Origin of the sequence: Companilactobacillus zhongbaensis (genome assembly GCF_003946515.1) — a bacterium.
Lineage (GTDB): Bacteria > Bacillota > Bacilli > Lactobacillales > Lactobacillaceae > Companilactobacillus > Companilactobacillus zhongbaensis.
Genome location: NZ_RHOM01000008.1, coordinates 57,672 through 115,342, shown reverse-complemented (window position 1 = coordinate 115,342; position 57,671 = coordinate 57,672). Strand labels below are relative to the sequence as shown.

47 protein-coding genes (2 of these 47 cut by a window edge) are annotated in these 57,671 nt (G+C 40.1%); 24 read left to right on the top strand and 23 right to left on the bottom strand.

Annotated features, from left to right (window positions below):
* Positions 1–276: the 5' end (the start) of an N-acetylneuraminate lyase gene (locus tag EKM69_RS05560; protein WP_125708964.1), read on the bottom strand. 597 nt of this gene lie to the left of the window's left edge; 276 of the gene's 873 nt are visible here — the first part of the coding sequence; it begins with the start codon at positions 274–276; its stop codon lies off the left edge, out of view.
* A 465-nt stretch (positions 277–741) separates the two neighbouring features.
* Here EKM69_RS05560 and EKM69_RS05555 point away from each other — a divergent pair, with 465 nt between their 5' ends.
* From EKM69_RS05555 to EKM69_RS05540, 4 genes are read left to right on the top strand one after another with little or no spacing between them, the layout of a single operon-like run.
* On the top strand, positions 742–1,488 hold the full coding sequence (locus EKM69_RS05555; RefSeq protein WP_225423844.1) for a sugar phosphate isomerase/epimerase family protein: 747 nt from the start codon (positions 742–744) through the stop codon (positions 1,486–1,488).
* Complete coding sequence (locus EKM69_RS05550; RefSeq protein ID WP_125708962.1) at positions 1,485–2,678, top strand: cation:proton antiporter; 1,194 nt, start codon at positions 1,485–1,487, stop codon at positions 2,676–2,678. Before EKM69_RS05555 ends, EKM69_RS05550 begins: the two co-directional genes overlap by 4 nt.
* On the top strand, positions 2,675–4,189 hold the full coding sequence (locus tag EKM69_RS05545) for a sodium:solute symporter (RefSeq protein WP_125708960.1): 1,515 nt from the start codon (positions 2,675–2,677) through the stop codon (positions 4,187–4,189). The genes EKM69_RS05550 and EKM69_RS05545 overlap by 4 nt, the downstream gene beginning before the upstream one ends.
* A gap of 21 nt (positions 4,190–4,210) precedes the next feature.
* Positions 4,211–5,191, top strand: a complete 981-nt coding sequence (locus EKM69_RS05540; RefSeq protein ID WP_125708957.1) for an acetylxylan esterase — start codon at positions 4,211–4,213, stop codon at positions 5,189–5,191.
* 755 nt (positions 5,192–5,946) lie between these two features.
* Here EKM69_RS05540 and EKM69_RS05535 read toward each other — a convergent pair.
* Positions 5,947–6,276: a thioredoxin family protein gene (locus EKM69_RS05535; RefSeq protein ID WP_125708956.1), complete on the bottom strand. Its 330-nt coding sequence runs from the start codon at positions 6,274–6,276 to the stop codon at positions 5,947–5,949.
* A gap of 167 nt (positions 6,277–6,443) precedes the next feature.
* Positions 6,444–7,217, bottom strand: coding sequence for a glycosyltransferase family 2 protein (locus tag EKM69_RS05530; protein ID WP_125708954.1), 774 nt, complete (start codon positions 7,215–7,217; stop codon positions 6,444–6,446).
* A gap of 64 nt (positions 7,218–7,281) precedes the next feature.
* Here EKM69_RS05530 and EKM69_RS05525 point away from each other — a divergent pair, with 64 nt between their 5' ends.
* The 4 genes from EKM69_RS05525 to EKM69_RS05510 all read left to right on the top strand — a co-directional run bounded on the left by EKM69_RS05525 (position 7,282) and on the right by EKM69_RS05510 (position 13,629).
* A complete protein-coding gene (locus EKM69_RS05525; protein ID WP_125708952.1) occupies positions 7,282–8,034 on the top strand; it encodes a tyrosine-protein phosphatase in 753 nt (250 codons plus the stop codon).
* A 51-nt stretch (positions 8,035–8,085) separates the two neighbouring features.
* Positions 8,086–10,035, top strand: a complete 1,950-nt coding sequence (locus EKM69_RS05520; RefSeq protein WP_125708950.1) for an ABC transporter ATP-binding protein/permease — start codon at positions 8,086–8,088, stop codon at positions 10,033–10,035.
* A gap of 159 nt (positions 10,036–10,194) precedes the next feature.
* A complete protein-coding gene (locus EKM69_RS05515; RefSeq protein ID WP_125708948.1) occupies positions 10,195–11,790 on the top strand; it encodes a zinc ribbon domain-containing protein in 1,596 nt (531 codons plus the stop codon).
* Positions 11,791–12,270: 480 nt separating this feature from the next.
* Complete coding sequence (locus tag EKM69_RS05510) at positions 12,271–13,629, top strand: zinc-ribbon domain-containing protein (protein WP_164505860.1); 1,359 nt, start codon at positions 12,271–12,273, stop codon at positions 13,627–13,629.
* Positions 13,630–14,864: 1,235 nt separating this feature from the next.
* Here EKM69_RS05510 and EKM69_RS05505 read toward each other — a convergent pair.
* The 3 genes from EKM69_RS05505 to EKM69_RS05495 form a co-directional block, all read right to left on the bottom strand.
* The gene (locus EKM69_RS05505; RefSeq protein WP_125708945.1) at positions 14,865–15,611 is read right to left on the bottom strand and encodes a glycerophosphodiester phosphodiesterase family protein; all 747 of its coding nucleotides are present in this window, start codon (positions 15,609–15,611) and stop codon (positions 14,865–14,867) included.
* Between the two features lie 81 nt (positions 15,612–15,692).
* Entirely contained in the window at positions 15,693–16,850 is a 1,158-nt protein-coding gene (gene nagA / locus EKM69_RS05500; RefSeq protein ID WP_125708943.1) for an N-acetylglucosamine-6-phosphate deacetylase, read from the bottom strand.
* Positions 16,851–17,834: 984 nt separating this feature from the next.
* Complete coding sequence (locus tag EKM69_RS05495; protein ID WP_125708941.1) at positions 17,835–18,893, bottom strand: D-alanine--D-alanine ligase; 1,059 nt, start codon at positions 18,891–18,893, stop codon at positions 17,835–17,837.
* Positions 18,894–19,168: 275 nt separating this feature from the next.
* On the opposite strand from EKM69_RS05495, the gene EKM69_RS05490 reads away from it, so the two are divergent.
* The gene (locus EKM69_RS05490; protein WP_404825401.1) at positions 19,169–20,125 is read left to right on the top strand and encodes a DUF1002 domain-containing protein; all 957 of its coding nucleotides are present in this window, start codon (positions 19,169–19,171) and stop codon (positions 20,123–20,125) included.
* Positions 20,126–20,690: 565 nt separating this feature from the next.
* On the opposite strand, the gene EKM69_RS05485 is transcribed toward EKM69_RS05490, so the two are convergent.
* The gene (locus tag EKM69_RS05485) at positions 20,691–21,374 is read right to left on the bottom strand and encodes a ribonuclease H family protein (RefSeq protein ID WP_125708937.1); all 684 of its coding nucleotides are present in this window, start codon (positions 21,372–21,374) and stop codon (positions 20,691–20,693) included.
* A gap of 80 nt (positions 21,375–21,454) precedes the next feature.
* Here EKM69_RS05485 and EKM69_RS05480 point away from each other — a divergent pair, with 80 nt between their 5' ends.
* The 13 genes from EKM69_RS05480 (at position 21,455) to cls (ending at position 35,656) form a co-directional block, all read left to right on the top strand.
* Positions 21,455–22,204: an alpha/beta hydrolase gene (locus EKM69_RS05480; RefSeq protein ID WP_125708935.1), complete on the top strand. Its 750-nt coding sequence runs from the start codon at positions 21,455–21,457 to the stop codon at positions 22,202–22,204.
* Positions 22,205–22,900: 696 nt separating this feature from the next.
* Positions 22,901–23,344 carry a hypothetical protein gene (locus EKM69_RS05475; protein WP_125708933.1) on the top strand — a complete coding sequence of 148 codons (444 nt, stop codon included), beginning with the start codon at positions 22,901–22,903 and terminating at the stop codon, positions 23,342–23,344.
* Positions 23,345–23,347: 3 nt separating this feature from the next.
* Positions 23,348–24,046: a zinc metallopeptidase gene (locus tag EKM69_RS05470; protein WP_125708931.1), complete on the top strand. Its 699-nt coding sequence runs from the start codon at positions 23,348–23,350 to the stop codon at positions 24,044–24,046.
* Positions 24,047–24,827: 781 nt separating this feature from the next.
* The gene (locus EKM69_RS05465; protein WP_125708929.1) at positions 24,828–26,291 is read left to right on the top strand and encodes an anthranilate synthase component I family protein; all 1,464 of its coding nucleotides are present in this window, start codon (positions 24,828–24,830) and stop codon (positions 26,289–26,291) included.
* The gene (locus EKM69_RS05460; RefSeq protein WP_125708927.1) at positions 26,288–26,866 is read left to right on the top strand and encodes an anthranilate synthase component II; all 579 of its coding nucleotides are present in this window, start codon (positions 26,288–26,290) and stop codon (positions 26,864–26,866) included. The genes EKM69_RS05465 and EKM69_RS05460 overlap by 4 nt, the downstream gene beginning before the upstream one ends.
* A 477-nt stretch (positions 26,867–27,343) precedes the next feature.
* On the top strand, positions 27,344–28,363 hold the full coding sequence (gene trpD / locus EKM69_RS05455; RefSeq protein ID WP_125708925.1) for an anthranilate phosphoribosyltransferase: 1,020 nt from the start codon (positions 27,344–27,346) through the stop codon (positions 28,361–28,363).
* On the top strand, positions 28,360–29,139 hold the full coding sequence (trpC, locus tag EKM69_RS05450) for an indole-3-glycerol phosphate synthase TrpC (RefSeq protein WP_125708923.1): 780 nt from the start codon (positions 28,360–28,362) through the stop codon (positions 29,137–29,139). The genes trpD and trpC overlap by 4 nt, the downstream gene beginning before the upstream one ends.
* Before the next feature lie 3 nt (positions 29,140–29,142).
* Positions 29,143–29,727 carry a phosphoribosylanthranilate isomerase gene (locus tag EKM69_RS05445; RefSeq protein ID WP_125708921.1) on the top strand — a complete coding sequence of 195 codons (585 nt, stop codon included), beginning with the start codon at positions 29,143–29,145 and terminating at the stop codon, positions 29,725–29,727.
* 14 nt (positions 29,728–29,741) lie between these two features.
* Positions 29,742–30,950: a tryptophan synthase subunit beta gene (gene trpB, locus EKM69_RS05440; protein WP_125708919.1), complete on the top strand. Its 1,209-nt coding sequence runs from the start codon at positions 29,742–29,744 to the stop codon at positions 30,948–30,950.
* Complete coding sequence (trpA, locus tag EKM69_RS05435) at positions 30,943–31,722, top strand: tryptophan synthase subunit alpha (protein WP_125708917.1); 780 nt, start codon at positions 30,943–30,945, stop codon at positions 31,720–31,722. The genes trpB and trpA overlap by 8 nt, the downstream gene beginning before the upstream one ends.
* 209 nt (positions 31,723–31,931) lie before the next feature.
* Positions 31,932–33,104 (top strand): AAA family ATPase, encoded by a 1,173-nt coding sequence (locus tag EKM69_RS05430; RefSeq protein ID WP_125708915.1) that lies wholly within the window; start codon positions 31,932–31,934, stop codon positions 33,102–33,104.
* Positions 33,094–33,633 (top strand): N-6 DNA methylase, encoded by a 540-nt coding sequence (locus tag EKM69_RS05425; RefSeq protein WP_125708913.1) that lies wholly within the window; start codon positions 33,094–33,096, stop codon positions 33,631–33,633. The genes EKM69_RS05430 and EKM69_RS05425 overlap by 11 nt, the downstream gene beginning before the upstream one ends.
* A gap of 553 nt (positions 33,634–34,186) precedes the next feature.
* Positions 34,187–35,656 carry a cardiolipin synthase gene (gene cls / locus EKM69_RS05420; protein ID WP_125708911.1) on the top strand — a complete coding sequence of 490 codons (1,470 nt, stop codon included), beginning with the start codon at positions 34,187–34,189 and terminating at the stop codon, positions 35,654–35,656.
* 854 nt (positions 35,657–36,510) lie between these two features.
* Here cls and grdD read toward each other — a convergent pair.
* The 9 genes from grdD to EKM69_RS05375 all read right to left on the bottom strand — a co-directional run bounded on the left by grdD (position 36,511) and on the right by EKM69_RS05375 (position 46,451).
* On the bottom strand, positions 36,511–37,668 hold the full coding sequence (grdD, locus tag EKM69_RS05415) for a glycine/sarcosine/betaine reductase complex component C subunit alpha (protein WP_125708909.1): 1,158 nt from the start codon (positions 37,666–37,668) through the stop codon (positions 36,511–36,513).
* 29 nt (positions 37,669–37,697) lie between these two features.
* Positions 37,698–39,236, bottom strand: coding sequence for a glycine/sarcosine/betaine reductase complex component C subunit beta (gene grdC, locus EKM69_RS05410; protein WP_125708907.1), 1,539 nt, complete (start codon positions 39,234–39,236; stop codon positions 37,698–37,700).
* A gap of 112 nt (positions 39,237–39,348) precedes the next feature.
* Entirely contained in the window at positions 39,349–40,641 is a 1,293-nt protein-coding gene (grdB, locus tag EKM69_RS05405) for a glycine reductase complex selenoprotein B (protein ID WP_125708905.1), read from the bottom strand.
* 41 nt (positions 40,642–40,682) lie between these two features.
* Positions 40,683–41,132 carry a glycine/sarcosine/betaine reductase complex selenoprotein A gene (grdA, locus tag EKM69_RS05400; protein WP_125708903.1) on the bottom strand — a complete coding sequence of 150 codons (450 nt, stop codon included), beginning with the start codon at positions 41,130–41,132 and terminating at the stop codon, positions 40,683–40,685.
* Between the two features lie 54 nt (positions 41,133–41,186).
* A complete protein-coding gene (locus EKM69_RS05395; RefSeq protein WP_125708901.1) occupies positions 41,187–42,476 on the bottom strand; it encodes a glycine/sarcosine/betaine reductase component B subunit in 1,290 nt (429 codons plus the stop codon).
* A 55-nt stretch (positions 42,477–42,531) separates the two neighbouring features.
* Positions 42,532–42,870 carry a thioredoxin family protein gene (locus EKM69_RS05390; protein WP_191988682.1) on the bottom strand — a complete coding sequence of 113 codons (339 nt, stop codon included), beginning with the start codon at positions 42,868–42,870 and terminating at the stop codon, positions 42,532–42,534.
* A 100-nt stretch (positions 42,871–42,970) separates the two neighbouring features.
* Complete coding sequence (gene trxB, locus EKM69_RS05385; RefSeq protein ID WP_125708899.1) at positions 42,971–44,200, bottom strand: thioredoxin-disulfide reductase; 1,230 nt, start codon at positions 44,198–44,200, stop codon at positions 42,971–42,973.
* A 42-nt stretch (positions 44,201–44,242) separates the two neighbouring features.
* Entirely contained in the window at positions 44,243–44,632 is a 390-nt protein-coding gene (locus tag EKM69_RS05380) for a GrdX family protein (RefSeq protein ID WP_125708898.1), read from the bottom strand.
* Between the two features lie 463 nt (positions 44,633–45,095).
* On the bottom strand, positions 45,096–46,451 hold the full coding sequence (locus tag EKM69_RS05375) for an APC family permease (RefSeq protein ID WP_125708896.1): 1,356 nt from the start codon (positions 46,449–46,451) through the stop codon (positions 45,096–45,098).
* A gap of 349 nt (positions 46,452–46,800) precedes the next feature.
* Between EKM69_RS05375 and EKM69_RS05370 the strand changes: the two genes are divergently transcribed.
* Positions 46,801–48,126, top strand: coding sequence for an APC family permease (locus EKM69_RS05370; protein WP_125708894.1), 1,326 nt, complete (start codon positions 46,801–46,803; stop codon positions 48,124–48,126).
* A gap of 878 nt (positions 48,127–49,004) precedes the next feature.
* On the opposite strand, the gene EKM69_RS05365 is transcribed toward EKM69_RS05370, so the two are convergent.
* On the bottom strand, positions 49,005–49,340 hold the full coding sequence (locus EKM69_RS05365; protein WP_225423843.1) for an ArsR/SmtB family transcription factor: 336 nt from the start codon (positions 49,338–49,340) through the stop codon (positions 49,005–49,007).
* A 145-nt stretch (positions 49,341–49,485) separates the two neighbouring features.
* Between EKM69_RS05365 and EKM69_RS05360 the strand changes: the two genes are divergently transcribed.
* Complete coding sequence (locus EKM69_RS05360; RefSeq protein WP_125708892.1) at positions 49,486–51,354, top strand: heavy metal translocating P-type ATPase; 1,869 nt, start codon at positions 49,486–49,488, stop codon at positions 51,352–51,354.
* Positions 51,355–51,444: 90 nt separating this feature from the next.
* Here EKM69_RS05360 and EKM69_RS05355 read toward each other — a convergent pair whose 3' ends face one another.
* The 6 genes from EKM69_RS05355 to ilvB form a co-directional block, all read right to left on the bottom strand.
* Positions 51,445–52,419, bottom strand: coding sequence for a bile acid:sodium symporter family protein (locus EKM69_RS05355; protein WP_125708890.1), 975 nt, complete (start codon positions 52,417–52,419; stop codon positions 51,445–51,447).
* 13 nt (positions 52,420–52,432) lie between these two features.
* On the bottom strand, positions 52,433–52,765 hold the full coding sequence (locus tag EKM69_RS05350) for a metal-sulfur cluster assembly factor (RefSeq protein WP_164505859.1): 333 nt from the start codon (positions 52,763–52,765) through the stop codon (positions 52,433–52,435).
* A gap of 20 nt (positions 52,766–52,785) precedes the next feature.
* Positions 52,786–54,558 (bottom strand): dihydroxy-acid dehydratase, encoded by a 1,773-nt coding sequence (gene ilvD, locus EKM69_RS05345; protein WP_125708887.1) that lies wholly within the window; start codon positions 54,556–54,558, stop codon positions 52,786–52,788.
* An 18-nt stretch (positions 54,559–54,576) separates the two neighbouring features.
* Positions 54,577–55,371, bottom strand: a complete 795-nt coding sequence (locus EKM69_RS05340; RefSeq protein ID WP_125708885.1) for an ABC transporter ATP-binding protein — start codon at positions 55,369–55,371, stop codon at positions 54,577–54,579.
* 83 nt (positions 55,372–55,454) lie between these two features.
* Positions 55,455–56,477, bottom strand: a complete 1,023-nt coding sequence (gene ilvC / locus EKM69_RS05335; RefSeq protein ID WP_125708883.1) for a ketol-acid reductoisomerase — start codon at positions 56,475–56,477, stop codon at positions 55,455–55,457.
* Between the two features lie 46 nt (positions 56,478–56,523).
* Positions 56,524–57,671, bottom strand: partial view of a biosynthetic-type acetolactate synthase large subunit gene (gene ilvB / locus EKM69_RS05330; RefSeq protein WP_125708881.1) — the 3' portion only. It continues 550 nt past the right edge of the window; the window shows 1,148 of its 1,698 coding nt (coding positions 551–1,698); its start codon lies off the right edge, out of view; its stop codon occupies positions 56,524–56,526.

The window sequence follows — 57,671 nt, the reverse complement described above, 5'->3', positions numbered from 1 at the left end:
AACGTATTTAGCTAAAGCTTTTGATTCGTTAAGATCAAGTGATCCAACTTGTGCGATCAAATCGATATCGTCTTTTGCTTCATCGATAGCGATCTTAAATACTTCGCGTTTTTGTTCAGGTGCTAATAAGAAGTTTTCACCAGTACTTCCGCCTACATATAGACCGTCAACCTTGTTAACGTCGATATTGTAACGAATCATTTCTCTAATACCTGCTTCATTGATATTTCCATTTTCATCAAAAGCAGTCATCAATGCAGAATATAATTTTTTCATTAGTAAGCCTCGATATTTGTATTATTTTATTTTTGTAATAGTTTCCAATCCCCTACCGCTGACATTAATGTACAACACAATAATAAATATTTCAATTCTATTTTTCAATAATAATTATCGTTTAATCACTTAAATTATTGTGGCTCAAGCATTATATAAATTCAAAAATATTTTTTTAGAGGCCAAAAAGCCGAATTTGCGCCTTTTTCCCGTTTAGCAAATCGATCAGCTTAAATAATTTTTAGCAACATTTTATTCTTGGTCTATTAATAGGAAATAAACTTTTGTTAATGATTTTCAAAATACTAAAATGTTAAAAAGTTAATCAGAAAGCGTTTACATATCATGAAAATGATGATATATTGTTCAACGTAATAGTTATCCCAATCATTCTAACCGCTACTAAAAGTACGCAAACGCGTAACTTTTGGTGACGGTTTTTTTGTTTTGAGAGGTGAAAAAATAATGAACGTTTCGATTAATACAGCTGTCTTCCTCCATAATGTGGAAGCTGGCGACAATCAAATCGATTGTTTAAGACGACTCGTCAATGCGCCAATAAATGATATCGAAGTTCGTGGGGAATTGTTCAACGAAGCAACTAAGGATGAAGAACTCAAACAGATCAATTTATTGTGTGCCGATAACGACTGGAAATATTTTTACTCAATTCCAGAAGAGCTCTTTTTAAATGATCACATTAACGAAAATATTAAAGCTTACATCGAAATGGCAGAAAAATACCATATCGATCAATTGAAGATCAGTCTGGGTGATCTCACTAATATTTCTGATCAACAACTACGAGAACTAAACGCACTATTGAATGACACTTCAGTTAAGGTCACGATTGAAAATCAACCAAACGACAATGGCGTTTTAACTACTTTTAAGAAAAATCTTGATCGGTTGAAAGCTCAACAAATGACGCTTGGTTATACTTTTGATTCTGGAAATTGGTACTGGATCAATGAAACTCCAACTGAAGCCTTTAATCTTCTAAAAGATGACATCACTGTCTTTCATCTAAAAGATATCAAAGATAAAGAGACAGTCATGCTCGACCATGGTGCTACTGATTGGCAATCATTGATCAAGCAGCTAAATCGCGACACTCCTATTTTCTTAGAATATGACATCCCTGATCAAAAACTGACAGCAGAGATCGATAAGGTGAACCAATTGCTAAATGACAGTGTTACTTCACTATGAGTTACTTAGTCCAATTAGTTTTGATCCTTATTCTTACCAAAATAGGTGCACATTTATCTAACATGCTGAATTTTCCAAGCGTAATTGGTGAATTGCTCGTCGGTGTCCTAGCTGGACCAGCTGTCTTAAATATTTTGACAGGGACGACTTTCATCCAGTACTTCTCGGAGATCGGTGTCATTGTTTTAATGTTCATCGCCGGATTAGAGGGCGATCTACATTTACTAATGAAGTTTTGGAAACCTGCTTTATCCGTAGCGATCCTTGGGGTCATCTTCCCCACGATCACTGCAGCTGGACTTTGTGCCATAGTCTTTGACTTTAAATGGACCACAGCCATTTTCCTAGGCTTGATCCTAAGTGCCACTTCCGTCAGCATTTCCGTCCAAGTTTTAAAAGAAATGGGCAAAATGAATTCTAAAGAAGGAGCCATCATCTTAGGTGCCGCCGTTGCGGATGATATCATCTGCGTTATCTTACTCGGTATCTGCGTCGCCTTCTTCGGAAACTCAGCAAGTGCAGACCAACCACTCTGGATCATGATCTCAACGAAGTTATTATTCTTCGTCTTGATGATCGTTTTAGGAAAATACTTCGTACCCAAATTCATGGACTTTTTCAAAAAGCTCAACACGAGTGAAAACGAAGCTACAGGTGCTGTCATTCTCTGCTTTGGTTTTTCGGCCATCGCTGTAGCCCTAGGCATGAGTGACGTCTTAGGTGCTTACTTTGCCGGTACCGCATTATCAGAAACCAAGTATCAGCAAAGCTTAGCGCAAAAAATCGAACCGATCGGCTATGCCATCTTCATCCCAGTATTTTTCGTCAGCATCGGTTTGAACATTAGTTTCAAAGGGCTTCAAAACGACATTTTATTTATTACATTATTAGTTATCGTGGCAATTTTAGGAAAACAAATCGGTGGTTCCTTAGGAGCCAAAATGTTCAATCTCAATTGGTCTGAAGCAAATATTGTCGGAGCCGGAATGATCTCCCGTGGGGAAATGGCTTTAGTCGTGTCAAACGTAGCTTTGACATCACAATTGATTGATAAAAATCACTACACCGCAATGATCTTAGTCACTGTCGTAACTACCATCATCGCACCGATCATCTTGAAATTGTTCATTCAAAGATCCAACCAAAAAAATTCTATTAGTTCCGATTCATTTAATGAGGTGAAAGTATGACAAAAATCGGTTTTGGGACGGTTAACTGGATCGTCTTAGTCGTCTATCTATTAGCTATGCTAGGTGTCGGCGTTTATTTCACGAAAAAAGCTAGTAAAAACACGGATGCTTTTTTCAAAGCTAAGAGTTCTATCCCTGCCTGGGCTGCAGGTTTCAGTATTTACGCTACTACATTAAGTGCTATTACATTCATGTCCACACCCGAACAAGCTTACTTGAAAGACTGGGCTTACGGTGTTGGTTCCTTGAGTATCATTTTGATCGTGCCACTCTTGATCAAATATTACGTTCCTTTCTTTAGAAAACTCCAAGTTACAACTGCTTATGAGTATTTGGAAGAACGTTTCAGCCCTATCATGCGTGTTATTGGTAGTTTGCTTTTCATTCTCTACCATATCGGACGTGTTGCTATCGTTATTTATCTACCTATCATCGCGATCACATCAGTTTCGAATATTAATCCGATCTTGATTGCCTGTGTCGTTGGTGGTCTATGTATCATTTATACTTTCCTTGGTGGTATTGAAGGTGTTATCTGGAGTGACGTTATCCAAGGTATTTTACTTCTCGGTGGTGCTTTGTTAGTTATCATCGTTGCTATGTTCTCGATCAAAGGTGGTTTTGGTACGGTTGTTAGTGATGCCGTTGCTAACCACAAGATCTTATCAACACAAGACTTAAACCCTGGTGACTTAACTAAGTTCATCCCATTGATCTTCGCTGGTCAATTCTTTAATACTTTGTATCAATATACAGGTTCACAAGACGTTGTTCAAAGATATCAAACAACTGCTACACAAAAAGAAACTAACAAATCTCTTTGGACTAACGGTATTTTATCTCTAGTAACTATCCCATTGTTCTTCGGTATGGGTACTACATTATTCAGTTTCTACAAGAACATGGGTACTTTACCAACTGGCTTCAACACAAGTGCCATCGTTCCTTACTTCGTTATCACAGAAATCCCTGCTGGTATTGCCGGTTTAGTTATCGCTGCTATTTTTGCCGCAGCACAATCAACTATCGCTTCAAGTTTGAACGCTATTTCATCTTGTGTCGTTACCGACTTCAAGCAAAGATTTTTCAATCATAAACTTAAGAACATATCTGATGTTACTCTAGCTCGGATCATCATTATCGTTACTGGATTATTCGGACTAGGCATGTCAATTTACCTATTGATCGGTAATGCATCTAAGACTTGGGATCTATTCCTAACAGTTACTGGTTTGTTTGGTGTTCCTATTGCTGGTATTTTCGCAGCTGGTATCTTCACCAAACGTTCAAATACATTCGGTGCAGTATTAGGCTTGATCTGCAGTGTTATCGCTACAGTACTTGTGCAACAAAACAGTGACTCATCATTGATTGTTGCTACAGTTGCCTTCATCACATCATTTGCATTTACTTACTTGATCAGTTTCGTATCGCCAAAGAAATACGTCCACAACGTTGTCGGACTTACAGCATCTACTGTTAACGAAGCATACGTTAAAGAAACTAAATAATCTCAGAAAGAAGATAGAATCATGCGAGATCCAATGCCACTTACAGAAATGAAATCTTACACTGGTAGACAAGAAGTTCCATCAGACTTTGATGAATTTTGGGACCAGAATCTCTCCGAACTCTCCTCCTCCTACGAGTACAAGCTGACACCAATGGATTTTGGCTTACCGACCTTAGATTGTTACGAACTGCGTTTCAAAGGTACTAATGATGCGACAGTTTTTGCAAAATGCGTTTTTCCAAAAAATAAATCTAACATCCCTGTTGTTTTCACATTCCACGGCTACATGGGTCAGTCCCCAGACTGGTCTGACCTCTTCCAATACCCTGCCGTAGGATACGGGATCGTAGCAATGGATGTTCGAGGACAACAAGGTAAATCGACTGATCCGCAATCAGTCATTGGAAATACCGTTAAAGGTCAGATAATCCGTGGTGCTACAGCTGGCAGAGACCAATTATTTTTCAAAGATGTCTATTTAGATGTTTATTCGATCGTCGAAATAATCGCTTCACTGTCGTTTGTCGACGAGTCTAATCTTTCTGTTTTTGGCGGATCACAAGGTGGTGCGTTATCACTAGTTGCCGCAGCTTTAAATCCTAGAATAAAGCGGGCAGCAGTGTTCTATCCATTCTTATCCGACTTCAAACGTGTGCTTGAAGTTGGTAATCGGGATGAACCATACGACGAGTTGTCCCGATACTTTAAGTTTTCTGATCCTTTCCATAAAACTGAGGATACCATCCTTCACACTTTGTCTTATATCGATGTTAAGAACATGGCACATCGTATTAAGGCTCCGGTTAAGCTGTTTACTGGTCTTGAAGACCAGATCTGCTTCCCTTCTACTCAATTTGCTATGTTTAACCGGCTTTCTTGTGAGAAGGAGATGGTTTTGTTGCCTGAGTATGGTCATGAGGACTTGCATGTGATGGTCAATGATTCGATTTTTGATTTTCTTACTGGGTTTGATGTTGTTGTTAAGACTCAGTTGGATTAGGTTATTGGTTTTTGATTTTGAAGCGGCCTTTGTTGGCTGCTTTTTTTTGTTGTTTTTTATGGTGGTGGGATTTTGGGTGGTGGTTCACTGCCGGTTCTGGGGGGATTCCGGAAAATGCGCTGTGGAATGCGCTGTGGGCATCGATGCTGACAGCGATTTTCCTCCATCCCCCCAGAACCTAGGTTTTTCATCAAACTCATTTTTTGGTTTGGATACGGTACTTATCTTTTTTCTGCTAACTTGTTTTGGTTTTTGTTTTCGTATCTATATTTGTTTCGTTCTTACGATTCTTGTTTTCGTTTAATTATCTATTCGATATTTTTTCTTTGCTTCATCGGTTGCTAGCTTGGGTTGTTGTGATGCTTGGTTTAGTTCAAAACCTCCTGTGCTTTGCTTTGGGATTGCTCTGGTCTTTCTTTGGTGGTTGGATTGTCTTTTTTCTATTTTGATTTGTTAATCATGTTTGTTAAGTTCAAGACCTTTTGTGCTTTGTTCTAGGATTGCTCTGGTCTTTCTTTGGTGGTTAGACTAGCTCCTTTTTTTGGATAGCAAAAAAGCGACGTTTTCCTTCATTTGTTTCGGGAACGTCGCTTTGCTTTGGTTCTTTTCTTCCTCATACCTGCGGGGGTGTTATTTTTGCAAATAACTGGTATTTGGAAACTTGGATTTTCTTTGAGAATTTGTTTAATTCTAGGGGAATTCATGAATTGGGTGAATCTTGAGGAACTTTTTATTTTTAATTCTTTGGGGTTTTTCTAGCCTAGATGTTTTTCTATTTCGGCTCTGAAGTTGTCTTTTGGTCTGGCCCCTACTATTCTGTTTACTATTTCGCCGTCTTTTTTGATTAGGAATGTGGGGATTCCTTGGATTCCTAGTTCGTTGGCGATTTGGGGGTCATTGTCTACATTTATTGAGGTGAATTTTACTTTGTCACCTAATTGATCATTGGCAGATAGTTGCTTTAGGATCGGGTCCATCATTTTGCATGGTGGGCACCAGTCTGCTCTGAAGTCTACTACTGTTACGCCTGTGTTTGTTTCTGTTTCGTAGTTTGTATCGTGGATCTCTTTTACGTTTGATTCCATGTTTTTTACCTCCTCCCTTTTTTAGTACTCTTTTAATATACCCCTTAGGGTATTATTGTACAAATTATTTGCTTTGATTAAAATAAACCGCTTTCTTTCATTATTAATTTGATAAAATATCTTGTGGAGACTAAATAGACCCAAGCTTTGGCTTGGGTCGGTTGTGATTATTGATTTTCTCGTTCTTGGCGCTCTTCTTTGGAATTTTGATAGATGGCCTTGTAGACTCTTAAAGTGGCTACGCTGACGTTTCTGACGTTGTCCATGTCGAATTTTCTAGTTAGGCTGTCTTTTCTGGAGACGTAATGATAGAGCGGGATCTCTGAGAGATAGAAGTTGCGTGCGACGGTTGCGTATTCGACGTTGAATAGCTGATCTTCCATTAGTGCTAGATCGGTCAAAAATTTTAAATTGTGTTGCTTGATCAATTCCAAGCGATACATTTTATTCCACGTGTATCCCATGACTACGCCACTTACTTTGATGATCTGTCTGATCGATTCATCGCGGGTCATGCGCCCCAGTTCTTTTCTTTCAGTTTGGACCTTGCTTTTTCCGTGTTGATTATCAATAAAAAAGCCGCAACTGACTAAGTCTAGGTCAGGATCTTCTGAAAACTTATTTAAAAAATATTCGACGTAGTTTGGTTCGATCCAATCATCACTATCTATGAAGGTGATGTATTGGGCATTTGCCTCTTCAATGCCGGTATTTCTAACCGCAGAGATGCCGCCGTTTTGATCTCGACAAACTACCCGTAACCAATCGTATTCTTGCTCATATCGCTTTAAAACGTCTAAGGTGTCATCGGTCGATTTATCATCGATGGCAATTACTTCAAAATCCTTATTTGTTTGATTGGCTAGTGACAAGATCATTTTGGGGATATATTTAGAAACATTGTACGCCGACAATATTATCGACAGTGTTTTATTTATCATTAAATCACCTTATTAGCATTTTATCGTGAACGCCCATAAATGCGCAACGATGGAGGAGTTAATTATGAAACGAATTTTAGACTTAGATGGTGCTATTAATTTGCGCGAACTCGGGGGTTATCGTACGACCACCGGTAAAAAAATCAAATACCGTAAGCTCCTTCGTTCAGGGGACATTAGTAATATTACCACTGACACACTGAAATATTTAAAAGCTTATGGATTAAAATACGTCGTCGACTTTCGCTCGATGAATGAGCAAAAATTATGGCCTGACATCCAGGCTGATTTTTACGAGGTCTACCCTGATCCGGTATATCCATTAAAAGGCAACGGGGATAAATTAGCCAATATTTTGCCACAAAATAATAATTCATATTTAGGAACGATCTATCAAAGTATCGTACTCGATGCCCATGCTCAACAATCATACTCCTTATTGTTCCAACTTTTGCTCGACAATAAGGAAGAAGACCATTCTGTTTTATTCCACTGTGCTGCTGGAAAAGACCGGACGGGTGTTGGTGCCATTTTGATTTTAAAAGCCTTGCAAGTCGATACGGAAACGATCGTATCTGATTACTTGCTAACTAATATGATGTATCGAGATCGTAAAAACATTGTTAAAACGCTCAATGACGAAAACGGTGATGAGACGATCAACAAGATGAACATGACTAAAGCTGACGTTGAAAGTATCGAATCGGTTTTTTCAGCCATCGAGCACTATTATGGCACATTCGAGAATTATTTGAACCAAGCTTTGGGCATCGATAATGATGCATTGACACGTTTACGCTCGATTTACTTAGAATAATAAAAACATTATAATCATGATATTAAAATCTTATTTTGAATGGAGAATTTTATGAGTCTGCTTGAGCTTAGAAATGTACAAAAGTCTTTTTACCTCGGTAAGAAGAGATTCCCTGTTTTGCGTGGGATCAACCTAAGCTTAGATCGTGGCGAATTCGTTTCGATCCTAGGTGAATCTGGTGGCGGTAAAACGACCTTGTTAAATGCGATCGGTGGACTCGACTCACAATTTGACGGCGACATTTTAGTCAATGGCAAGTCGTTGAAACAAGGCTCTGACAAAGCACTCGACAATTATCGAAGTCATACCGTGGGCTTTGTTTTCCAAAGTTTTCACTTAATTAGTCACTTAACTGTTTTGGAAAACGTCCTCGTACCCTTAGAAATGTCCAGTTTGAGCAAGCGCGCGCGTTTGCAGCGTGCCCGTGATTTGATCCAACGTGTCGGCTTAGCTGAACATATCGACAAGCATCCCAATCAGCTTTCCGGTGGTCAAAAACAACGGGTCGCCATTGCTAGAGCTTTAGCAAACGACCCTGACATCATCATCGCCGACGAACCAACAGGTGCTTTGGATGCCCAAAATACTGAAGAAGTGCTCCAGATCTTAAATCAGATTGCAGCTGAAGGAAAACTAGTCATCGCCGTAACTCATTCTCAGACGGTCGCAAACTTCGGTACTAGAGTCGTTCACCTAGCTAATGGTATCGTCGACTCCGACATGATCATTCGTCAAAGTTACTTCCCTAACGCCGCTCACCGTGGTACCGGAGCTTCTCACTTGAGCTTCGGTGACACCTTTAGACTAGCTTGGGAGCACATGCTCTACACCAAGGGTCGTAACATCTTGATCATCCTCGGTGCTGCCGTCGGGATTTTTGCCGTGATTTTTATGTTAGGGCTAGGATCTGGTATCACGGGCTACATCAACAAGCAAATGTCCAATCAAGTCAATCCGAACGCGATCCAAGTTACGAAAAATGTTTCGACTAACCAGGTCAATAGTTCGACCGACTCAGCCGGCATTACCATGACCGATACTGATCTGCAAAAATTTGCCAAGATCGATCACGTTAAGAAGATCGAAAAAGCTTATTTTGCTCAAGCACCGAAAGTTCACGCTAACGGAAAAACGATCGCGGTCCCTTATTTTCAAACTTGGAACGCCACTGAAAAAGTCGGCGATATCGTGGCCGGCCATCAACCAAAGACTAACGAGATCATCTTGTTGAAATCTGATGCGGATCGTTTGAATAAAAAATACGCCGAACTGATCGGCAAGAAATTGACCATCTACATCCCTTCGCAAGATAAAAATAATAAACCGGTCGAAGTCAAAACTGATCTCAAGATCGCCGGTGTCATCAAATCGGGTTCCACCGCCATCACTTACGATACTTTGGCTAAAGCATCTGACAAATATGGCGTTTCGATCGAACCTAACTTCGTGACTTTGACTGCTGACAGTACCTTCAACGTCACGGCCATTCAAGACAAGGTCAAATCGTTCCAAATGATCAACGACAAAGGTAAAAAAGTTTCTGCCTACACCATCACCGGTGTCGGAGCAATTATCGATACTTTGAATACGTATTTGAAACTAGCTTTTAACGTCCTAGCAGCGATCGCCGGTATTTCCTTGATTGTTTCAGCGATCATGATCATCGTCGTGCTTTATATTAGCGTTTCTGAACGAACACATGAGATCGGTATTTTGCGGGCGATTGGTGCTCGTAAGAGTGATATCCGGAACATGTTTTTATCCGAATCGTTTTTGATTGGTCTCTCCTCCGGAGTCTTCGCTGTCATTATCGCCTACCTAGTTCAATGGGGAGCTAATTCGCTAGCTTATGGTGTGATCAAGGATTCTATCGTAGCCATTTCTCCGGGACAAGCGTTGTTCGGGATCGGCGTCAGCGTCTTGATCAGCTTGTTAGCTGCCTTAGCACCATCACATCGAGCAGCTCGGTTGGATCCGCGTGATGCTTTGACTGACGAATAACTAACTATCCTAAAAAATTGCATACTATTTTATGACTGATCTGGATGATCGGTCTCTTTTTATTCAAGAAATTATAAATAATTTTGTGGCTATCTGTGATTTACATAATAAATATTATATAATTGTATTTATCTTTAAATATAGAGGGGAAATTTTTTTATGACATGTCCTAATTGTGGGGCTGAGCTGGCTGCTGGTCAGAAGTTTTGTAATAAGTGTGGCTTCAACGTAGAAGCTGCTCAAACGCAAGGCTCTGGTAATGACCAACATGTTACTCAACCTACTGATAATCAAAATAATGGGGGATCTACGAACGGACCTGTAAACGGCACATCCGGAGATCAACTTGATCAAATGAATAACGGTCAAAATAACGCACAACCTACTGGTAATAACGGGCAAGGTGCAGGATTTGATCCTAATAACGTTAATAACGGACCTCAAGCTGGTTTGCAACCTGCTAATGGGAATAACAATCAGAATGCTGGGTTCGATCCTAATAATGTGAATAATAGCCAGAATGCTGGGTTTAATCCTAATAACGGGAACAATAACCAAAATGCTGAGTTTAATCCTGATATGGCTAATAATGGTCAAGCTGGGTTCCAACAAAATGGTAGTTATAATGGACAAAATCCTGGATATCAACCAAATATGGGTAATAATGGTCAACAGTTTAATGGCCAAGGACAACAAGGATTTAATAATCAAGGCCAGTTCCAGAATGGCCAAGGTAGTTTTCAACAACAACCTAATGGATTTGGCTATATGATGCCATTTTTAAAGAATAACGTTCCATTAGCAGTTTGTGCAGGTATTATTATCCTGCTTATTGCTATTTTCAATTGGAAAGCTGCTTTAGGTGTCTTAGTTGTTGCAGCTATAGCTTGGTATTTCATAGCTGATAAAAATCATGATCAAACTTTACCATTAAGTCATTCTATTGGTTCCGTGTTTAGCGGTGTTGGAAATGCACCACAAATCGATAATGCCGAAACTAATAAATTGAAGCTAATTGTTGGAATAGCTGGTATCGCTGGTTTACTATTTTTATTTGTAGGGAATTTTATCAGTCTTACATTTGATATTTCATCCATGGCGAATGATGATTCTGAAGTAGAAGCAGCCTTACAATATTTCAATATTTCGGGATCGGCATTTACTTTTAGTTCTGCAACATCGACAATCAGTAAAGTTCTTAAACTTGCTATTGCCGGGAACTCGTACGCTGGCTATTTAGCCAGTGATTCTGATAATACTCTTCAGATAGTCAAAACTGTATTTAATTTATACAGATGGCTCATTTACATTCTCCCAATATTAACCATCGTATTTGCCTTTGTAAAAACTAAAGCTAGTTCAATTGTTAGAATTATAGCTTCTGGACTTTCAACTATTTTATTAGCTATTTTACAAATTGGGTTAATTACCCTGCATAACAGCGATGATCAAACAACAATGATGGCATCTCAATTTTTTGATTTAGGCTATAGTTATTACATTGTTTTAATTGCTTCGATTGTTGCTCTCGTATTCTCAATTCGTTGGTCTATGATCAATGTCAAAAATGCTGCTAATGCTAGAGCTCAACAAACGAGCAATTACAATATGCAACAAAATAATTTTGGAAATCCTAACCAAGGTAACTTTAATGGTAACCAAAATATTCCTAACAATCCTGCTGGTTTTAATAATGGGCAGAATGGTGGTAATGTTTCTGGTGACCAAAATGGTGCTGATGGTTCTGGAAATTAGAGATTTTTCTTTAGAGTGCTGAAATTTTGGCGCTCTATTTTTTTGTGTTTTTTCCCAAATCTGTTATTTTTGTGAGCAAACTTACTTTTCTTTGTGGGTAAACGTTGCCCGTTATATTGAAAACGAGCTCCGAGGCGCAGCGGCCTCCGGTTTAGAAACTGTCGGCAGGCACGGCTTCAGATTAAATAGAGCTATCAATCTTCGGTAGCGAAACTTGCTGCAAATTTGATAGTGCTTTTAATCTTTATCCTCAAGGATGTGAAAACGAGTTCCGGCACACAGCGGCCTCCGGTTAACACAGATGGTCGAGGCACGGCTTCGCCGCACCTTGTTCGACCATCCGCGTTAATCCTCAGCAGCTACCCGCGCCTCTGCGCTCTCTGCTTTTGTGACGTTTCTGTGAACTTTAGGTGTATTCTGTTTTATTAATTCTTTTGTTTAGTATAATTGAGTTTGTATAGATTTTATGGAGGTATGTGCATGATTTGTCCAAATTGTGGGCATGATATTAAACCTGGCCAAAACTTTTGTGATAATTGTGGCCTGCCCTTGAAGAAAGATATTAATGTTGCTAGTAAGAATGCGGAATCTGTTAAAGAGGATGATTCTGTTCGTTCACTGGCTGATATTGAAAAAGAACTGGATGAACAAGATAAATTGAATAAGGCTCAATCTCATCCACAGCCAACTTCTGACGCTGATGACGATGTGGATGATCGGACACGAGTTTATAATTTCCGCGACGATGTTAAGCGTGCCGTTGAAGATGAACCAATGGAGTCTGATCCGAAGATGAATATGGCCCCTGCTCAAAAAGCCGAATTGGAGCGCCAAGCTCATCTTAATGATCAGCCTAAGGCTCCGGATAATTTGAACTTGGATCAACTCGTTCATTTGGATCCTGTGACTGGTTTGCCGGTTTATCCCGATGATAAGCCGCTCAGCTCACAGGCTAAAGAAGAAGAAAGAACAGACGATGATGGTATTTTTACTAACATGGTCAAATTTTTGAAGAACAACATTTACGTCGACATCATCGCTGTCGTTTTAGTTGTTCTGCTCTTCTTCATCAAACGTAATTATTCATGGATCTTGTTGGCTATTTTCTTAGTTGCTTGGTTCCTGACTTCGCAAATCGTTCACGGTAAGGAGATCAAGCTTAATAAGTTGATCACTCATCGAAAGGATGACGAATCGGGTCAAAACCAAAACGGTCAAAGTCAGCCTAATAATAACTATCAACCTAACAATAATTACCAACAAAATAACCAACCCAATTACCAAAACTACCAAGCTCAGCCTCAACCTACTTACGATCAGCGCCCTGCTCAAAGTAAGAAGGAGGCTAAGCGTGAGCAACGTGAAGAAGCTAAGGAAAGTCATCAACGTAATTGGAAACAAAAATTGATCATCGTTGCTTCGATTGTTGCATTCATTGCTTCAATCACTGGGGCTTTCGTCAATGGCGTTTCTTTGTCAGCAACGATTGCTAATGCGGCTAACGTTTCGGTCAACTTCGGTGTTCATACTACTTTGATCATGAACTTGTCTTCGGCCGTTCGTTTCATTTGCTTCATCTCACCTGTGATCGTCTTGATCGCAGCTAACTTCCGGAGCAAAGGTAGCATTAGAATTATTCGCATTTTCTCAATGTTAGCTTCAGTAATTTACGTAGTTGCCTACGTATTATTCTCAACTAATTTGATCAGTGCTTCACTTATTACAGGTCAAACTGTAACAGGTCTAGTCCAGATCGGTACAAGTTTTTATGTATTGATTATAACTTCAGTTCTATCCTTACTATTATCTTATACATTAAAGCCAAGACAAAAAGGATAGTCATAACGTTAAAAAAGCCACTCGAGTCTAATATGAGTGGCTTTTTTAATATTTAAAATGTAAGCAGTTATAACCGCAAGCAGTTATAACGTTAATGTTATAAATAAAACAATTTTCACTATTAACAAATCACAAGGTATATACCATATAAAAAATAAAATGATTTTTTAAAAAATATTAGCTTGTGCGTTTTTGTTTACTAGCTAACAATTCCATGTATAATTGCAGGTAGAAAGTTAATTAAGCATCTTCTAATTTTTTCAAGTTTGCTTTTTTACTTTCTAATTTCCTTACCGCTTCTACTTAGTTGATACGTAGAAGTTACGATTCCCTGAATCGGACTGTGTTTGTAGGGCACTGCAATTTCACCAGGTAAATAGCTGCTTTTGGAGTTTCCTTCGACGCAGTACTTGATGTTACTTGCAGAGCGCGACTCATTACAAGAACATCAAGTTTTTGCAAACAATTCTAGTGATTGCTTACGAAGCTACTATGACTGTTTGAAACAGCATTTTAGTGTCAACAAAATCTCTTATACAAAACCGTATTGAGCTTTTCCGAATGGGACCAATGTCATAATTTTCCGCTAATTATGATTCATTGATCAGTTTGACTAAATCTGTTTTGTGACTTAACTGTCACACAAAATCCCTCTAAATATCTAAAACATTACACTTAATTCAATCTTTTGTTTGATCCGCATGCGAAACCAAACTAATGAAACGTATTGAATTGTAAGAAGTAGAAACTGGCTGAAACAGTTTCTGCTTTTTTTATTTTGGATTGGTTGTGGTTCACTGCCGGTTTCGAGGGGTTCCGGGAATTGCGCTGTGGAACGCCATGGACGCCACTTTGAACCAATCGAGCACAACCCGCTCGCTTGTTTCAAAGCTGGGTCTTTCACTAAGCGGTAAACCGCTAAGTGAAATTTCATGGCTGACAGCGAATTCCCTCCACCCCTCGAAACCTAGGTTTACGCAAAACTGTTATTTTTGGTGGGGGTACAGGTTTGTTGTTTTGTTGGTGTTGAACTGTTTTCTAGCCTGATTAGTACGCTTATTTTTGATTTTACTCATTATTTTGACATTTAAAACACTAATTGGTTAATTGTACGTTCAATGCAGTTTCTTGTGCTGATTCTAATCTGGAGTGAAAACAACTGGTGGTTTGATTCTTTGGCCTTCGGCCTGCCGAATCATTCTCTCTGTTTTCTAATGGAAGTTGATTTTTTGTTTCTAATCTTCTGCTAGGTCTTTCATTTGGTCTGCTTTGTTGGTGAAGATTCCGTCTACTCCCCAGTCTAGTAGTTGTTTGGCCCTTTGTTTGTCGTCTACTGTCCAGACGTTGATTTGGTAGTTGTATTTTTTCATCATTTGGATTTTTTCTTGGGTTAATTCTCTATCATCTGGATGGATTATTTTTGCGTGACAGGCTTGCATTGTTAGGTTCCAGTCGTCTTGGATTGCTTGGTATTCGAATAGGACGGCGTATTTTAGGTCTGGTCTTTGTTTGTACATTTTTTCTAGCATTATTGGACTGAAGCTGGAGATTATTAGGTCGATGTTTTCGTCTAATTTTTCTAGGGCTCTGGCAAATTTTAGTACTAGTTTGTCAGCCAGGTAGTTGGCGTCGTCTCCTACTACTCCTTTTAGTTCGATGTTAGCGTTGATTTGGTTTTTATTTAAAAAGTCGATTAGTTGGCTTAATGTTGGGATTTTTTCTCCCTGGAACTTTTTATCGTACCATGAGCCGGCGTCGGCTTTTTTTACTGTCGATGTTTCTAGGGTTTCGATCGAACCTGATTGGTCAGTTGTTCGGTCTAGTTTGTCGTCGTGGATGATGAAGACGTCTTCGTCTTTGGTGATGCTTAAGTCGGTTTCGATCCAGTTTAGACCATTATCTTTGACTGCCTGAAATGCTGGCATGGTGTTTTCTGGTGCTAGGGTTGGGATACCGCGGTGGGCAAATATTCTTTTTGTCATAATTTCCTCCAAATAACTACATTTTAAAACTTTTGGGGAACAAAAAGGACAATTCTTGATGAATTGCCCCCAGATTATTTATTAAGCTTGGTATCTTGATACACCGTCAAGATATGTTTCTGAAAGTGTCATATCATCATCTAAGACGATAAAGTCAGCATCGCGACCTTCTTTGATAATTCCACATTTATCAAGAATGCATGAACTCTTAGCTGCTGTATAACTTGCCATTTCGACTGCTTGTTCAGCAGTTGCTACGTTCCAGTCAACAACATTTTTGATAGCGTCTTTAAGAAGTAAAATTGAACCTGCAAGGTTGTGTGTTTCATCCTTAAGACGAGCTGTTCCGTTTTCTACGACCACAGGTAATTCACCAAGAACGTAGTCACCTTCTGGCATCAAACCAGCACGCATACAATCAGTGATCAAGGCAACGTGTTCTGCACCCTTCTTTTCGATAACAACACGAGCTGCGAATGGGTTAACGTGGTAACCATCACAGATCAATTCGTCATCAACTAAGTGCATTGAAAGAGCAGCACCGACCATACCAGGAAGACGGTGGTTCAAACCACTCATTCCGTTATAAGTATGTGTAAATCCAGTAGCACCAGCTTCAACACAAGCTTTAGCTTGTTCAAAAGTAGCATCACTGTGACCTAAAGCAACAGCAACTTTGTCAGAAGCAACGGCAGAAGTAAACTCAACAGCACCTTTTCTTTCAGGAGCAATAGAGATCTTAGTGATCATACCATGTGCGGCTTCTTGCCAGTCTTTGAATTCATCAACATCAGGGTCACGCATATATTTAGGGTTTTGAGCACCCTTGTGTTTTTCAGTGTAGAAAGGTCCTTCAAAATGAATACCTTGGATCTTAGCACCAGTGGCTTTGGAAGCATTGTCACCGATCATTGAGCAAATTTCTCTCAATTGATCGTGAGAAGCAGTCAAAGTAGTAGGCAACCATGAAGTAACCCCAGCTTTCAACAAACCTTCAGACATTTCATTAAGCTTATCAAAATCATTATCCATAACATCATGACCACAAAGACCATGAATATGAGTATCTACTAAACCAGGGGCAATAAATTTGTCAGAGTAATCAACAATCTTGCCTTCAGGCTTTTGGTCCTCAGGTAAAAATTGACCAAATTTAGCGTCATCAGTAACTTCAAGATATCCGCCGTTTTCAGTAGTGTTAGGTAAAAAGAACTTCTTAGCATGAATGTAATAAGTCATATTCAATCCTCCAATGATTATAGTCATAGTATAGCAGTTTTTAGTGGTCTATACCAGAGAAAAGATGATCAAATTATTGGCATTTTTCTACAAAAAAATCAATAGACAAAACCACTAAAAACGCTGAAATATCAATCATAAAACACCGTACAGAATCAATATAACATGGGGTAAGTGAAAAAATAGACAAAACCCACAAAAAAGAAAAAATTAGTCATCAACAAAACAAATTTAAGCAGAGAAAAATGTCAAAATAAGCGTAATTTAAAATAGACACAAAATAAAATATAGAATAAAATCCATCTCACCAATCCAAGAATGAACAAACGAATAAAATACTACCCCAATATACATAATCAAGAAAAAGGCAAGAGTGCGAGATTCAAGCACGCGAGCAAGAAGCGAAAGCAAAAGATCAAAAATGAATCAACAACTTTTCCAACAAAAAAACAAAGAAAAGATTGCACCCCAAAGGTACGCCAGGAAACAAAATGAGCGGAGCTTCAGTCCCGCGAACCGAGAAGCAGCACGGAAATCAAACAGACCAAATCTTGCGCATAAACCTAGGAAGCACCTATTTCCCCACTAACCAAAGAGGGGATTGCACTACCCTAGGCGGAGGGGCCCGGGATACACACCTCAGTAGGGAAATTTCACTTGGCAATTCATTGCCTAGTGAAAGACCGAGTTTTGAGATGTCCGAGCGAACTTCTCGGATAGCTCAAAATCGTGTCCCCTACGTTCCCGACCTTGGTTGTTCGGTGGCGTAGCCACCACCAAATTCGGTTGCGCAAGTGCGTCAGCACTTACGTTCCTTTGTTGTATCCCGGGCCCCGGAGCCGGCAGTGAACCACCAAACCAAACTACTACCTCTATCCCAGCCAACAAACAAAGCTACGTCCAAGCAAAACGCTTCTGTCTGCGTCGCTCTCTCACCTCAAGGCAATAAAAAAAGCCTCTATATCAATAGAGACTTCTTACAAACTATCCTTCTAATTCATCATAATATTGCATCTTGCTCTTAATAATACGGTCACACAATTCAGGATAACTAATGCCAACAGCTTCAGCTTCACGAGGCATCAATGAACGAGGTGTCATACCTGGCAATGTATTAGCTTCCATAACATAAATATCACGGTCGCGAACCAAGAAGTCGACACGTCCATAACTAGTCATACCCAATGCTTCAAACGTCTGCAATGCAACTTCTTGCATTTCCAAATGAATATCCTCATCCAAGTTTTCTGGAGGAGTAATAAAGTGCGTCACTGTATTCTCAGTAAACTTATGTTGGAAATCATACCAACCAGTATCAACAGTTATCTCAACAGCAGGTAATACTTGACCGTCAACGATAGCCACTGAGAACTCACGACCCTTAATAAATTCTTCTAGTAAAGCTTCCTTATCAAATCTCAAAGCATCAGCAACCATTGCTTGGAGCTCTGATTCGTCTTTGATGATGTGTGTACCAACACTTGATCCACCGTTTGATGGCTTAACTACCATTGGGAAACCAAATGGTATCTCTTCTTTAGTGATCTTGCTAGTCTTAGTAGAAATAAACTTAGCTGTCTTGATCTTGTTTTGAACGAAAACTTCTTTAGAGAATTTCTTGTCCATGGCAAGAGCTGAAGCTAATGTACCACTACCTGTGTAGCGAATATCAAAAACGTCTAAGACAGCTTGCATCTTACCGTTTTCGCCGTCTTCACCGTGAAGACCTAAGTAAACCATATCTGCGTGTTGGCAGACCTTTAATACGTTCTTTCCTAATAGACCGCGTGTGCCGTCAGTTCTGAGTGCATTGATCTTTTCGTCAGTTAAGACTTCGTCATCAATGACCAATTTTGCTTCATCTTCTGGTTCTGTGTGGAATAGTGCATCGATTTGATCCTCTTCGATGTCGATTCCTAAAAATGAGTCGATATTTGCGACTGCATAACCTTTACTTCTTAAAGCGTTTGAAATTTTAACACCTGAAGATAAAGAAACATTTCTTTCGGTACTTCTACCACCTGAGAGAACGACAATTTTCATGCGTGTTCACCTATTCTTTCTATTCTATTTTCGAATTTAAGCGTGTTCCTAGAACCTATAGAATATCACAAATCAAATTTTTTCTCTACATAAATCGGCAACAAAGCTCATTATGACAACGTTATGCAAAAATAATTTTTTAAAAAAAGCTTGTGCATCAGTCATTCATAAATGATTTTTTTATAATTTTTTAGTGGTACGATTATGGTGTGATTTCGAAATATTCTCGAATTTTTCATATTTTTCTGGTTTAATTAGTTTTAAGGAGGGCTTTAATTGTGAAAAAGCTAAGAGTAATTTTATTAAGCATTGCATCAATCGTAGCATTTGGGATTTTTGCTTCATCGATCAATGTGGCTAAGGCTGATGATACCTTGAAAGAACCTGTGATGACGTTAGGAACTTCTTTAACTTCTGATCAACGCCAAGGTACGATCGACGCCCTATCTTCTCAATTGAGTGGCAACAATAACTATTCGACTTTAACAGTCAACGGCGACACTTTGGTCAAGTATCTGAATCCAAGTGGTAGCTCATTTACTAGCAGCTCTGGCGTTTGGTCATCTGCTTTGATCGAACCAACTTCAAATGGATCTGGTATCAACGTTAATATCGTTAACTATAACGGTAAAAACAACATTACAACGATCACTGCTGATCAATATCGAAACGCAGCTTTGACTGCCGGTATTTCCGACGCTAACATCTACGTTACATCAGCTACACCAATCGACGGTTCAGGTGCTTTAGCCGGTATCTATGCCGCTTATCAAAAAGATGGTAGTTCATTGAACCAAAGCCAAGTTAACGCAGCCCAAAACGAAATGGGTGTCTTAAGTAGTATCACTCAAGCCAACAAAGGAACAGACGGCTATACTGACGAACAGCTTAACAACGCTGTTGCCGGTATGAAGTCAGACTTGGCAAAAGCCGGTTCAAATGTTTCTAAAACTGAAATAACTAATATCGTTAACAACAACTTGCAACAAAACAATTTACAAAATATTATTAACAACAACCAAAAAACTCAATTGGTCAATGTGATGGTACAGATCAAGAATTCGGGTGCTTTGGATAATTCTAACTTTAAGCAACAAGCTCAAAAGCTTAGCGATGATATTACTAGCAAGGCTAAAGGTATTTTCGACAAGCTGAACACAGAGGAAAACCGCAATTTTGTTCAAAAGATTTGGGACGGGATTGTTTCTTTCTTTAAGGGTTTGTTTAATTAAGATTTTATTTGCTCTAGGTCTTTAATTGGATCTAGAGTTTTTTTGTATTTTGATTTTGGTTTGAGGTTCACTGCCGGTTTCGAGGGGTTCCGGGAATTGCGCTGTGGAACGCCATGGACGCCACTTTGAACCAATCGAGCACAACCCGCTCGCTTGTTTCAAAGCTGGGTCTTTCACTAAGCGGTAAACCGCTAAGTGAAATTTCATGGCTGACAGCGAATTCCCTCCACCCCTCGAAACCTAATTTAGTCGAAAAATCCACGTTTGGGTGTGGGGGTACAGTACTTATTTTTATGGTGGTATACTGCCTTAATTTACTTTGTGGCTCCCTTGTTTTATTGCTCTATATTTCTTTGTTGTAGCTTAAAATCAGATCAAAAAATGCAAATTCTTAAACCCTTTGTGCTTTCTGTCTGCTTTGATCTCTTACATTTTTTCTGGTACGTGTCGTTCTTCATTTTTTTATTACAAACATCTTTTTGAATCAGTTTTTCGATTATTGAACAACACAAAAAACAGCCGATGAATTTTCTCATCAGCTGTTTTTCTTTGAATTTTTTCCTATCTACATTTTATCCATGGTTTCATTTAGTAATGCATCCACTCGATTGTTTCCTTCATCTTGAGCGTGTCCTTTGGTCCAACTGAAGGATTTGTTGGTTATTGTTGGTAGTAGTTCGTCTAGTTCTTTCCATAGGCCTACGTTTTTTGGTGCTGTTCCGTCGGCTTTTTTGTAGCCTCTTCTTTTCCATCCGTTTAGCCATCCCTTAGTTATGGCGTTTAGGACGTATTGGGAGTCTAGGACGAAGATGGTTTTTTCGTTTTGTAGGTTTTGTTCGTTTAGTCTTTTGATGCTTTCTATTAGGGCTAGGATTTCCATTCGGTTGTTTGTTGCTCCGAATTCTCCTGCTGTGCCCTCTTCTATTTTGCCTTGGTGGTTGATGTGGAAGGCCCAGGCTGCTTTGTCGGTGGTTTTTACGTGGCCACCTTTGTAATTTCCATGATTTCTGGAGCCGCCGTCGGTGTATACTACGACTGAATAGTCATTTAGATTTTCTGGTTCTTTTTTGTGTGATTTCTTTTTTGTTGGATATTTGTCTTCGCCTTTTAGGAATTCTTGTGCTTCTGCTTCAGTTTGGAAGCTTTTATAACGGGCGTTTTCGAAGCCGTTTACTTGTTTTTGGCATTCAGGCCATGAACGGTAAATGCCGGGATTTCTGCCTCGTCTTACTGCGTAGTATTTTTGCACGGGTGATACCTCACTTATATTTAAATTTTATGAAAAAAGCTTTCTTATATACTATAATTATATGTTGATAGGGTGAAAAAATGAAAAAAAATCAACGACCTGTGTTGTATGTTCACGGCTTTCGTGGGGGAGATTATACAACTGACAAGATGGTCAAATCTGGATTAAAGTATACTGGAAAAAAAGAATTTCTTAAAGCGCTGATAAATTGGCGCGGTCAAATTACGTATGAAGGATCTTGGACGGATGACGAAAGTCCCATTATTCAAGTAGTCTTCCAAAATAAGTGGGTCGGCGAAAATCAAATTGCTCACTGGTTGACTCGTTTGTTGATCGACCTTCGTAAAAAATATCAATTTGAAGAATATGACGCTGTCGGCCATTCTTTGGGAGCTGTTTCTCTAGTGATCGTTAACTTGTTTGAGAAACGCCATAGTTATATGCCTAAGATGAATAATTTGGTTTTGATTGCTGGTCCTTTTAATGGGGTTTTAGGATTGAATGATTTGCCTAATATTAATCGGATCACGGCTGATGGACGGCCCGCTTTTATGAGTCCTACTTATTTTAGGATTTACCTTAATCGTAATAATATTTCTTCTCGTTTGAAAGTTCTGAATATTTATGGGAATGTGGAGGATTATTCTAACAGCGATAAGTATGTTTCAGTTACTTCGGCTTCTTCGATTGCTTATGTTTTGCGGTCGCGGGTTAAGGAGTACACTGATATGCCTGTTGTTGGGGAGAAGGCTGAGCATTCTTTGATGCATGATGATTCGGATATTTTGCAGAAGATTAATTTGTTTGTTTATGCTCCTGCTTGTGATTAGTATGTCAGCCTGTTTGGCTGGCATTTTTTCTTGAGGTGAGAGAGTGGAGCGGACAGTGGCGTTTTACTTTTAGATTGTCTGATTCTTGTTTGGTGTTTGGGATGGTGGTGGTAGTTTGGTTTGGTGGTTCACTGCCGGTTCCGGGGCCCAGGGATACAGTCATGGAACGTAAGTGCTAGCGCACTTGCGCAACCGAATTTATGGTGGCTACGCCACCGAACAATCAAGGTCGGGAACGCTGCCGACTCGATTGAAGCTATTCGGGAAGTTCACCCGAACATCTCCAATACGAGTCTTCTTGTAAGCGATAAATCTCTAACAAGAATTTGGCGGCTGAGGTGTGTATCCCTGGGCCCCTCCACCTAGATAGTGCAACAATCCCCCTTTTTTTGATGGGGACCGATTTATTTTGTACAAATTGGCACTGTTTGCTCGTCCTAGTTTTTGTGGTCTATCTCAGTTTCTATCTTGGTTTGTAAGATCAAAGACAGTTCAAAACCTTAGGTACAGAGCAAACGATTATCAATTTCTTTTCTTGCTCGCGTTCTGGGTTCCCCGCACTCTCGCACTTGAAGACACTACTATTTATTGGCATTCTTCTGCTTGGTTATTTTGGTGCGATTCTTTCGCTTTTTTATTAATTATTCTTTACACTGTATTTGTGAAGTAAATTTTTGAAGAAGTGGGTTTTTGTTTATGATTAAGGTTAAATCTTATCGTCCTTTGGTTACGGAAAATTTGGTTTGGGATTTTCCTTCTCGTTTGAAGCTTAATGTTATTAGTGATTTTCTTGGCTCTCCAATTGCGGAGATTACTGATTTTGTTAGTCAGACTGCTAAGGATACTATGAGTAATAAGGCTGCTTATTGGTTTGTTTCTGAGAAGGATTCGGGCGATTTGGTTGCTTTAATTAGTTTGACTGGAATCGATTTTTCTCGTCGGTTTGCTGTTTTGTCTGTTCAATTTGCTGATGGGATCTCTGACGAGTTTTGTCGGGAGATTTCTGAGCGGTTGTTTTTGTTGTTGGATGAGCAGCTTTCCTTTGATGAATTGGAAATTTCTGAGATTCCGGACAATGTTAGCAATTTCTTCACATTAAATGGTTATAATCTAAATGATAATAAATTGAAGAGGATGTAAATAATGTACGGATACGGTTTATTTTGGGGTCCCTCTATAATTCTGGTAGTCATTGGTATGCTTATCAGTATGTGGGCCTCTTGGTATGTTAATCATACTTTTAGAAAATACGATCAATTTACTAGTACCCGCGGTGTTTCTGGTGCCGAGGCTGCTCGGTTTATTTTGGATAATGCCGGTTTGCAAAACGTCGTTATAAATCAAATTTCTGGTAAATTGACTGATAACTACAATCCTTCAGATAAGACTTTGAATTTATCTGAATCTACTTACAATGCTACTTCTGTCGCCGCTATTGGTGTAGCTGCCCACGAATGTGGTCACGCTATTCAAGATCAGAAGAATTACTTCCCTATGCGGATCAGATCAGCCATCGTTCCAGCGGTCAATATTGGTTCTAACTTGTCATTTCCAATGATCGTTTTAGGTATGATCTTAGGTATGAATCATACTTTGATCATGATCGGTATTTGGCTTTTTGCTTTGGTGGTATTGTTCCAAGTGGTTACTTTGCCAGTGGAATTCAATGCTTCAAATCGTGCTGTTAGCATACTAGCATCTGGCCAGTTGCTTAATAATGACGAGGTTCCGATGGTTAAGCATGTTTTGCTTGCGGCTGCTTTGACTTACGTAGCTGCTGCACTTTCAACGGCGTTACAACTGTTACGTTTGATCCTTATTTTTGGGAACAATCGGGAATAAATTTAATTTTAAAAAACTTGTCCAGTAACTTAATTTTAGTTGCTGGATTTTTTTTGCTCACAATTTATACGAAAGTGTGTAGTTTTCGGTTTAGAAACTGTCAGGAGGCACGATTTTGATGGTACAAATTAGTGCTACACATTTTTTCTTGCTAAACTTGCTGCGGTTTGGATCGTGCTTTTTACTTTTATCCTCAAGTATGCGAAAACGAGCTCCGGCACACAGCGGCCTCCGGTTAACACAGGTGGTCGAGGCACGGCTTCGCCGCACCTTGTTCGACCACCCGCGTTAATCCTCAGCAGCTAACCGTGTGCCTCCGCTCTCTGTTTTTTAATCCTCAGCAGCTGACCAACCTCGCTGCGCTCTCTGTGTTTTTTTGTTGACAAATAAATAAGCTAAGTCTATTATCATGGTCAATTAAACATTTCGCCCAAAACCGATGAGGTGGAGATAACAATTATTGTGCGCGTACAGAGAGTTGTCGTTGCTGAGAGTACAGCCGAACGCAGGTAATTAAATGGACCACCGAGGGTTCTCCTGAAATTTAGTATGGAGAAACGTTCAGACATACGTCAGTTGTCAAGGGAGTGTTGGCTCTCTGTTAAGCGTGATTTTGATGACTATTTGTCGTAGTCTCGAAATTGAATTAAGGTGGCACCGCGGATTTCCGTCCTTAACTTCTTCTGAAGTTTTGGGCGGATTTTTTTGTGGGAGGAAATTATGGACAAACGATGGCAATTCCTTTTAGATTATGCAAATTAAATTTAAAAGGACGATTATTATGAATATTGAAAAATTAAGACATTTTGCAAAAAACTTTACTGCTGTACCTGTGACGATCAACTTTGATTTACCTGACTTTGATCCGATCGACCTTACTCAAAACCTCAATCAGGCTGAAGGCCCTTGTTTCTTGTTCACCGGTCAACCTAAACCTGACGAGGATGGTTACAGTTTTATCGGTCTAAACCCAGAACTTGCCGTGACTTTTAAAGATGGTATTTTGACGATTGAAGATTCAACGGGTGTTCACACTAAAGAAGCCTTATTAAAGCCCTATTTAGAAGACTTATTAAAAAAATATCGGACTCCAAAAATTTCTGAACTCCCTCCTTTTCTCGGTGGTTTTGCCGGATATTTGAGTTACGATTACGCTCGATTTGCCAATCCCACTTTGCCACAAAAATTAGCTGATCCATACAACTTGAATGATGCCGACTTTTTGCTGATCAAAAAAGTCATCGCTTATAACCACAAGACTCATCAAGTAACTTTGTCGAAGATCATCCCTAGCACACAACTGAATCAGCTTTTTGACGAAACCATTGCTGAACTCAACGAATTGAAACAAATTGTGATCGACAACAACCGTTCAGCTACTTTGCCCAAGTTCCACATGGATTCATCTTTGCAGCTGCATTTTGATCAAGATGAGTTTGCCGAAAAGGTCGCGGAAACTAAAAAACATATCGTCGATGGCGATATTTTCCAGTTGATCTTGTCCAATCCGCAACACGCTACGATGTCTGGAAGCCTGTACCCAGTCACGAAGAACTTGTTCCACGACAGTCCGGCTCCTTATCAATTTTTTTACAAACATCACAACTTTGAGACCGTCGGCTCTTCTCCAGAGACTTTGATTTCGAAACATGGTGAAAAGCTGTTCACTTATCCCCTAGCTGGTACACGTCGTCGCGGTAAAACTCCTGCTGAAGATAAAAAATTTGCTGAAGAGCTCACTCACAGTCCTAAGGAATTATCCGAACACAACATGTTGATCGACCTCGGTCGCAATGACTTAGGTCGAGTCAGCCGCTTCGGCTCCGTTCAAGTAACTAAGGCACGGAAGCTGCTCTACTTCTCCAACGTCATGCACATGGGTTCCACCGTTGAAAGCATTGCTGATTCCAAAATGTCATCGATCGACATCGTTGAATCGTTGATGCCAGCAGGAACACTTTCAGGTGCACCTAAAATCAGTGCCATGCAAATCATTTCTCAACTTGAAAACCGGAAGCGTGGTATTTACGGTGGTTGTCTCGGCTACTTTGATTTTTCTGGTAACCTCGATTTTTGTATCGGCATTCGCCTCGCCTACCGTCAAGACGAGCATCTGGTAGTTCATTCTGGAGCCGGCATCGTCGCTGACAGTGTTGCTAAAAATGAGTATCAAGAATTCAATAACAAGGCGCGCAACGTCGTTGATGCCTTGAACAAGACTAATCACACGGAGGTCTTATCATGATTTATTTGATCGATAACTATGACAGTTTCACTTATAACTTGTACCAACTACTCGGGACCATCGGGCAAAAAGAGATCACGGTCGTCAAGAATGACCAGTTGAACACGCAACAATTAGAAAAACTAAATCCCGAAGCATTAGTCTTCTCCCCTGGTCCGGGGCGTCCCGAAGATGCTGGCAATATGAATCAGCTGCTCAAAGATTTCATCGGTAAAGTCCCCATCCTTGGCGTTTGTTTAGGTGAACAAGCCATCGGTGAGATTTACGGTGCCAAAGTCGTTCATGCCCAAAAATTAATGCACGGTAAGCCTTCCAAAGTAACCGTCACTTCTGACAGTCAGCTTTTTAATAATTGCCCTAAGCAATTTAACGCTGCCCGTTATCACTCCTTGATCGTTGATAAAGACTCGATTGGAGATAATCTATCGATAACAGCGACAACTGACTCTGGTGAGATCATGGCTGTGTCTGATGAGAAACAAAAAGTTTTTGGGGTCCAATTTCATCCTGAATCGATTATGACTGACCCTACTGTCGGTAAGCAGATCGCGGAAAACTTTTTGCAGATAGTTTAATTAAATTAAAGTTAAATTAAAACTTTTTGTTGACAAAAATCACTTTTGGACTTATTCTCTTAACAACGAATCAATTCGTCCATAAACCAATGAGATGGAAGTCAAGATTATCGTGCACGCACAGAGAGTTGTCGTTGCTGAGAGTACAACCGAACGCAGATAGTTAAATGGACCATCGAGGGTCTTTCCGAAAAGTAATGAGTACGAAAGAACGTTAGGCATACGTAAGTTGTCGGGAGGGTGATTGCCCTTCGCTAAGAGTAATGGACGATAGAAGATAGGTATTTTTGGATACCCTAATTCTATCAGTCTATTAAAATAAGGTGGCACCGCGGTATATCCGTCCTTAAACGCTAAGCGTTTATGGGCGGATTTTTTTATACTTAGGAGGTTTCACTAATGACTATGAATCAACGATGGCAGTTCTCAAATTAATTAAACACACTTATCAGTAAATTAATTTGGAGGATTTTAATTATGATCGAAAATGCAATTATGAAATTAAGCGAAGGACAAGATTTAACTTTTAACGAAACGAACCAAGTGATCGATGAGATCATGACAGGAAAAACTACTTCAGTTCAAATTTCGAGTTTTTTAACCGCCCTAAGCGTAAAAAAAGAAACCGTTGAAGAAATTGCCGGTGCAGCCGATGCCATGAGAGCTCACGCCTTAGACTTTGAAGCTGATGAACCAGTTCTCGAAATCGTTGGTACTGGTGGTGACCATTCCAACTCATTCAATATTTCAACTACTTCAGCTTTAGTCGTAGCTGCAACTGGTATCCCGGTCGCAAAACACGGTAATCGTGCTGCTTCATCCAAGAGTGGTGCTGCTGATGTTTTGGAATCACTAGGAGTTCAGATCAACCTTGATCCTAAACGCAGCGAAGCCATTCTTAACCAGATCGGCATTTGCTTCTTATTCGCCCAAGAATATCACAAGGCAATGAAATACGTTGCCCCCATCAGAAAAGAATTAGGAATCAGAACTTTATTCAACGTTTTAGGACCTCTGGCAAATCCCGCACACGCAACTAACCAAGTCTTAGGTGTGTATGATGAAAGCCTGGTCGAACCAATGGCTAAAGTACTCGACCAATTAAATGTTAAAAATGCGACCGTCATTCATGGACAAGATGGCTTCGACGAAGCATCGATCTCCGCACCTACTACGGTAATGGAAGTTCACGATGGCAAGTTTAATAAATACGAGATCACTCCTGAACAATTCGGTCTCAGACGTGCTAACAAGGATGAAGTGATCGGTGGCACACCTCAAGAAAATGCCGCTATCACATTAGACGTTTTAAACGGCGTCCAAGGTGCTAGACGTGATGTCATCCTCCTAAATTCAGCCTTAGCTATCCATACAGCAAAACCTGAAGTAAGTCTTCAAGCAGCTATCGAGCAAGCTAAAACCGTGATCGACAACGGATCAGCTATGAAAGAATTACAAGAATTCATCCGCTTGACTGAGGAAGGTGTCGCAGCATGATCCTCGACGACCTCGTTTCAGCTACTAAAAAACGGATCGAGCAAGAAAAACAAGTGATCTCACCAGCAGAAATGGAACAACGAGCTAACGAATTACCAAATAAAGATCCTAATGCAATCATTCAATTATTTTTACAGCCAAGACTACATTTCATCGCTGAGATCAAGCGGTCATCCCCTTCTAAAGGCACGATCGTCACAGATTTTCCTTACTTAGAAATTGCTCAACAATACCAACAAGCTAAGATCGATGCAATTTCCGTCTTAACGGAACCCGACTTTTTTCACGGAGACATTCACTACTTGAAAGAAATCTCGCAAGAAGTCACGACTCCCTTATTGAGAAAGGATTTCACCATCGACCCCTACATGATCTACCAAGCTAAGGCAAATGGAGCCAGCTTGATCCTATTGATCGTTGCAATTCTTTCAGATGAACAGTTGCAAGAATACTTGCAGCTAGCTAAAAAATTAGGCTTAGCTGCTTTAGTCGAAGTTCACGATGAGCACGAATTAGATAAAGCCTTAAATGCTGGAGCGGAAATGATCGGTGTTAACAATCGCAACTTAAAAGACTTCACCGTTGACCTCAACAATAGTTTGAAACTACGGCCATTGGTCGACTCATCCATCCCCTTCATTACCGAAAGCGGGATCAAAGATGTTACCGATATAGCTCGATTAAAGCAAGCTAACGTCAATGGTGTTTTGATCGGCGAGACCTTCATGAAAGCACCCGATCGCATCGAAAAAATCAAACAGTTTCAAGGCGTATAAATTATGACGAAAATTAAAATTTGTGGACTAATGAATTTAGATGACATCAAAGCAATCAACCAGGCTAAACCTGATCTAGCTGGATTCATTTTTGCCGGTGGACGACATCATTTAGATCTGGCCCAAGCGTTAAAAATGCGTCAGGCTCTCGATCCATCAATCAAAAGTGTCGGTGTCTTCGTTAATGCTCCAGTCACCGAAATGGTTGAAGCAGTTGAAAGTGGTGCCGTTTCTTTGATCCAATTACACGGTCAAGAAAGTGAAGATACGGTTAAACAACTCCAGGCAAAAAACATTCCTGTCATCAACGTCTTCAAACCTGACACGATCAACTTAAACACCGCTGCTGATTACATCATGATCGATAGTGGCAGTGGAAATGGTCAGTTGATCGATTGGCAAAAATTAAAAATTACTACTAAAAAACCTCTGATCATCGCCGGTGCCCTCGACATCAATAATCTCCATGATGCGATCAACGCGATCCATCCAGATTTCGTCGACATCTCACGTGGTGTTGAATCAGCTGGTCAAAAAAATTCAGAGAAAATATTACAAATCGTTCCCAAAGCACACGCGCTTTATTAATAGGAGGAAATACCATGAAAGAAATGGAAAAAGAAACTACACCATCACGTCATTACGGAGAATTCGGAGGTCAATACATCCCCGAAACTTTGATGGGAGAACTCGATCGGGTGGCTGCAGCTTATAACAAGTACAAAGACGATCCCGACTTTTTGAAGGAGTTGCATGATCTACTTAATAACTATGCTAACCGTCCTTCATTGTTATATTACGCAAAACAAATGACGGAAGACCTTGGCGGTGCCAAAATTTATCTTAAACGTGAGGACCTTAACCACACTGGTGCTCACAAGATCAACAACGTTATTGGCCAAGCTTTATTAGCTAAAAGAATGGGCAAGACTCGTTTGATTGCCGAAACTGGTGCCGGCCAACACGGGGTCGCAACCGCTACTATCGCCGCTTTATTCAATATGGACTGTGAGATCTTCATGGGTAAAGAAGACACTGAACGGCAAAAATTAAACGTCTACCGGATGGAATTACTAGGTGCTAAAGTTCATCCCGTGACAACTGGTTCAATGGTCCTAAAAGACGCCGTTAATGCCACTTTACAAGAGTGGACTCAACGGATCGACGATACTTTTTACGTAATGGGTTCAGCCGTAGGTCCTTATCCATTCCCAGAGATGGTTCACGACTTCCAAAGCGTTATCAGTAAAGAATCCAAGCAACAAATCTTAGAAGCTGAAGGAAGATTGCCTGACATGGTCGTAGCTTGTGTCGGTGGTGGTAGTAATGCCATCGGAAGTTTCGCCGACTATATCGACGACAAAGACGTACAACTAGTCGGCTGTGAAGCTGCCGGTAAAGGTGTCGACACCGACCAAACAGCGGCCACGATCGAACGAGGTTCTGTTGGTATTTTCCACGGTATGAAATCAATGTTCCTGCAAAATAAATACGGCCAGATCGATAAAGTTTACTCCATCTCAGCTGGACTAGACTATCCAGGTGTCGGACCAGAACACGCTCACTTAGCCGAATTAAAACGTGCTAAATACGTTGGCATCACAGATGACGAAGCCGTTGACGCATTCGAATACATCGCCAAGATCGAAGGAATCGTAGCAGCCATCGAAAGTTGCCACGCCGTAGCCTACGTAGAAAAAATCGCCCCTAAAATGCGTAAAGATCAAATCATCATCTGCACATTATCAGGACGTGGTGACAAAGACGTTGCCTCAATCGCAAAATACAGAGGAGTAAATATCGATGACTAATTTAAAACAAATTTTTTCAAACAAAAAAGCATTCATTCCCTTCCTAGTAGCAGATGATCCAAACTTTGATACGACAGTAGAAAGCATCATCACCTTAGCAGAAAACGGCGCCGACATCGTAGAACTAGGAATCCCCTTCTCCGACCCAGTAGCAGACGGTCCCGTGATCCAAGACGCCGACCTACGTGCCTTCGCCTCCGGAGTAAATACCGACGTAGTCTTTGACATCGTAGAAAAAGCTCGTCAAAAAACCGACGTACCGATCATCTTTTTGACATACTTAAACATCGCCTTCAAATACGGCTACGAAAAATTCTGCCAAAAATGTCAATCACTCAAAATCTCCGGCCTAGTGATCCCCGACCTACCCTACGAAGAACACAACGAATTAAAGCCGATCGCCAACAAATATGACATCGACTTAATCCCACTAATTGCCCCAACTTCAGGAGACCGGATCGAAAAAATAGCCAAAACAGCCACCGGCTTCATCTACATGGTCTCATCCCTAGGAGTAACAGGAGTAAGAGAAGACTTCTCAACTCAACTAAAAAACACCATAGAAAAAATCAAACAAGCAACCGACGTCCCAGTAGCAATAGGCTTCGGCATCCACTCCCCAGAGCAAGCAGAAAAACTATCAGCCATCTCTGACGGAGTAATCATCGGCAGCGCAGTCGTAAAAATAATCGCCAAAAACTCAGCAAATACCCAACAGGACCTAGCTGAATATGCCAAAAGCATCAAAAATGCCATTTCGGTAAAAGCATAAGTAAAAGTCTAAATATGCATCAACATCAAAAGAGCAACTTCAATAATGAAAATAATTGGAGTTGCTCTTTTGATGTTTCAATAAGAAATAAAAGTTTAGAATTTTATTGTGAATATAAACGAGTTCCTCGTTTATATTCACAAATCTTATAGGAAATAGTATCAGTATATGATAATATAAACGTATAATTCGTGGATGGAGGAACAATTATGGAATTGTTAAAATTTGACATAAATGGATTAAAATTATACAAAAGCGAACGATTCAGCTTTGATTTCGTAGCTAAACAGCGAGCAACTGACAATAACTCAGATAGCTTAACCAATATTTTTAATCGAATATATGTACATAATGTAATGTCCGTGGTTGGAATCAATGCTGTTGGAAAGACCACAGCACTATCCATCACCAATGAAATCATAAAAGTTTATCTTTCCGGAGAAGGTTTCACAGATATGCAACACGCATTCATTGGCAAAGAATTTAATATCAAGGTTTATTTGTTTGATGACAATGAGAAAAGAATATACCTTGTTAATTCTGAATTAAAAAAAAGTGAAGATAATAAATTCGAATTTACTAATGAGAGCATTTTTGAAAAAGGTATTTCAGGAGTAACCAAGAAAAATTTATGCGATTTTTCAAACAGTACGGCCACACTAGAAAGAAATGAAATTGAGTCTGGCCTTCTCCCAGATAATTTTTCCGTCTTCAGAAAAATTCTAAACAAATCCAAAAGATCTAACAATAAACCAGAGTCACTATACTTTAACAGCTTCCTTTCTGCCGACTACTTACTAGGACAGGAATTTGTGTCACCGGAAGTATTATCATATTTAGATCCTAGCATTGAATATTTCAAAGTTGTTGATGACACTGTTGATGAATCAAAAAAACAATATCGATTAAAATTTTATTCAGGGAACGAATTAAGAATTAACAGTGTATCCGAGCTAAGTCAGTACTTTTCTTCAGGAACACTCAAAGGAATTGCTCTATTCACCGTTGCCTGGTTAATTTTAGAAACTGGTTCAGTTCTGTTAGTTGATGAATTAGAAAATCATTTTAACAAAGCCATCGTCAAAACCTTTATTAGCATCTTTCAAGATAAGACGATTAATAAAAACAATGCCAAACTTGTCTTCACAACTCATTATCCAGAATTATTGGATGCATTCGACCGTAATGATGATGTACTTATTGCACGTCGGCAAGAAAAGATGACTTTGGACAATCTTGCTGAATTATTAGATAGAAATGACTTCAAAAAAAGCGAAGTTTTTGAAAGTGACTACTTAGGCGGTACCGCTCCAAATTACGATTTAATGATGAGTGTACGAAAATCATTTAACAAAAAATTTGGTAACCACGATGACAAATAAACTAATTATTCCCAAAAATCACAAAATAGCATTGCTCTATGAAGGAAGCGCCGAAAAGGCCATAATTGAGAACTTACTGGACAATAATCAATTAATATTTAACCGAGACGATTTATTGGAAGGTAAAATTTTTAAACGTTGTGGCTTACCAAGTTTTTGTAAATCACACCTAGGACATGAAATGAGCAATACAATTTATATTATTAGAATTATTGATTCCAAAGGTGAAAAGTATAATATTCCACCGGTATATGAACACAAAATTGAGGAAGTATTGACGATCATCACATCTCCAGAAATTGAAATACTCCATATAATTTCAGAAGGTAAATATGACGATTATCAAAACAATCATAAGAAATTGAAACCCAGTAAATATGCGAATGAATATTTACACCTAAAAAAAAGTTTCTCATACCATGAAAATTTTTGGAAAACCTCAGACTTGATTTCTTCCATCAAAGAATACGACCGAGTAACATCAAGTGAGGGCTACAACCTATCAGATCTGCTGAAAAAGGAAAATTAGTACTGTTTTACTATGTTAATGTTTGTGCTCCAGATTTCGAATAATATAGAAGAAAAAAGAAATCTATTAAAAATTCGATACAAAATTTCAAGCATATAAAAGTTATTAAAGGCTTAAAAAAACGAGAAAATGGGGTTCTCCTCATAATAAATGAAATAGATATACCCAAACATAAAAATCAATAAAGAATAATCAACAGGAAAACTCAATCTAAACAAAAACAATTCACCACCATAAAACTAAGGACGGTATCCACCCACCAAAAGAGGATTATTCCACAAACTTAGGTTCTGCGGGGGGGTGGAGAGAATTCGACCGTCAGCCATGAAATTTCACTTGGCAATTTATTGCCTAGTGAAAGGCCCAGCTGTGAGATGTCCGAAGCGGTTTCCTTCGGATAGCTCAGAGTGGTGCCCATGGCGTTCTGCGGTCGCAATTCTCGGAACCCCCCCGCAGAACCGGGAATAACCCTCCAAAAAAATATTAAAAATAGCATTATTTTCCATTTTGACGTACACTTTTTTTATATAAAAGAATCAATGGGGAGAAAACAATGCTAATAGACCATTGGCTAATACTAACAATACTAGCCATACTACTACTAAACACAATCATAGCTTTGATCACGGTATTCCATAGACCAAGAAATATCGTCACCACTTGGGCGTGGATATTAGTGTTAATGTTGCTACCAGTAATTGGCTTCTTAATATATGCCTTCTTCGGACGCGGGATCGCCCAAGAAAAGATTTTTAACATCGGTAACCAGCAACACATCGGCTTAAATCAGCTGAAAAAAATTGCTGAAGCAGAAAAACACAAGCCAAAACGAGGATCGCGCTACGACGAAACTTATTACGCCAGACACGTAATCAGCTTCTTCGACAAAACCGAGGAAACACCATTAACACGGCACAATGAGATCGAACTGTTTTTTGACGGAAAAGAAAAATTCCAACGCCTCTTTGACGACATCAAAAAAGCCAAAGAAACCATTCACGTCGAATACTATGCCTTCATCAAAAGCGACATCGGTCAAGAATTTCTCGACATCCTAACGGAAAAAGCCAAGCAAGGACTAGAAGTCCGACTACTATTTGACCCTTGGGGATCAGGAGGCAACAACCGTCGCTGGTTCAAAGAATTCGAAGCAGCCGGCGGACAAGTACTACCATTCATCACCTCAAAAAACGTCATCTACAAAACCAGACTAAACTACCACCTTCACCGTAAACTAGTCATAATAGACGGAACAGCCGGCTGGATCGGAGGCTTCAACGTCGGAGACCAATACGTAGGCAACTCAAAAAAATTCGGCTACTGGAGAGACAGTCACATCCGCGTAAAAGGAACAGCCACACTCTTAATGCAAGAAAGATTTTTCCAAGACTGGAACGCCTCAACCGACCGCCACGTAAAGCCATTAATATTCATGGACAAATACTTCCCAGCTGACCGTTTCAACGAAAACACCAACCTACCGATCCAAATAGTAACGGACGGCCCAGACTCAAGACAAGAAATCCTAAAAGACGGCTTCATCGACATGATCATCAACGCAAAAAAAAGCGTATGGCTACAAACACCATACCTAATCCCAGATGATCCAATGTTCACCGCCCTAACCATAGCCGCCAGATCAGGAGTAGACGTAAGAATAATGGTCCCATGCATGCCAGACCACCCCTTCATCTTCAGAGCAACCCAATACTACTCCAACCTACTAACCCAATTCGGCATAAAAATCTACACCTACGAAAAAGGCTTCATGCACGCCAAAACATCCATCATAGACGAAAAAATCTGCTCAGTAGGCTCAATGAACCACGACTTCAGAAGCTACTCCCTAAACTTCGAAGCCAACGCCTTCATCTACGACTCAAAAATAGCCCACAAAGTAAAAAGATCCTTCGAAAATGACATGGAAAACTCCACCCTATTAACACAAGAAATAATAGACAACCAAGGCATCTGGATGCACTTCAAACAAAGATTCTCCCGCCTATTATCCCCAATATTGTAAGGGAAAAAGAGAAAAAAGAGCCAAGTATTTACCAACAAAATCAATATACAATGACATGCCAAAAAGCAGTGTTCGAAACTAAGAACACTGCTTTTTTTGTGTTTAGGGTCTAATAAAATCCGAGTTGGACAAAGTCCAACGAGAACAAAAAAAATAGAAAGAACAAAAAGAAAAGGCAAACAGAGCAACAATTAGGTACCACAAGAAAAATACCAGCAAACATACCTAATTCAAACTAAACAACAAAGCACAAAACAAAATCAAACGACCAGATCGGAAGCAGATCAAAAATACTAAATTCAGCAAAAAACTAAGAATCCAGTAAACCCAATAAAATAGCAACCGATGGCAACACCAAACAAAAATCAGAACAGATAGAAATACCAGAACAGACCGATACCACAAAATAGATAGGAAGATCCGCATAAACCAAAACAACATACCACTATAAAACTAAGTACCGTAACCCCACGAAAAAAACAGTTTATGGAAAAACCTAGGAGCTGTGGGGGTGGAGGGAATTCGCCGTCAGCTGCGAAATTTTCGTTTGCACGGCATGGGCCGTGCTTACGAAAAGGTCAAGCTTTGAGATGTCCAAGGCGGGTTTCCTTGGATAGCTCAAAGTTGGCCCGCAGCGTTCCACGGCGCAATTCCCGGAACCCCCACAGCTCCGGCAGTGAACCACCACACACACAACCGACCACAATAAAAATCCAAAACCAAACAAAAAAACCATAAGTCTCAAAACAAGAGACTTATGGCCAAATTTAAAATCGAATCTTGGGGGATTCGGAGGATTTTGGGGGATTTTTTGGAAAGGGAAACATAATATAACTAAAACCATAAATCAGTGACTACAAGAAATCAGCTGACTTCAAAACTTCGCGGGCGTGACTTTCGTCTTCAGGAGCGACCATAACAACAGGTCCGGTACATCCCATCCCACTTGTGGCATAAATATCTGCCTTCCATAATTCAGTTACTGCGTCTTCCAAAACTAAAATGTCAATTCCTAAAATAGCTTCAGAAACTGCTTTTTTTGCAGGTTCTTTCACTTCTTCTGCTGAATCATCCTTCTTGGGGGAAGCGGTTAGATTATCTAATACGTCGGATAATCCAGCTTTTTCAGCGGCTTTGAATTCCGCATTTACTTTTGCGGTTAAATTACCTTTGGCACAATTACCGGCGTAGCTTAATGCACCAGCAATGACGTTAGCTCCTGAGGCACGACTGACAATGTTGATTATCTTATCGTAACCTTTACCGACACCAGGACCATAGCCGTCACCGACTGACTCATAACTGCCACCTGTTAAGAAGGAACTCATCACCTTCATAACGATGTTACCAGTTAATGTGTCCATTACCATGACGTCAGGAACGCCTTGCAATAAGTCGTTTCCACGCATGACCACTCCGCCATCCGCACGATGACTTTGAGTGAAGCTAATATTATAACCGTTATCTTTTAGTTTCTTTAGAGAAATTTCAACTTGGCGAGCACCATCGATATTGAGGATACCGACTGTTGGATCCTTGATACCATTAGCTTTCGCCACCGCAATACCAGAAATAGCATTTTTGACCATGGCACTGATCCGTTCCATGTCAGACGTTCCAGTGGTATTGGCGACAAACATAGCCTTTCCCATCCCGGGGGTGGTTGGGTGTCCTACTGTAGAAACACCGATTGGGAAAGTATAGTGCATTGTAACTGCGGCATCTAATTGACCGTTATCTAACATTTCATCCATTTTCTTGTGAGCTTCTTCAGGATCGTTGGCTACTACAGTTTCCACTGTTTCACTCTTCAACGTTCCTAAAGCTACTACTTGAATAGAGGGATCGTTAGCTTGAGCTAGTTCTGCACCACGAAGAACTTCTTCTTCGCCGTGCTCGCTGCCAACTAGTGTGACACCCACACGTGGTCTTGAACCGAAGTTACCATCTTCAAGACCTTGGGCAATTTCATCAAACACATCTGCAATTGTGTTTTGTACGTTATTATTCATTTTTCTCCCTCCTTAATTTGATTTTTCTTTTATTTTAGAGAAGCAGCAAATTGTTTCATTGATTCGGCGATCATTTGACGAATTGTGTCTTTATCGACTGTTTCGTCTTCTGTCTTACCGTCATTTGCTTCCACAATAAATGAAATTCCATCAAAGAGGTTGGTTAGTCTTCCTAAGAACAAGCTACCTTTACCAATGATCATTGTCCGGTGAATATCACCGTTTTCGATCATTTCTTTAGCATGTCCTAAGAATGGAACACCTGAAGGAATGTGTCCTTGGGTAGGAACAAATCCAGGCATACCAATGTCTTCAACAACTTGATTCAATTGTGTTCTATCAAAGACTTTCTTCATGATACCTAAAGCTGCGATCATCTTGTAGTTAGCTGTTGGGATATCACCGGCACCAGCTGGCACTGTGATTTCAGGATTTTGCATTTCGGCAGAAAATACATCAACATCTTTGATCGTCATTCCGACTTTTTCAAGGGGATCGGAAACTATGGCTTGCATGATGGCTTGTGGAGCAGCTCCACTACCGATCTTATGCTTACCTACAATGTCAGTCCGGATAACTGGTGACTTGCCGTCATTTTCCGCAACGTGAATTGCGAATGTCCCTAAGCAGTCTTCGATGAGTGGTTGATCCTTTTTAACGTGATCTTTACCATTCATACCTAATTTAGCTGATGATCCACCAGCTAAAACAACAACGTTTGAGTAAACGCCTGCTTGAACTAAGGCAGCAGCTTCAACCATTGAGTGTGAAGGACCAGCACAGAAACTACGAGTATCTGAACCAGTTGCGTTAACGCAGCCACAAATTTCACCGATGGCTTTGGCATAGTTACCTCCACCACGTTGGAACATGTCACCACATCCCTCTTCACTACATTCGATCAAGTAATCAACATCTTTAGGTTCGATGTCATTCTTGGAGAACAATTCAGCTAAACCATAAGCTGCTGAAGCTTTACTTACTAAGTTTTCGAACATAACGTCACTAGTTAAGGCAGCATCAAATTCATGAGCTCTCTTAACACAACCAACTAGTTTGTCATCTAAGTACAATGGCTTTGCGTCTTTTTCATCGATCAACTTTTGAATGTCATCAACTGAAGCGGGGTTTTCAGTTAATTTATCCAAAGTGACCCAATATTTACCAATAACTGGATCGCCATTTAATTTCTTTGCCACTTTTTCTTGATAGGCTGATTCCAAAACTACTAAATCAAACATATCAACTGCTTTCATACAGCCGTAAAATGATTCTTCATCTAAGATCGAACCAAATTTACCTTCTGTTGAAGCATTTTCGATAGGATGCTCATACCACGGTTGTTCGATGTCTTTCAAATCACGTGGATGAATGTTACCAATGTAAGCTTGATTAGGACCATAGCCAACAACATCTTCGAATGAACGTAAATGATCAGGAATAGCTTTCAAATAATCTGAATCAGGATTATTTCTCATTTCTTCTTCTTGTAATTTACCTTCATGTACTAAGATATCAGGCGTGTGAACTAATGTATAAGCGCTTCCTTTCAAGACTGGAAAAGTCATATTATGCACCTCCAAAAAATTGAATGAAACAATGAATCTTTGATTTTTCGATAAAAAAGGAGTCGAAAATAATTTTCCGGCTCCTAATTGGATCTCTCAGCTCTTTACTAGTCTAAAATACTGTTTGTTCAGTAACAGGTGTTTCAAGAGCTTTAAGAGCTTTTCTGACTAATTTTCTACGTAGTTCTTTTTCATCCTTAGGATCCAATTCTGGATTACCAAGAGGATAAGGGATTGCGACTGTAGGAACAATACGGTTAGCTCCAACCGTCTTAGAAATAGGAACAATTGTACACATGTGAACAATTGGTAGTCCTTGAGCTTCAATAGCTTTAACCATCGTTGCACCGCAACGAGTACATGTTCCTCAGGTGGATGTAAGAATAACGGCATCTACTCCGTCTTCTTTTAATTGTTTCCCAATCTCTGTACCAAATTTCTTAGCATTTGCTACAGATGTACCATTACCAACGGTAGCGTACCAGTAGTCATGTAATGACCCGATCTCTCCGTTAGCAAGCATTTCTTTAATCACATCGACAGGTAGGACACGGTCCAAGTCTTCATTTGCGTAAACTGGATCGTAACCACCGTGAGCTGTTTGTCCGTTCTCAGGTGTAAAGTCATCAATATCTTTTAGGCTATACTTGCCATACTTAGATGCACTTGATGATTCAATGTGATCAGGGTTTCCTTTGGGAACCGGACCACCGGAAGATACCAAAGCGATTCTAGCTTTTGTGATATCCTTTACGGCTGGTGCTGGGTCAACACGGTCGAAGGTAGGCATTGGATATTCTGTCTTAAATTCCTTACCTTGTATTTTGTTTACTAGCATGTCAACAGCACGCTTTGAGCCACGTTCTTCTTTGAACTCGTTAACACGGATACCCTTAGGCATGTAGCCTGTGATTTCTTCATTTCCAGCCAGTAGTTGTTTAACAACATCTGACATTGCTGGAATTGCTTTTCTCATTGTAGCAGCACTGTTACCTGTTTCTACAAAGTATCCATGTTTCTTGTACAAGTCTAAACCAGGGTTTTCTGGGTACATACCACCAACTACTGGAATGTGTAAGTTCTCATCTACTAGTTTGGCTACTGCACCTGCAGCAACACCGTAACGACCAGCGTTAAAACTTGGTCCTACGATTACTAAATCTGGTTTGTAACTTTCGATCATATTTAGAACAGTCTCTGAAGCATCTGCTTCATGTTCACTAAAGTAACTATCACCACAAACGACTGTACCAACGATCTCAGCTACATCACTTAGTTGACCTTTGAAGGCCATACCTGGTCCGACAACGCCGTCACTTTTTTCTGGCTTTACGTCGGCCTTTTCTTCACCACCGATACCGGCGAAGAATTGGTTGATGTAATGAACAATTCTCTTCTTGCCCATCATTTTTCCCCCTTTACACAGGTTTTGCTCTTACTGATTTTTTATCCACGGTATTCTTGGACTTCTTTAATGATTGCGTCCTTGTCTAATACCATTTCCATCATTGATACTTGTTCTTCGTAAACTGCAGCGTCTACTTCGTCCTTTAGTTCAAACATGTGATATGCTTTGAGTCCCAACGGAACTCCTGCTAATGGACCAGCGAATGTTGGATCACCAGTTGATACGGTTTCAGCAGCCAAGCCACAAGCTTCGGCTTCTCCACCACCTAGTACTACAACTAGGTCGTCTTTTCCGTATTTGTCTGTGAGATCTTTAATTCTTTGTTGATTTTCCAGGTCCATAGCTCCGGCGCTCGTTCAAACAAAACATTCAGTAGTTGAAAATACAACTTCTGAGCCTGCTGATTTTACACAAGCTTCGATAGCCATACCAGGAATTCCATCACGGTCGCCTAAGATAGCGACTTTCTTGTTTTCAAGAATGCCCATAATGCTCTCTCCTTCTTATTATTAATTAAAAAATGTTTACTAAGTTTCCGTTTACTAAATTGTCTTTGCTGATAATGTGTTGAAACCAAGTTCGTTAGTTGATCCTGTGATAACTTGAATTTCAGCTTCAATACTGCCATCGTCATGAAGACTTCCGTCCCATGCACCTGCAATTGTGTTAGCAACTTCAGGATGTCCGATAACTGTATCCATAACTGGTAGTGTAACTACGACATTCGCATTACCTGCTGTAACAACAGCATCACCCTTAGGTGTTGAATCAGCTAATGATTGACTTGCTCCGTCACGTCCAGCATACTCATCTGTTACTAGAACTGTCTTAATGCCTTTATTTTCAAGGTTGTTACAGTTCATAACTAAGTCGGCATCAGGGTTACCGAAGCCTTCTTCTGAGACGATTGCTGCATCTGCACCAAGCATTTCAACTAATTTAGCGGTCATATTTGATGAACGTTTCTTGTCTTGCAATGTTACGTTCTCATTGGTAATGACACATCCGATAAAGTTAATTTCTTTACCATGTTTTGCATACAAGTCCTCAATAACTGGACTGTTCAAATGCACGTATGATGGGTTCTTATCACAAGCTGAAACACAGTTACCACTTGCAATAGCTCCATCAAATGCTTCTGTTGGATACATAAATGTTGGAACGATCTTCTTAGCATCTGCGCCATAGAAGAATGTGTTATGCATCAATCCTTGAGTTTGTAATGCGTATACATATACTACTTTTGGTAAGTCTGGATATTGTGCTACTTGATCAAGCAATGGCTTTGTTTCATAAGTCTTTACTTCATCAGGCTTAACATCTTTAGCAGCCTCACCAAGATAATTAGCAGCTCTAAATCCAACTAAACGAATAACTTCTTCGTGTTCGTGTTGTTTAATGCTGTCAATTGGTTCCATCTTAATGACAATGTTGTTTGTCTTTGAGAATGGTGTGTATTTAGCACCTTCCCCACTCATGTCAATGATTCCTTCTTGGAATCCTACAATTTTACCAGTTGTAACAACTGCTGCTCCTTTAAGTACATGTGTTGTTCCTGAGCCAACTTGGTCAACGTCATTGATGATACCTGGGAAGATACCACCCTTTCCGTCTACCTTGACACGTGGTTCGATAACATCTTTGACAGGGATGATACGAGTCTTGTCACCTGGTTTTGCTAGATATATATCAAGTGATTTGATTCTTTCGTCTCCGCCAGTCGCTGCTTCGATCAATTCGTCTTTATTAACGAATAATGTACCGTTTTTAACTTCGGTCTTATCGCCGAAAGCTACATCTTTAATAAAGATGTTTCCTACATCTAGTCGCATATTAGCCCCCCATTTCTTTCATATTTGTAAAACTACATATAAAAGAAAGATGAAATTAAGCTGTTTCAGTCAGTTCATCCAATTTTTCTGTTACAGCTGCCATTCCTTTTTCTTCCAAGATGTCTTTCCCGAGAGTAGCAACCTTCTCGCCATCTTTGTAGAACAAGTATGCTGGGATTCCCATGACTTTTTGCTTCATGGCCATTCTCATGTTACCTGTAGTATCAAAAGCGTAGAATGTGCAAACGTCTGATTTTTCATCAGCTAGTTTCTCAACGTCTGGCATAAGTGCCATACATGGTACACATTTTGGACTAAAGAAATCTACCATAACCAACCCTTTGGAATTTTGGATCGTTTCCTCAAAGTTTTCTTTTGTTAAATGTTCCATCATAATTTTCGCCCCCTTTCATCTTTCTTATCTTTGAAATCTAATCGCTTAAATTTCAAAGATAAAAAATTTAGATTTCTCTAAACTTTTTATTTGGATCAAATTACTTCAATAAATCAGCCACTGATTCTGCAGTAATGTTCTTTGCACCTTCAACACGAGCTACGTCTTTTCCATCTTTGAATAAGACTACAGTTGGTATTTCGTTAACGTTGTATTGCGTAGCGGTCTTCTTAGCACGATAAGTATCTAACTTAACTAATCCAACTGGGTCGCTGTTGTTTTCAACAACTTTGTCGACAGCTGAGATCGAGTCGATACTTTCTTGGATCTGAGGTGCCCAGAATGCTAATAGGACTGGTTTATCTTTACTTTCATCGAGAACATCATTTTGCAATGTCTCAAGTTCTGACAAGTATTTTTCGGCTGCTGATGCGGCAATAGCACCATCTGAAGCTGCTGTGATAACTTGTCTCAAATATTTTTCTCTGGCATCACCGACACCGTATACACCTGGCACGTTTGTTTCCATCATGTCATTAGTTACGATGTAGCCACGGTCGTCTAATTCGATCTTGTCTTTGACGAATTCTGTATGAGGTTCTGTACCGATAAATACGAAGACACCGTTTGTTGGATAGTCTGTCAATTCACCAGTGTCGATATTCTTCAAAACAACTTTTTCAACTAGGCCATCACCAGCGATTTCTTCAACTGTTGAATTCCAGATCCATTTGAGTTTAGGATTCTTCATGGCTTTTTCAGCACTAGCCTTGTTGCAGTCTAAGTTACCTTCTTCATGAATAACGATGATCGTTACTGTTTCAGCAAACTTAGTTAAGTACATTGCTTCTTCAATAGCGGCATCACCGTTACCAACAACACAAACGTCCAAGTCTACGAAGAAGTCGGCGTCACAAGTTGCACAATAACTAACACCTTGACCTCTCAAGTCGGCTTCACCTTTAACATTGATCTTACGAGGTGTAGCACCTGGTGAAAGGACGATAGCCTTTGCTTGATAAGTATCACCTTGTTGTGTATGAACTGTCTTAATTGGACCAGAGAAGTCAACTTCATCAACTGTTCCTCTTAAAAATTCGGTTCCGAATGCTTTGGCATGATCGGCGAATTTTTCCATAATGCCAGGACCAGTAGTTCCTTCCCAAAATCCTGGATAATTTTCCAATTCGGCAGTAGTTGCAGCTTGACCACCAGGTTCAGCGTTCTTATCTAAGATAGCCGTCTTCATCTTTGAACGACTTCCATAAATTCCAGCAGCTAGTCCACCAGGACCGGCCCCAACAACTAAAAGATCATATACTTCAGACATAAAACTTCTCCTCCCATACATAAGACAACTTACTAGTCTAATTTATTCGTGATATTCATATGGCAAACTATCAATTGCCGAATCTAATAGATCTAAATCGATAACTTGGAAATCCTCTAAGGTCTGCTCGTCGTATTTGATACCCCGGGGAGGGAATTTCTTCAATACTTGAAGAGCTCCTTCGATCAGTTTGAGTGAGAACATATCAAGTTCCCCTTTGTTGTCACTCAAAACTAAACTTTTATAAGGACTCTGATTCGGTTTAATACTGCCCGCCAGCGGATGATTGATCAAATTAGCGCCAAGATGAACGGAATTGCGGCCTTCTGAAAAAATATCTTTAACTGTCGAGTTTTCCTCAAACTCCGTTAAATCAGGATATTTTTCTGCAACCATTGGATTGTTAGATACTATATGAAAATTCCCCATCATTTGTGCCCTCTTTGTTCACTTTTTCACTTCACCTTACAATTGAAATATATCGTAATAATGGATCGTTTGCAACCGTTTTCGAGCAAATAAAAAACTTATTTAATTAGAAAATAGTTAATAATTGTATCAATATCCAGATCTATTAGGATTCATAGAAAAAATCTTTGCATTTTTTGATATTGATTAGTTAATTCAAATAAAACTGATTAGAATAAATTATTTCCAGTAGAATTGTTCCATATATTGACATTTTTCTTTGAAATTGGTATTGACCACTCTAGATCCATAAAATTCTTCAATTGATCCTCATGGCAATATATTGCAAATCGTAAACACTTGTTCACGAAATAAATACATATTTTCTAATAATTCGAACTTTTAAAATACCTTCATGATGTATCGATCATAATGACGTCACCATCCTGTTTTTTGTTTTTATTTTCACTAATGTTTTCAAAAAAATTTAATACGTAACATGTGACTTCGAATAAGCAAAATAGAAAATAACTCCGATGGCTAACCAACCTAAGTAATTTAGCCATGCTGTACCTGGCAAATTAGTTAATAGTACGATACAAACTAACGCAGATAAGATTGGCAAAATTCTGCCACCTGGTACTTTGAATGGTCTCTTGAGTTCTGGATGTTGCTTTCTCAACAACAATACGGAAACTGAGATCAAGAAGAAAATTAGTAATGAACCGACATTAGCAAACGTTGCTAATTTTTTAATATCTAATAGTCCTGAACAAATCGCTGTGATGATTCCGATCAACCAAAGTGATCTATTAGGAGTCTTAGTTTTAGAATTCAATTTGCTAAAGATAGGTGGTAAGAATCCACCACGACTCATTGACATGGCAATATTTGACGAGGCATACAAGAACGCCAAAACTACCGCGATAATCCCTAAGATAGCCCCGAATGAAACAATTTGAGCTATGATCGGCTTATCAATTGAGATCAAAACGAAAGACATTGCTTCTGGTACATCGAGCAAGTTGTATTTAACAGCACCAGTCATAACTAAACTAACGATAATGTATAAAATTGTTGAAATCGTCAATGATGCAATAATCGCAATTGGCAGATTTCTTTGAACATTCTTACAATCTTCAGCTGATGTCGCTAAAGCATCAAATCCTAAGAAAGAAAAGAATACGGTTGAAGCTCCGGTAAAAATACCTTTAACTCCAAATGGTAAAAACGGATGCCAATTTGCGGGTTTCAAGTGAAACGCACCAACGATAACGAACAATAAGATAATTCCGATTTTAACTAAAACTAAAATGTCATTAACTACCTTACTTTCGCTCATTCCTCTTGTTAGTAAAATAGTAATTAGTAGTACAATAATAACTGCGGGTAAATTAATGAACCCTCCATTGAAGGGGTCATACCTGATAGCGCTTGGTAATACGATGCCCATTTCCTTTAGGAATGAAGCTACATATCCGGTCCACCCAGTTGCTACTGTGGCGGTCGTAGTTATGTAAACTCCTAATAATGTCCATCCTGAGAAGAAGGCGATCTGCTCACCCATTGTTATCCAAGAATAAACGTACGCACTACCCGAACTAGGGATCGTCGTAGTTAATTCTGAATAACATAAACCAATTAGTGCACTGGCTAAAGCAGCGATCAAGAATGAGAATATTACCCCCGGACCAGCATCGGTGGCCGCAACAATTCCTGTTAGGACCAAAATACCTGTACCGATGATAGCTCCGATCCCCATGATCGTTAGATCAAATAAACCTAACGTCTTGGGCCTATCCTCTGAACCACTTAACAAATCATTTATCGATTTTCGTCGCATAATACCTCTACTCCAAGCTTTTTTAATTTGTAACCGCTTTCACCATAATCAATATTACCACACAACGTGATTTTTTTAACAAAATATTTCTATTTTTTCATTGAGCGAATGATAAACAAAACTTTTTATGAAATTTTAAAAAACTGATCAAATATGTATGCTATATCGTGAAAACGCCTGGTAATACTGGATTTTTGATACTTAGAATTTTTCTATTAATTAAAATTATTCAATAAATTTAATTGATTAATTTATTTTTTATCGTGAACCTCTTTCAAAAAAATATTTATTTGGTAAAATGATTGTGAAAAGATTTGCAAACATTCTATATAGAAAGAGGGAATAAATCATGAAGGAAGAAAGACAGCTCCAAAAGAGTATTGGCTTTTGGGCAGCTCTTTCCACAGTTATAGGTACAGCAATTGGTGGTGGTGTCTTCTTCAAGACGCCGGTTGTTACTCAAGTTACTGGGTCAGCCAATATGACCCTACTCGCCTGGCTACTAGGTGGTTTAATTACTATCTGTGCCGGTTTAACAACAGCCGAACTTTCAGCTGCTATTCCGAAGACAGGTGGAATGGTTGAGTACATTCATCATACATACGGGGAAGCACCATCATTTATGATCGGATGGGCAGAAATGGTCGTTTACTTCCCTGCCAATATCGCAGCATTATCTATCGTATTCAGTACACAGTTCGTTCATCTTTTCAGTATCGATAAAAGCTATTCAGTTATCATCGCTTTAATAGTAGCTTTCTCGATTACAGGTATTAACTTGATGGGTTCAAAATTCGCTGGTGGATTCCAAACATTCGCCACGATTTTCAAATTGATCCCAATTGCCTTGATCATCATCTTTGGTCTGATGGCTAAAGAAAGTGCTCCAGTTCCACTATTTCCTATCCAAGCTGGAGAAAACACAAGTTTCTTCACAGCTTTAGGACACGGACTACTGGCCACCATGTTCGCTTACGATGGTTGGATCCAAGTTGGTAACATCGCCGGAGAGTTGAAGAAACCAAAGGTCGACTTACCAAAAGCCATCATCTTCGGACTACTAGGAATCACAGTTATTTACTTATTAATTAATTATGTCTTCTTAAGAACCTTACCTATCGGACAAATTATGGGTAACGAAAACACAGCCGCAAACGCTGCTGAAGTTATCTTTGGTCACACAGGTGGTAAGATCGTTACAATCGGTATTTTGATCTCAGTATATGGTGCTATCAACGGATACGCCATGACCGGATTAAGAGTTCCATACGCAATGGCTCTAGACAAGTCATTACCATTCAGCAAAGGTCTCTCAAAACTATCAAAGAAGAGTATCCCTTATGCAGCAACACTCTTACAATTAGGAATTGCTTGCATCATGATCTTCTTAGGTGCTTTCAACACATTGACAGACATGCTAGTATTCGTAATCTGGATCTTCTACACAATGACATTCGCAGCAACAATCATTCTAAGAAAACGCGAACCAGAAATGAAACGTCCTTACAAGTGTCTCTGGTATCCTGTAACACCAATAATTGCGATCATCGGTGGTGTCTTCATCGTTATCTCCACAATTATTACGCAAACAGGTTTGGCATTGATCGGATTAGGAATCACATTGCTTGGTCTTCCTTTCTATGCTTATGCTAGAAAACATAGAGATGCAGAGTAGGTTTTATATTTGCTTTATAAAGAACACCTTAGTCGGGTGTTCTTTTTTTTTGCTGGTTTTTGATAGTTGGCTGGATAGAGGTTGTAGTTTGGTGTGGTGGTTCACTGCCGACTCCGGGGGCCGGGGATACAGCCGCTGGAACGCTGCCGGCATCGATTGAAGCTATCCGGGAAGTTCGCCCGGACATCTCCAATACGAGCCTTCTTGTAAGCGATAAATCGCTAACAAGAATCTGGCGGCTGAGGGCTGTATCCCCGGCCCCCTCCGTCTAGACAGAGTCGCAACTATCATTTGGTTTGGATCTTCTCCACTCTAGATAGATCAAGTCGGCACTTCCGGTTCTCCCTATTCCTCACTTGTCTATCTCAATGGCGAACCTTGCTGGTAAGTTCAAAAGCAAAAGCAAGAACAAGTTCAAGAACAAAATACCCAAAACCTATGAATGAAACGGATTTATTTATATCCGATGATTTCCGCAAAATAAATTAAATAGATAAATCCCACAACCAAAATCGTAAGACCGGAAAAGCATAGACACCAAATTTCTAACCAAAACAACATACCTCTATAAAGCTAAGTACCGTACCCCCACCAAAAAGAAGAAGTTTGTTATCCCCTAGGTTCTGTGGAGGGTGGAGGGAATTCGCCGTCAGCCGCGAAATTTTCGTTTGCACGGCATGGGCCGTGCTTACGAAAAGACCCAGCTTTGAGATGTCCAAAGCGGTTTCCCTTGGATAGCTCAAAGTGGGTCCGCAGCGTTCCACGGCGCAATTCCCGGAACCCTCCACAGAACCGGCAGTGAACCGCACACCAACCTACTACCTCAACAAAAATTAACAACAAAAAAACACTAGAAAAATATCTAGTGCTACAAAAATCTACTCATCAGCATGTTTAATAACTTGTTCAAAAATATTTACTATATGATTGTCAATCAGCCTATAATGAACCTCTTTCCCAAGCCTTTCACCGACCACAATCCTGGCATCCCTCAAAGTCTTCAACTGATGCGAAATGCCCGACTGACTCATATTTAAAATCTCCGCTATTTCATTCACGCTTAGTGACGTCTGCGATAGCGCTAAAATGATCTTTACTCTGGTTGGTTCTCCGGTTGCTTTAAAAAAATCGGATATTTTCTTGGCGTGATCATCTTCGGGGACTCCGTTGGTGATCAACTGTTCTAATTTGCGATTGTGTATTTGTTTGTCCAAAGTGCGTCCACTCCTACTTACTGTTACTTATACGATACCTTAAATTAAGATAAATTGATAATTTTTTAAAAAGGATTGTAACGTAATCACTTACATGCTAGTATGAACATATGAACAGACATGCATATGTTTGGAGGCGGATGCGATGAATATTAAAAATATCAATACCAAATCTTATTTTTTAGGACTCTTTCTTTTCTTAGTTGGCTTGAGTTTGTTCTTATTAGGGGCTGACCTACCAATATTTATAAAGGTCTTATACTTACTGGCAACACTTTTATCTGGTTATCACGTCATGTATGAGGGCTTCGTCAACACGGTGTCCGATACTAAGGCCCGGAAGAAGTTTTCTCCTAATATCCACTTGTTAATGTCTTTAGCAGCAGTTGGTGCTATTTTGATTGGGAAATTCTCCGAAGCGGCATTGTTGATCTTGATTTTTGCTGGTGCACATTTCTTGGAAGAATACGCTGAAGGAAAAAGTAAGCGTGAGATAACTAAGTTGTTGGAGATGAATCCTGACAATGCTCGGATCGTTCGTTCTGACGGATCGATCGAGGAAGTTTCCGTTGATACTGTCCAAGTCGGTGACACTTTGCAAGTTCAAAATGGTGCCCAAATCCCCATCGATGGAACTATCCTATCGGGTATTGCTTCGATCGATGAATCAGCCATCAACGGTGAAAGTATTCCTCGCGAAAAAACTACTGGGGACAATGTTTTTGCTGGTACAATCAACGGTAATGATGCTTTTACCATGACCGCTACTAAAACTAGTGATCAAACGGTTTTTTCAAAGATCTTGAGTTTGGTGGACCAATCACAAAACAACTTGAGTAAGACTGCGACAAAGATCAAGAAGATCGAACCAATTTATGTTACTAGCGTGCTGATCTTATTCCCACTAGTCATGTTGAGTGGTGCGGCAGCTTTTGGTTGGAGCTTCTCAACTAGTCTTTATCGTGGGATCGTCTTTTTGATTTCGGCTTCACCTTGTGCTTTAGCTGCTAGTGCCGTACCGGCAACACTTTCAGCCATTTCAAACTTGGCTAAAAACGGTGTCTTGTTCAAGGGTGGTTCTTACTTATCAAACTTGGCTGACCTTCGAGCTGTGGCTTTTGACAAAACTGGTACTTTGACCAAAGGAAAACCTGAGGTTACTGACTTTATCCTCACTAATGACGTTGATAAAAACGAACTGATCAACATCATTACTAGTATCGAAAGACAGACTAATCATCCTCTTGCTTCAGCAATCGTGAACCATTTTCCAGAAGCCAAGCCGTTCGATTTGGAAGTCGAAACTAAAATCGGAACTGGTGTCTTTGGTGAAGTTGGCTCCGATGAATACTTGATTGCCAAACCAAAGGCCTTCAACAATGTCGACCAAGAACTCTCTGAGGCACAAATTAGATTAGCATCCGAAGGAAAAACGGTCGTCTTCGTTGCCAAAAATGATGAAGTGGTTGCTTTATTAGCCTTAATGGATACACCTAATTCAGCAGCGCAAAATGCTATTAACTACTTAAATCATGAAGGTATCGAAACAGTCATGATCACCGGTGATTCAAAACAAACCGGTGAGGCTATCGGTCATAACTTAGGCATTAAAAAAGTTATCACAGAAGTTTTACCTGAAGATAAAGTCCAAGTCGTCAATGAATTAAAATCCAAGTCACTAATGACCGGTATGGTCGGCGATGGTGTCAACGATGCCCCTGCTCTAGTCAACGCTGACATCGGTGTTGCCATGGGTGACGGGACTGACGTGGCCATCGATGTTGCCGACGTGGTCTTGATGAAAAACGACTTGAACAAATTCGTCACTTCCCACCGCGTTTCTAAACGGTTGAACAAAATCGTTTGGCAAAATATCGCCTTTTCCATGTTAGTTGTCAGTTTACTAGTCGTCCTAAACTTCTTTGGACTCACTGATATCGGTATCGGTGTAGTTGCTCATGAAGGTAGTACCTTGTTAGTTATTTTAAATGGATTACGCTTGTTGCGAGGCTAGTTAAAAATCGTAATCGTCACACCTTCAATAATTAATTACGCAAAAAAGAGATAGAATTTTCTGTTTTGATACAGAATTCTATCTCTTTTTTTATGCCTTAGAAGCGCCAACAGACATGTTAGCTAATCTAGCTTTTTTCTCTGTAAATCCTCTCCAATATGAAGATAAGACTGAGCCAGAAATGTTGTGCCAGACGCTAAAGATGGTCGAAGGTATGGCGGCTGCTGGTGAGAAGTACATCATCGCCAACGTTGCCCCTAAGCTTGAGTCTTGCATGCCGACTTCGAAGGTGATGGCTTTTCTTTGGGGATCTTTTAATCTGATCAATTTCGAGAACAAAAATCCTAAGCCGTATCCTGATAAGTTGTGGAGAACTACGACAGGGATAACTAATGCAGTTGTTGCTGTGAATAGTTCAGCGTGATTGGCGCTGATTACGGCACCGATGATCAAGAGGATAGCTGTTTGTGAGACTAGTGGTAACGCTCTGGTGATGTAGTCGATGTGCTTTTTAAAAATTGTGTGGACTACGACACCTAAGATGATGGGGATCAAGACGATCCTGATGGTGCTCAAAAACAGCGAGGTCGTTGGGATCGTAACGTATTGTCCGGCGTAAAAAAGCAGTAATCCTGGTAAGGCCAGTGGTGCTAATAACGTCGACAAGGTTTCAATCGAAACATCTAAGGCTACATCTCCACCCGCTAAGTAAGCCATAACACTGGATGATGTTCCACTAGGACATGATCCTACTAAGATAACACCAACCGCGGTGGCTCCAGTCAAGCCAAAGATCTGACAAAGTAACCAGGCGATGGTTGGCATGATGACGTAGTGGGCAATTGTGCCTAAGATAACTGGCAAAGGTCGCTTAACGATCCGAGCGAAGTCTTCGCCTCGAAGGGTTAGCCCCATGCCGAATAAAATAATTCCTAATAAATACGAGGTGTTGGGGATGACCCACTGACTTGTTTGTGGAAGTGCGTAGTTAAAAACTGCCCAGAGTACTACTAACAACGTGAACCATCGTCCAACCCATTTTCCGAGTGATTCTACTTTTTCCAATTTAATTCATCCCCTATCGATAATAACCGAGCGCCATTTTTGCCGTTCGACTCATTTTGTCCGGTGTCCAAGCAGGATACCAGACGAGATTGATCTTCACTTCGTCAATTTCTGGCAATTGTTCCAAAGCTGATTGGATCATCTGCTCCAACACGGCAGAAATTGGACATCCCATGGTTGTTAAGGTCATTTTGACTGTACAAATTTTATCTTCCAGACTAATACCGTAGATCAATCCTAAATTGACCAAGTCGATCCTCAGTTCTGGGTCGATTACTTTTGATAATTGCGACAACATGCGGTCTTGCAAGTCGGCCATTTTTTCTTGTTGAGTAGTTTTATTCATTTCATCTACCATTTTGTTCACTACTTTCTTTTGGCGGCTGATTTTTCTTCTTGGTCAACTTTGCCAAAAAGTTGATCGGCGCCTAGCATGATGCCACCGGTATTAGCTGATGTTACTAAATATTGATATCTAGCTAAGTAACCGTATCTAACCTTAGGTTGGAACGGTTTAAGTTCGCTTCTTCTGGCATCTAATTCTTCTTCTGTCAAATCAACGTCCAAAGTTCGATTGACCAGGTCGATGGTGATCTTGTCGCCATCATGGATCAAGCCAATTTCCCCACCGGAAGCGGCTTCTGGTGAAACGTGACCAACACAAATTCCGTGGGTCGCACCCGAAAATCTGCCGTCGGTGATCAAGGCAACTGTCCGACCTAATCCACGTCCGATGATGTCAGAAGTTGGATTCAACATTTCGGGCATCCCTGGTCCACCTTTAGGTCCTTCATATCTGATAACGACGACATTCCCTGCTTTAACAGTTCCGTTATCGATTCCTTCAACGGCATCGTCGTGAGAATCAAAGCAAACTGCGGTACCAGTGAATTCATGAATGTCTGGATCAACACCGGCAACCTTGATAACTGAACCTTTTTTGGCGATATTACCGTAGAGGATGGAAAGTCCACCTTGTTCAGAATAAGGATTGTTCAATGGTCTGATAACTTCAGGATTGAGCGTCTTTTTGCCCGCAACATTTTCGCGGATAGTCTTTCCTGTGACCGTCATACGATCAGGATGGAGCACGCCTTTTTCGATCAATTCATTCATCAAAGCAGGGATTCCACCGGCTTCGTGAACATCTTGCATCGTCCATGATGATGATGGAGCGATTTTTGCCAAATGTGGTGTCTTTTTGGCGATCTCATTGATGTCTTCTTCGCTGTAGTCGATGCCAGCTTCGTGAGCGATAGCTAATCCGTGTAAAACCGTATTAGTTGAACCACCCATGGCCATGTCGAGGGCAAAAGCATCATCAAAGGCTTCTTTGGTCATGACATCACGAGGTTTCAAATTGTTTTTAACATTTTCCATAACTCTTCTAGCGGCAGCCCGAACGAGATCTTTTCGTTCATCGGATACGGCTAAAGCAGTTCCGTTGTATGGCAATGCTACACCGAAGGCTTCCATCAAGGAGTTCATCGAGTTGGCTGTATACATTCCCGAACAAGAACCACAACTAGGACAGGCATTTCTTTCTAGTTCCATGAAGTCATCTTTCGTCATCTTGCCATCTTTGAAAGCACCAACGGCTTCAAAAACGCTTGATAAAGTAGCGGCTTTACCATTAGGATCGACCCCAGCTTTCATCGGACCACCGGAAACAAAGGCACAAGGAACATTTGTCCGAACTGATGCCATCAACATACCAGGTGTGATCTTGTCACAGTTAGGCATGTACAAAACACCGTCGAACCAATGAGCATTAATGACAGTTTCAGCAGAATCAGCAATGATCTCGCGACTAGGTAATGAATAACGCATCCCAATGTGGCCCATGGCAATACCATCATCAACACCAATGGTATTGAATTCGAAAGGAATACCACCCATTTTTCTAATTTCTTCTTTAGCTACTTCGGCTAATTTACGAAGGTGCACGTGACCAGGTACGATCTCGATGTAAGAATTACAAATTGCAATGAAAGGTTTCTTCATGTCATCAGGGTCTTTAACTTGTCCTGTGGCATAAAGCAAACTTCTTCCTGGTGCTCGGTCAACACCGACTTTGATTTCGTCACTTCTTTTTTGCATGTCTTTTCCACTGACACTGAAATTTAACGTATCGCTCATTTTTTATTCCTTCTTCCCTTATTTAGAAACTGCTTGCGGATAGACGGCTATCCTGGTTGGATCGATCGACTGAATTGAAATTGGCTTTTGGTAAAAAGCACTCAAAACTTTTTTCGACAATAACCGGTCTCGCTGACCTTGATCGACTACTTGACCATTTCGCAACAATAAAACGTGTTTGAATAACGGCAAGATCTCTTCGGTATAATGTGACACTAATAAAAGTGCCGGACTGTCAGGCTGTTTGGCAATGTTATTGATCTTTGACAATAATTCCTCACGAGCAAAGAGATCTAATCCATTGCACGGTTCATCGAGGATCAACAATTTTGGATTGGCCATTAAGGCTCGAGCAATCAAAATTAATTGACGCTCACCTTGCGATAACACGGCATACGGTTTCGACAGTAGTTTGGCTCCACCTAAGTTGATCAAAGTTTGTTGTGCTTCATCCATATCTTCAAAACTGTAGTCTTGATAAATACCGATGCTGGCAAACTTACCCGACAAGACGATCTCATCAACTACATCTGCTTGGTGCAAGTCATCTTGCAAGGCATTGCTGACCCAACCGATCTTCGTCTGTAATTCAGGGATGTTGGTCTCACCAAACTTGCCCCCTAAAACTTCTAACGTACCTTCACTAGGCCACAGGTCACCGTGGATCATTTTTAATAACGTCGTTTTACCGGCACCGTTCAAGCCTAAGATGGCCCAGTTTTGACCAGTTTCAACCTTCCAAGTGATCTCGTTTAGGATCTGCCGTTTACCTCTTTGGACGGAAACGTTATTGAATTCTAAAATTTTCGACATCGCTATCCCCTCCATGAAAGAAATAGACCTACGCAGACACAGTTTGCGTAAGGTCCATTTGCTGACGAATGTTTTTTAAAAAATTAGGCACTTTGAGGGGTGCTGTATTTATCTGCCTCTTTAACAAATGGCATTCTTTCACGTAATTGTTCACCAACTTCAGAAAGTAGCGAGTTTGCTGAGCGTTCGCGCATCTTGTACAAGTCTTTGAAGCCGTTACGATAGTCATTCATGAATTCTTTAGCAAATTTGCCGTTTTGGATGTTCTCCAAGGCGTCTTTCATTGCTTGTTTGGATTCAGGTCCGACAACTTTAGGTCCAACTACGTATGAACCGTATTCTGATGTGTTTGAACAGTCGGCGTACATCTTGTTGAAGCCACCTTCGTAGATCAAATCACAGATCAATTTCATTTCGTGTTCAACTTCAAAGTAAGCCAATTGTGGTGAGTACCCTGCTTCAGTCAAGACTTCAAAACCAGTTTCGATCAGGGCTGTAACGCCACCCATCAGAACATTTTGTTCACCAAAGAGATCTTCTTCAGTCTCTTCTTTGAAGGTCGTCTTCAAGAGACCGGCACGAGCGGCACCATTTCCTTTAGCAAATTCTTTTGACAAGTCTTCAGCGTGACCTGAATAATCTTGGTAATAACCATACAATGCAGGAACACCGAAGCCCTCTTTATATGTCCGACGACAAAGATTACCTGGTCCTTTAGGAGCCATCATTACAACATCAACGAATTCTGGAGGAACGATTTCCTTGTAATGAACGTTGAAACCATGTGAGAAGCCCAAGACGTTGCCTGGTTCCAAGTATGGTTCAACTTCATTTTTGTAAACATCTGACATTACTTCGTCAGGCGTCAACATTTGAACCCAGTCTGCCTGTTTAGCAGCTTCGGCAACTGACATTACTTCGAAACCGTCAGTTTTAGCATTATCAAATGATTTTCCGGGACGAACACCGACAACAACGTGGTAGCCAGAATCGCGCAAGTTGTTAGCTTGGGCATGTCCTTGTGAGCCATAGCCAACAAAAGCTAAAGTCTTTCCTTGTAAATAATTAGTTGTAACATCCTTGTCGTATAACATTTCTACTTTCATAATTGATCTCCATTTGCATTTATTTTTTTAAAAAATTTTATTTAGTTTAAATTCCAAGCATTTCGTCATTGGCACTGCCGGGAGCAACCATTGGATAAACTTGTTCAAAACTAGGGATATCCACCTGAACTAAAGCTGGTTCGTCTTTTTCAAAAATCTGAGCTAGCTTAGCTTCTAAATCGTCTGATTTATCGAGTGTGTAGTAGCTTACTCCATACGCGTTAGCCAATTTTCCAAAATTTGGTTGATGGTCAAAGACGGTTTGTGCACGACGTTGGTCGTAAAACTCGTCTTGCCATTGACGAACCATTCCTAAAGTTTTGTTGTTTAATAAGACGATCTTGACGTTGAGCTTTTCGGCGGCTAAGACTTCTAGTTCTTCACTAGTCATCTGCAAGCCTCCATCACCAACGAACAAGACGACATCTTTTTTCGGATGGGCATATTTAGTACCAATTGCGGCTGGCAATCCGAATCCCATCGTTCCCAATCCTCCAGATGTAACTATCTGGCGTGGGAATTGAAAAGGATAAAATTGAGCGGCCCACATTTGGTGTTGTCCAACATCAGTAACAACGTAAGCTTGTCCTTTAGTTACCTTCCCGACTGCCTCAATGACTTCTTGCGGTTTCAGATGAGTTTTTGATTTTTGATAAGTAAAGTGGTGATACTTTTGATTGTTTTCGATCCGTTCATACCAGCTAGGTTCAACTTGATTAGTCGGTTCGAATTTATCCAAATAATGTAGTGCTTTTTTAGCATCAGCCACGGCTGAATACTGCGTTACAACGATACGACCGATTTCGACCGGATCGACATCAATGTGCGCCAATTCAGCGTTTGGAGCAAATTTCTTTGCGTTAGGTACTAGGCGATCATCGAAACGTGAGCCAACGTTCAACAAGAAATCACATTCTTGAAACGCCATATTGGCTGCATATGATCCGTGCATTCCACCCATGCCTAGTGACAATGGGTCTTGAGACTGCATGATCCCTAATCCTAATAACGTTGTGACGGTTGGCAACCGCCATTTTTGGGCAAATTGTCTTGCTAGTTTGCCAGCGTTAGCATCACTAACACCGCCTCCTAGCAACAACAATGGTCTTTTTGCCTCAGATAATTTCGTAATGATGGTATTCAAATCGCGCTGCTGTCCGGCCGACAATCGCTTTGCAACTGGCTTTTCCGTGA

Coding starts and splice junctions, on each gene's coding strand:
- EKM69_RS05340 (WP_125708885.1), bottom strand. CDS start 55,371: ATGTCGAAAATTTTAGAATTCAATAACGTTTCCGTCCAAAGAGGTAAA.
- EKM69_RS05540 (WP_125708957.1), top strand. CDS start 4,211: ATGCGAGATCCAATGCCACTTACAGAAATGAAATCTTACACTGGTAGA.
- EKM69_RS05370 (WP_125708894.1), top strand. CDS start 46,801: ATGAAGGAAGAAAGACAGCTCCAAAAGAGTATTGGCTTTTGGGCAGCT.
- EKM69_RS05350 (WP_164505859.1), bottom strand. CDS start 52,765: ATGAATAAAACTACTCAACAAGAAAAAATGGCCGACTTGCAAGACCGC.
- EKM69_RS05545 (WP_125708960.1), top strand. CDS start 2,675: ATGACAAAAATCGGTTTTGGGACGGTTAACTGGATCGTCTTAGTCGTC.
- EKM69_RS05555 (WP_225423844.1), top strand. CDS start 742: ATGAACGTTTCGATTAATACAGCTGTCTTCCTCCATAATGTGGAAGCT.
- EKM69_RS05525 (WP_125708952.1), top strand. CDS start 7,282: ATGAAACGAATTTTAGACTTAGATGGTGCTATTAATTTGCGCGAACTC.
- nagA (WP_125708943.1), bottom strand. CDS start 16,850: ATGACTTATTACATTCATGCTAAGAAGTTCTTTTTACCTAACACTACT.
- EKM69_RS05505 (WP_125708945.1), bottom strand. CDS start 15,611: ATGACAAAAAGAATATTTGCCCACCGCGGTATCCCAACCCTAGCACCA.
- EKM69_RS05360 (WP_125708892.1), top strand. CDS start 49,486: ATGAATATTAAAAATATCAATACCAAATCTTATTTTTTAGGACTCTTT.
- EKM69_RS05465 (WP_125708929.1), top strand. CDS start 24,828: ATGAATATTGAAAAATTAAGACATTTTGCAAAAAACTTTACTGCTGTA.
- ilvD (WP_125708887.1), bottom strand. CDS start 54,558: ATGAGCGATACGTTAAATTTCAGTGTCAGTGGAAAAGACATGCAAAAA.
- EKM69_RS05380 (WP_125708898.1), bottom strand. CDS start 44,632: ATGATGGGGAATTTTCATATAGTATCTAACAATCCAATGGTTGCAGAA.
- EKM69_RS05520 (WP_125708950.1), top strand. CDS start 8,086: ATGAGTCTGCTTGAGCTTAGAAATGTACAAAAGTCTTTTTACCTCGGT.
- EKM69_RS05475 (WP_125708933.1), top strand. CDS start 22,901: ATGATTAAGGTTAAATCTTATCGTCCTTTGGTTACGGAAAATTTGGTT.
- EKM69_RS05460 (WP_125708927.1), top strand. CDS start 26,288: ATGATTTATTTGATCGATAACTATGACAGTTTCACTTATAACTTGTAC.
- EKM69_RS05390 (WP_191988682.1), bottom strand. CDS start 42,870: ATGATGGAACATTTAACAAAAGAAAACTTTGAGGAAACGATCCAAAAT.
- EKM69_RS05430 (WP_125708915.1), top strand. CDS start 31,932: ATGGAATTGTTAAAATTTGACATAAATGGATTAAAATTATACAAAAGC.
- EKM69_RS05425 (WP_125708913.1), top strand. CDS start 33,094: ATGACAAATAAACTAATTATTCCCAAAAATCACAAAATAGCATTGCTC.
- trpC (WP_125708923.1), top strand. CDS start 28,360: ATGATCCTCGACGACCTCGTTTCAGCTACTAAAAAACGGATCGAGCAA.
- trpD (WP_125708925.1), top strand. CDS start 27,344: ATGATCGAAAATGCAATTATGAAATTAAGCGAAGGACAAGATTTAACT.
- EKM69_RS05480 (WP_125708935.1), top strand. CDS start 21,455: ATGAAAAAAAATCAACGACCTGTGTTGTATGTTCACGGCTTTCGTGGG.
- EKM69_RS05470 (WP_125708931.1), top strand. CDS start 23,348: ATGTACGGATACGGTTTATTTTGGGGTCCCTCTATAATTCTGGTAGTC.
- grdC (WP_125708907.1), bottom strand. CDS start 39,236: ATGACTTTTCCAGTCTTGAAAGGAAGCGCTTATACATTAGTTCACACG.
- EKM69_RS05515 (WP_125708948.1), top strand. CDS start 10,195: ATGACATGTCCTAATTGTGGGGCTGAGCTGGCTGCTGGTCAGAAGTTT.
- EKM69_RS05530 (WP_125708954.1), bottom strand. CDS start 7,217: ATGATAAATAAAACACTGTCGATAATATTGTCGGCGTACAATGTTTCT.
- EKM69_RS05375 (WP_125708896.1), bottom strand. CDS start 46,451: ATGCGACGAAAATCGATAAATGATTTGTTAAGTGGTTCAGAGGATAGG.
- trxB (WP_125708899.1), bottom strand. CDS start 44,200: ATGTCTGAAGTATATGATCTTTTAGTTGTTGGGGCCGGTCCTGGTGGA.
- trpB (WP_125708919.1), top strand. CDS start 29,742: ATGAAAGAAATGGAAAAAGAAACTACACCATCACGTCATTACGGAGAA.
- trpA (WP_125708917.1), top strand. CDS start 30,943: ATGACTAATTTAAAACAAATTTTTTCAAACAAAAAAGCATTCATTCCC.
- EKM69_RS05535 (WP_125708956.1), bottom strand. CDS start 6,276: ATGGAATCAAACGTAAAAGAGATCCACGATACAAACTACGAAACAGAA.
- EKM69_RS05495 (WP_125708941.1), bottom strand. CDS start 18,893: ATGAAAATTGTCGTTCTCTCAGGTGGTAGAAGTACCGAAAGAAATGTT.
- EKM69_RS05445 (WP_125708921.1), top strand. CDS start 29,143: ATGACGAAAATTAAAATTTGTGGACTAATGAATTTAGATGACATCAAA.
- grdD (WP_125708909.1), bottom strand. CDS start 37,668: ATGAATAATAACGTACAAAACACAATTGCAGATGTGTTTGATGAAATT.
- EKM69_RS05395 (WP_125708901.1), bottom strand. CDS start 42,476: ATGCGACTAGATGTAGGAAACATCTTTATTAAAGATGTAGCTTTCGGC.
- cls (WP_125708911.1), top strand. CDS start 34,187: ATGCTAATAGACCATTGGCTAATACTAACAATACTAGCCATACTACTA.
- EKM69_RS05510 (WP_164505860.1), top strand. CDS start 12,271: ATGATTTGTCCAAATTGTGGGCATGATATTAAACCTGGCCAAAACTTT.
- EKM69_RS05550 (WP_125708962.1), top strand. CDS start 1,485: ATGAGTTACTTAGTCCAATTAGTTTTGATCCTTATTCTTACCAAAATA.
- ilvC (WP_125708883.1), bottom strand. CDS start 56,477: ATGAAAGTAGAAATGTTATACGACAAGGATGTTACAACTAATTATTTA.